This window comes from Dactylosporangium sp. NPDC049140 (genome assembly GCF_040648435.1).
In genome coordinates, this window is sequence record NZ_JBEZDS010000001.1 from 80,609 (window position 1) to 138,279 (window position 57,671).

At 71.6% G+C, this 57,671-nt stretch carries 48 protein-coding genes and 1 tRNA gene (1 of these 49 cut by a window edge); 23 read left to right on the top strand and 26 right to left on the bottom strand.

All coding sequences use genetic code 11. The annotated features are described in order from the left end of the window. Nucleotides 1–270: 270 nt before the first annotated feature. Complete coding sequence (locus AB0B76_RS00365) at nucleotides 271–1,110, bottom strand: helix-turn-helix transcriptional regulator (RefSeq protein ID WP_360366905.1); 840 nt, start codon at nucleotides 1,108–1,110, stop codon at nucleotides 271–273. A gap of 102 nt (nucleotides 1,111–1,212) precedes the next feature. Here AB0B76_RS00365 and AB0B76_RS00370 point away from each other — a divergent pair, with 102 nt between their 5' ends. Next, complete coding sequence (locus tag AB0B76_RS00370) at nucleotides 1,213–2,208, top strand: aldo/keto reductase (RefSeq protein WP_360366908.1); 996 nt, start codon at nucleotides 1,213–1,215, stop codon at nucleotides 2,206–2,208. On the opposite strand, the gene AB0B76_RS00375 is transcribed toward AB0B76_RS00370, so the two are convergent. Further along, nucleotides 2,166–3,392 carry an MFS transporter gene (locus AB0B76_RS00375; RefSeq protein WP_360366911.1) on the bottom strand — a complete coding sequence of 409 codons (1,227 nt, stop codon included), beginning with the start codon at nucleotides 3,390–3,392 and terminating at the stop codon, nucleotides 2,166–2,168. The genes AB0B76_RS00370 and AB0B76_RS00375 overlap by 43 nt on opposite strands. A 159-nt stretch (nucleotides 3,393–3,551) precedes the next feature. Here AB0B76_RS00375 and AB0B76_RS00380 point away from each other — a divergent pair, with 159 nt between their 5' ends. The 4 genes from AB0B76_RS00380 to AB0B76_RS00395 all read left to right on the top strand — a co-directional run bounded on the left by AB0B76_RS00380 (nucleotide 3,552) and on the right by AB0B76_RS00395 (nucleotide 7,187). After that, entirely contained in the window at nucleotides 3,552–5,213 is a 1,662-nt protein-coding gene (locus AB0B76_RS00380) for a beta-1,3-glucanase family protein (protein WP_360366914.1), read from the top strand. Nucleotides 5,214–5,220: 7 nt separating this feature from the next. Next, nucleotides 5,221–5,667: a ribonuclease HI gene (rnhA, locus tag AB0B76_RS00385; protein ID WP_360366917.1), complete on the top strand. Its 447-nt coding sequence runs from the start codon at nucleotides 5,221–5,223 to the stop codon at nucleotides 5,665–5,667. Between the two features lie 75 nt (nucleotides 5,668–5,742). Then, complete coding sequence (locus AB0B76_RS00390; protein WP_360366920.1) at nucleotides 5,743–6,276, top strand: sigma-70 family RNA polymerase sigma factor; 534 nt, start codon at nucleotides 5,743–5,745, stop codon at nucleotides 6,274–6,276. Further along, nucleotides 6,273–7,187, top strand: coding sequence for a CU044_5270 family protein (locus tag AB0B76_RS00395; RefSeq protein WP_360366923.1), 915 nt, complete (start codon nucleotides 6,273–6,275; stop codon nucleotides 7,185–7,187). The genes AB0B76_RS00390 and AB0B76_RS00395 overlap by 4 nt, the downstream gene beginning before the upstream one ends. A 24-nt stretch (nucleotides 7,188–7,211) precedes the next feature. On the opposite strand, the gene AB0B76_RS00400 is transcribed toward AB0B76_RS00395, so the two are convergent. Next, nucleotides 7,212–8,360 carry an aminotransferase class I/II-fold pyridoxal phosphate-dependent enzyme gene (locus tag AB0B76_RS00400; protein ID WP_360366926.1) on the bottom strand — a complete coding sequence of 383 codons (1,149 nt, stop codon included), beginning with the start codon at nucleotides 8,358–8,360 and terminating at the stop codon, nucleotides 7,212–7,214. Further along, nucleotides 8,357–8,848, bottom strand: coding sequence for an Lrp/AsnC family transcriptional regulator (locus tag AB0B76_RS00405; protein WP_360366929.1), 492 nt, complete (start codon nucleotides 8,846–8,848; stop codon nucleotides 8,357–8,359). Before AB0B76_RS00405 ends, AB0B76_RS00400 begins: the two co-directional genes overlap by 4 nt. 51 nt (nucleotides 8,849–8,899) lie before the next feature. Between AB0B76_RS00405 and alr the strand changes: the two genes are divergently transcribed. Next, nucleotides 8,900–11,389: an alanine racemase gene (alr, locus tag AB0B76_RS00410; RefSeq protein WP_360366932.1), complete on the top strand. Its 2,490-nt coding sequence runs from the start codon at nucleotides 8,900–8,902 to the stop codon at nucleotides 11,387–11,389. A gap of 16 nt (nucleotides 11,390–11,405) precedes the next feature. On the opposite strand, the gene AB0B76_RS00415 is transcribed toward alr, so the two are convergent. From AB0B76_RS00415 to AB0B76_RS00425, 3 genes are all read right to left on the bottom strand, one after another. Next, nucleotides 11,406–12,743, bottom strand: a complete 1,338-nt coding sequence (locus AB0B76_RS00415) for a glutamate-cysteine ligase family protein (RefSeq protein ID WP_360366935.1) — start codon at nucleotides 12,741–12,743, stop codon at nucleotides 11,406–11,408. 193 nt (nucleotides 12,744–12,936) lie between these two features. After that, on the bottom strand, nucleotides 12,937–14,157 hold the full coding sequence (locus AB0B76_RS00420) for a gamma-glutamylcyclotransferase family protein (RefSeq protein WP_360366938.1): 1,221 nt from the start codon (nucleotides 14,155–14,157) through the stop codon (nucleotides 12,937–12,939). Nucleotides 14,158–14,337: 180 nt separating this feature from the next. Next, nucleotides 14,338–16,737 carry a hypothetical protein gene (locus tag AB0B76_RS00425; RefSeq protein ID WP_360366941.1) on the bottom strand — a complete coding sequence of 800 codons (2,400 nt, stop codon included), beginning with the start codon at nucleotides 16,735–16,737 and terminating at the stop codon, nucleotides 14,338–14,340. A 212-nt stretch (nucleotides 16,738–16,949) separates the two neighbouring features. On the opposite strand from AB0B76_RS00425, the gene AB0B76_RS00430 reads away from it, so the two are divergent. The 4 genes from AB0B76_RS00430 (at nucleotide 16,950) to AB0B76_RS00445 (ending at nucleotide 19,843) form a co-directional block, all read left to right on the top strand. Beyond that, nucleotides 16,950–17,025: transfer RNA gene (locus AB0B76_RS00430), tRNA-Arg, on the top strand. Further along, nucleotides 16,989–18,521, top strand: coding sequence for an ankyrin repeat domain-containing protein (locus tag AB0B76_RS00435; RefSeq protein WP_360366944.1), 1,533 nt, complete (start codon nucleotides 16,989–16,991; stop codon nucleotides 18,519–18,521). Before AB0B76_RS00430 ends, AB0B76_RS00435 begins: the two co-directional genes overlap by 37 nt. A 58-nt stretch (nucleotides 18,522–18,579) precedes the next feature. Beyond that, the gene (locus AB0B76_RS00440) at nucleotides 18,580–19,056 is read left to right on the top strand and encodes a Pycsar system effector family protein (RefSeq protein ID WP_360366947.1); all 477 of its coding nucleotides are present in this window, start codon (nucleotides 18,580–18,582) and stop codon (nucleotides 19,054–19,056) included. Nucleotides 19,057–19,117: 61 nt separating this feature from the next. Next, the gene (locus AB0B76_RS00445) at nucleotides 19,118–19,843 is read left to right on the top strand and encodes a hypothetical protein (protein WP_360366950.1); all 726 of its coding nucleotides are present in this window, start codon (nucleotides 19,118–19,120) and stop codon (nucleotides 19,841–19,843) included. A gap of 38 nt (nucleotides 19,844–19,881) precedes the next feature. Here AB0B76_RS00445 and AB0B76_RS00450 read toward each other — a convergent pair whose 3' ends face one another. Further along, the gene (locus tag AB0B76_RS00450) at nucleotides 19,882–21,138 is read right to left on the bottom strand and encodes a pectate lyase (RefSeq protein WP_360366953.1); all 1,257 of its coding nucleotides are present in this window, start codon (nucleotides 21,136–21,138) and stop codon (nucleotides 19,882–19,884) included. A gap of 163 nt (nucleotides 21,139–21,301) precedes the next feature. Next, entirely contained in the window at nucleotides 21,302–23,773 is a 2,472-nt protein-coding gene (locus tag AB0B76_RS00455; protein WP_360366956.1) for a LuxR C-terminal-related transcriptional regulator, read from the bottom strand. Between the two features lie 78 nt (nucleotides 23,774–23,851). On the opposite strand from AB0B76_RS00455, the gene AB0B76_RS00460 reads away from it, so the two are divergent. Both AB0B76_RS00460 and AB0B76_RS00465 read left to right on the top strand, forming a co-directional pair. Next, entirely contained in the window at nucleotides 23,852–24,520 is a 669-nt protein-coding gene (locus tag AB0B76_RS00460) for an ABC transporter ATP-binding protein (protein WP_360366959.1), read from the top strand. Next, nucleotides 24,517–26,802: an FtsX-like permease family protein gene (locus tag AB0B76_RS00465; protein WP_360366962.1), complete on the top strand. Its 2,286-nt coding sequence runs from the start codon at nucleotides 24,517–24,519 to the stop codon at nucleotides 26,800–26,802. Before AB0B76_RS00460 ends, AB0B76_RS00465 begins: the two co-directional genes overlap by 4 nt. Before the next feature lie 144 nt (nucleotides 26,803–26,946). Here the strand turns inward: AB0B76_RS00465 and AB0B76_RS00470 are convergent, their stop codons facing one another. From AB0B76_RS00470 to AB0B76_RS00500, 7 genes are all read right to left on the bottom strand, one after another. Continuing rightward, nucleotides 26,947–27,138 carry a hypothetical protein gene (locus tag AB0B76_RS00470; RefSeq protein WP_360366965.1) on the bottom strand — a complete coding sequence of 64 codons (192 nt, stop codon included), beginning with the start codon at nucleotides 27,136–27,138 and terminating at the stop codon, nucleotides 26,947–26,949. A gap of 70 nt (nucleotides 27,139–27,208) precedes the next feature. Further along, entirely contained in the window at nucleotides 27,209–27,355 is a 147-nt protein-coding gene (locus AB0B76_RS00475) for a hypothetical protein (RefSeq protein ID WP_360366968.1), read from the bottom strand. An 87-nt stretch (nucleotides 27,356–27,442) separates the two neighbouring features. Further along, nucleotides 27,443–28,348: a helix-turn-helix transcriptional regulator gene (locus tag AB0B76_RS00480; RefSeq protein ID WP_360366971.1), complete on the bottom strand. Its 906-nt coding sequence runs from the start codon at nucleotides 28,346–28,348 to the stop codon at nucleotides 27,443–27,445. A 242-nt stretch (nucleotides 28,349–28,590) separates the two neighbouring features. Further along, nucleotides 28,591–28,734, bottom strand: a complete 144-nt coding sequence (locus tag AB0B76_RS00485; protein ID WP_360366974.1) for a hypothetical protein — start codon at nucleotides 28,732–28,734, stop codon at nucleotides 28,591–28,593. Nucleotides 28,735–28,875: 141 nt separating this feature from the next. Next, the gene (locus AB0B76_RS00490; protein ID WP_360366977.1) at nucleotides 28,876–29,388 is read right to left on the bottom strand and encodes a DinB family protein; all 513 of its coding nucleotides are present in this window, start codon (nucleotides 29,386–29,388) and stop codon (nucleotides 28,876–28,878) included. Nucleotides 29,389–29,398: 10 nt separating this feature from the next. Continuing rightward, entirely contained in the window at nucleotides 29,399–31,141 is a 1,743-nt protein-coding gene (locus AB0B76_RS00495) for a hypothetical protein (RefSeq protein WP_360366980.1), read from the bottom strand. Continuing rightward, nucleotides 31,126–31,893 (bottom strand): ABC transporter ATP-binding protein, encoded by a 768-nt coding sequence (locus AB0B76_RS00500; RefSeq protein ID WP_360366983.1) that lies wholly within the window; start codon nucleotides 31,891–31,893, stop codon nucleotides 31,126–31,128. Before AB0B76_RS00500 ends, AB0B76_RS00495 begins: the two co-directional genes overlap by 16 nt. 138 nt (nucleotides 31,894–32,031) lie before the next feature. Between AB0B76_RS00500 and AB0B76_RS00505 the strand changes: the two genes are divergently transcribed. Then, nucleotides 32,032–32,337: a nucleotide pyrophosphohydrolase gene (locus tag AB0B76_RS00505; protein ID WP_360366986.1), complete on the top strand. Its 306-nt coding sequence runs from the start codon at nucleotides 32,032–32,034 to the stop codon at nucleotides 32,335–32,337. 45 nt (nucleotides 32,338–32,382) lie between these two features. Here the strand turns inward: AB0B76_RS00505 and AB0B76_RS00510 are convergent, their stop codons facing one another. Further along, entirely contained in the window at nucleotides 32,383–32,688 is a 306-nt protein-coding gene (locus AB0B76_RS00510) for a helix-turn-helix transcriptional regulator (RefSeq protein WP_360366989.1), read from the bottom strand. Between the two features lie 127 nt (nucleotides 32,689–32,815). On the opposite strand from AB0B76_RS00510, the gene AB0B76_RS00515 reads away from it, so the two are divergent. Genes AB0B76_RS00515 through AB0B76_RS00530 form a run of 4 tightly spaced genes read left to right on the top strand, consistent with a single transcriptional unit; the run spans nucleotide 32,816 to nucleotide 37,524 of the window. After that, the gene (locus AB0B76_RS00515) at nucleotides 32,816–33,610 is read left to right on the top strand and encodes a hypothetical protein (protein WP_360366992.1); all 795 of its coding nucleotides are present in this window, start codon (nucleotides 32,816–32,818) and stop codon (nucleotides 33,608–33,610) included. Nucleotides 33,611–33,662: 52 nt separating this feature from the next. Continuing rightward, nucleotides 33,663–34,781, top strand: coding sequence for a hypothetical protein (locus AB0B76_RS00520; protein WP_360366995.1), 1,119 nt, complete (start codon nucleotides 33,663–33,665; stop codon nucleotides 34,779–34,781). Continuing rightward, complete coding sequence (locus AB0B76_RS00525) at nucleotides 34,778–36,238, top strand: hypothetical protein (protein ID WP_360366998.1); 1,461 nt, start codon at nucleotides 34,778–34,780, stop codon at nucleotides 36,236–36,238. The genes AB0B76_RS00520 and AB0B76_RS00525 overlap by 4 nt, the downstream gene beginning before the upstream one ends. Then, nucleotides 36,235–37,524, top strand: coding sequence for an AAA family ATPase (locus AB0B76_RS00530; RefSeq protein ID WP_360367001.1), 1,290 nt, complete (start codon nucleotides 36,235–36,237; stop codon nucleotides 37,522–37,524). Before AB0B76_RS00525 ends, AB0B76_RS00530 begins: the two co-directional genes overlap by 4 nt. A 188-nt stretch (nucleotides 37,525–37,712) precedes the next feature. On the opposite strand, the gene AB0B76_RS00535 is transcribed toward AB0B76_RS00530, so the two are convergent. From AB0B76_RS00535 to AB0B76_RS00570, 8 genes are all read right to left on the bottom strand, one after another. Further along, entirely contained in the window at nucleotides 37,713–37,949 is a 237-nt protein-coding gene (locus AB0B76_RS00535) for a hypothetical protein (protein WP_360367004.1), read from the bottom strand. A gap of 60 nt (nucleotides 37,950–38,009) precedes the next feature. Further along, a complete protein-coding gene (locus AB0B76_RS00540) occupies nucleotides 38,010–38,552 on the bottom strand; it encodes a GNAT family N-acetyltransferase (RefSeq protein ID WP_360367007.1) in 543 nt (180 codons plus the stop codon). Then, the gene (locus AB0B76_RS00545; protein ID WP_360367010.1) at nucleotides 38,552–42,988 is read right to left on the bottom strand and encodes a hypothetical protein; all 4,437 of its coding nucleotides are present in this window, start codon (nucleotides 42,986–42,988) and stop codon (nucleotides 38,552–38,554) included. Before AB0B76_RS00545 ends, AB0B76_RS00540 begins: the two co-directional genes overlap by 1 nt. Nucleotides 42,989–43,068: 80 nt before the next feature. Then, nucleotides 43,069–43,779, bottom strand: coding sequence for a hypothetical protein (locus tag AB0B76_RS00550; protein ID WP_360367013.1), 711 nt, complete (start codon nucleotides 43,777–43,779; stop codon nucleotides 43,069–43,071). Then, the gene (locus tag AB0B76_RS00555; protein WP_360367016.1) at nucleotides 43,776–45,197 is read right to left on the bottom strand and encodes a hypothetical protein; all 1,422 of its coding nucleotides are present in this window, start codon (nucleotides 45,195–45,197) and stop codon (nucleotides 43,776–43,778) included. The genes AB0B76_RS00550 and AB0B76_RS00555 overlap by 4 nt, the downstream gene beginning before the upstream one ends. 37 nt (nucleotides 45,198–45,234) lie before the next feature. Then, complete coding sequence (locus tag AB0B76_RS00560; RefSeq protein WP_360367019.1) at nucleotides 45,235–45,441, bottom strand: hypothetical protein; 207 nt, start codon at nucleotides 45,439–45,441, stop codon at nucleotides 45,235–45,237. Beyond that, nucleotides 45,438–45,698, bottom strand: a complete 261-nt coding sequence (locus tag AB0B76_RS00565; RefSeq protein WP_360367023.1) for a hypothetical protein — start codon at nucleotides 45,696–45,698, stop codon at nucleotides 45,438–45,440. The genes AB0B76_RS00560 and AB0B76_RS00565 overlap by 4 nt, the downstream gene beginning before the upstream one ends. Nucleotides 45,699–45,820: 122 nt before the next feature. Then, nucleotides 45,821–47,053 (bottom strand): helix-turn-helix transcriptional regulator, encoded by a 1,233-nt coding sequence (locus AB0B76_RS00570; protein WP_360367026.1) that lies wholly within the window; start codon nucleotides 47,051–47,053, stop codon nucleotides 45,821–45,823. 336 nt (nucleotides 47,054–47,389) lie between these two features. Between AB0B76_RS00570 and AB0B76_RS00575 the strand changes: the two genes are divergently transcribed. The 6 genes from AB0B76_RS00575 (at nucleotide 47,390) to AB0B76_RS00600 (ending at nucleotide 54,630) form a co-directional block, all read left to right on the top strand. Beyond that, nucleotides 47,390–47,947 carry a toll/interleukin-1 receptor domain-containing protein gene (locus AB0B76_RS00575; RefSeq protein WP_360367029.1) on the top strand — a complete coding sequence of 186 codons (558 nt, stop codon included), beginning with the start codon at nucleotides 47,390–47,392 and terminating at the stop codon, nucleotides 47,945–47,947. Nucleotides 47,948–47,950: 3 nt separating this feature from the next. Continuing rightward, on the top strand, nucleotides 47,951–50,188 hold the full coding sequence (locus AB0B76_RS00580) for a hypothetical protein (RefSeq protein WP_360367032.1): 2,238 nt from the start codon (nucleotides 47,951–47,953) through the stop codon (nucleotides 50,186–50,188). Continuing rightward, a complete protein-coding gene (locus AB0B76_RS00585) occupies nucleotides 50,185–51,576 on the top strand; it encodes a hypothetical protein (RefSeq protein ID WP_360367035.1) in 1,392 nt (463 codons plus the stop codon). Before AB0B76_RS00580 ends, AB0B76_RS00585 begins: the two co-directional genes overlap by 4 nt. Then, complete coding sequence (locus AB0B76_RS00590) at nucleotides 51,573–52,919, top strand: DUF4407 domain-containing protein (protein WP_360367038.1); 1,347 nt, start codon at nucleotides 51,573–51,575, stop codon at nucleotides 52,917–52,919. The genes AB0B76_RS00585 and AB0B76_RS00590 overlap by 4 nt, the downstream gene beginning before the upstream one ends. A gap of 130 nt (nucleotides 52,920–53,049) precedes the next feature. Next, nucleotides 53,050–53,445 carry a hypothetical protein gene (locus AB0B76_RS00595; protein ID WP_360367041.1) on the top strand — a complete coding sequence of 132 codons (396 nt, stop codon included), beginning with the start codon at nucleotides 53,050–53,052 and terminating at the stop codon, nucleotides 53,443–53,445. A 117-nt stretch (nucleotides 53,446–53,562) separates the two neighbouring features. Next, nucleotides 53,563–54,630 (top strand): serine hydrolase domain-containing protein, encoded by a 1,068-nt coding sequence (locus tag AB0B76_RS00600; RefSeq protein ID WP_360367044.1) that lies wholly within the window; start codon nucleotides 53,563–53,565, stop codon nucleotides 54,628–54,630. A gap of 155 nt (nucleotides 54,631–54,785) precedes the next feature. On the opposite strand, the gene AB0B76_RS00605 is transcribed toward AB0B76_RS00600, so the two are convergent. Beyond that, nucleotides 54,786–57,671 carry the 3' portion of a DNA repair ATPase gene (locus AB0B76_RS00605; protein ID WP_360367047.1) on the bottom strand. It continues 1,989 nt past the right edge of the window, so 2,886 of the gene's 4,875 nt are visible here — the last part of the coding sequence; its start codon lies off the right edge, out of view; its stop codon occupies nucleotides 54,786–54,788.

The window sequence follows — 57,671 nt, forward strand, 5'->3', positions numbered from 1 at the left end:
ACTTTTCGGGGCCGGGCAGCGCAGCGCCCGACTTTTCGGGGCCGGGCAGCGCAGCGCCCGACTTTTCGGGGCCGGGCAGCGCAGCGCCCGACTTTTCGGGGCCGGGCAGCGCAGCGCCCGACTTTCCGGGGCCGGGCAGCGCAGCGCCCGACTTTTCGGGGCCGGGCAGCGCAGCGCCCGACTTTCCGGGGCCGGGCAGCGCAGCGCCCGACTTTCCGGGGCCGGGCAGCGCAGCGCCCGCCGCCGGCCGTTCCGGCCGTCGTCGGCGTTTCAGGCCTGCGCGAACTCCTCGGTGCCGAGCACCCGCAGCAGTTCCAGGCGCTCCCGCGCCTCAGCGTTCGCCGGCGTCAGCACCAGCAACTGCTGCCCCTGGTCCGGGGTCACCAGCGTCTCGCAGTCCATCAGGATCGGCCCGACCCGCGGGTTGACTAGCGTCTTCTGATCGGCCCTCCGCACCGCGACCTCGTGCTCCTCCCACAGCCGCCGGAACTGCGCGCTCTCCTCCCGCAGGCGCGAGACCAGCTCCGTCACGACCGGGTCGCCCGCGCGGCGGCCCGTGGCGGCGCGCAGGTCGGCCACGTGTCCGCGGGCGTGGCGGTCCTCGTCGTCGGACGGGTGGACGGCGCGGGCCGCGGGATCGGTGAACCAGCGGTACACCGTGAAGCGCCGCAGGCCCGTGAAGCGGGTCAGGTCGCCCGAGAGCAGGAGCGAGGCGCGGTTCTGGGCCAGGATCTCCCCCAGGTCGGACATGACCATCGCGGGGGTGTCGGGGAGCAGGTCGAGCAGGCGCACCAGGCCCGCCCGGGCCAATCGGGCCACCCCCTCGGCCGGCGGCGGGCGGTGGCCGGCCAGGTGGAAGAGGTGGGTGCGCTCGTCGTCGGAGAGGCGCAGGGCCCGGGCCAGGGCGGCCAGCAGCTGGGTCGACGGCTGGCTGCTGCGGCCCTGCTCCAGGCGTACCACGTAGTCGACCGACATGCCGGCGAGCAGCGCCACCTCCTCCCGGCGCAGGCCCGCGGTGCGCCGGCGCGGGCCGTCGGCGAGGCCGACCTCGCCCGGGCGGATCGCCTCGCGGCGCCGGCGCAGGAAGTCGGCGAGCTGCTCACGTTGCATGCCCTCCATGGTGCCCTTCAAAAGACCATTAACCAGGGAGCGGTACTCCCACGATGCACGCTCCGCTCCCGAAGCCCACGATTCCGGCGCAGGGTGGAGATCATGATGCAGACACGACAGTTGGGAAGCACCGGGCCGGTCGTCTCGGCGCTCGGGCTCGGGGCGATGGGCATGTCCGGCGGCGCGTACGGGCCCGCCGATCGCGCCGAGAGCATCGCCACGGTGCACGCCGCGCTCGACGCCGGGGTCACCCTGATCGACACGGGCGACTTCTACGCGATGGGGCACAACGAGCTGCTGCTCGCCGAGGCGTTGCGCGGTCGCGACCGCGACGGCTACGTGCTGAGCGTGAAGTTCGGGCACCTGCGCGGGCCGGGAGCGGTGATGGGGCCGCCGGACAACCGGCCGGCGGCGGTGAAGAACTTCCTGGCGTACTCGCTGACGCGCCTCGGCGTCGACCACATCGACATCTACCGTCCGGCCCGGCTCGACCCGCAGGTGCCGATCGAGGACACCGTGGGCGCGATCAAGGAGATGATCGACGCCGGGTACGTGCGGCACCTCGGGCTCTCCGAGGTCGGCGCCGACACCGTCCGGCGGGCCCACGCGGTGCACCCGGTCGCCGACCTGCAGATCGAGTACTCGCTGGTGTCGCGCGCGGTCGAGGCCGAGGTGCTGCCGGTCCTACGCGAGCTGGGGATCGGGATGACCGCGTACGGCGTGCTGTCCCGCGGGCTCATCTCCGGGCACTGGAGCGCGGAGCGGACCGCGGCGCCCGGCGACTTCCGCGCGCGCACCCCGCGGTTCTCGCCCGGCAACGTGGAGCACAACCTGGCCCTGGTCGAGGCGCTGCGCCGGATCGCGGCGGCCAAGGGGTGCACGGTCGCCCAGCTCGCCATCGCGTGGGTGGCCGCGCAGGGGCCGGACATCGTCCCGCTGGTCGGGGCCCGCACCCGCGAGCGGCTGTCCGAGGCGCTGGTCGAGGTGGCCCTGACCGCGCAGGACCGCGCCGAGATCGAGCGGGCGGTGCCGGCCGGCTCCGCGCGCGGCGACCGCTACCCCTCCGCGTTCATGGCCGGCTTGGGCGTCGGCAACTGAGCCGTCTCATGTGGACGGTTCCTCAGCGCCCAGTCGACCGTCGGCGGCATCGCCGCGCCCGCCAGGGCGAAGGCCGCGCCCAGCAGGAGCCAGCCCGGGTCGCCCCAGCCGAGGGCGAGCGTCGTCACGACGAGCGGGGCCAGCATCTGGCCCAGCTGCATGCCTATCGCGTACGCGCCCTGGTACTGCCCGTGCTTGTCCGACGGTGACAGGCCGAACGAGATGCCCCAGCCGGACGCGGAGTGCCAGAGCTCGGCGACCACGTGGGTCAGGGCGCCCGCCACGAGGAGTGCGATCGTGACGGTGGCGTGCGCATGGCCGGACAGGGCGTAGAGGCCGCACGCGACGAGCAGGGTCAGGCCGGCGCGGCGGGCGGCCCGCGCGGCGCCGCGGGGTTCGTCGGTGCCGCGGGCCGCCCGCACCTGGAAGAGCACGACCGCGGTGGTGTTGGTCAGGTACACCACCGCGATCAGCCAGGTCGGGGCGTCCGTGCGGTGCGCGATCCACAGCGGCAGGCCGACCTCGAACAGGCCGAAGTGGGTCGAGAGCAGGCCGTCGAGCAGGACGAAGGCGAGGAACGGGCGGTCGCGCAGAGCGACCAGCCGCGGGGCGCCGGGCTCGTGGGCGTGGCGCGGAATGCGCTCCAGGCGGCTCGCCAGGGCGGCGGCGATGCAGTACGTCAGCGCGTCGCCGAGGATCAGGGCGACGTAGGCCCAGCGGGTGTCGACCGCCAGGGCCACGCCGGCGAGCGCGGAGCCGACGGCGATGCCCACGTTGGTGACCGAGCGCAGGTACGCGCGGGTGCGCACGCGATCCTCCGGCGGCACCGCACCGCCGATGACCGCGCCCTTGGCGGCGCGCTGGGCCGCGTCGGCGACGGCGAGCGGGACGCCGATCAGCAGGTACACCCAGACGTTGTGCACCAGGGCGAACGCCGCGGTGCCGAGCGCCTGCGCGACCAGGCCGGCGACGAAGACCTCGCGTGCGCCCAGGCGGTCCGCGACGTAGCCCATCGGGGCGCTCGCCACCATGCACACGAGGCCGGTCGCGGTCAGGGCCAGGCCGGTCGCGGCGATCGACAGGCCCGCGTACCGCGTCAGGTACAGCGGGCTCGACACCATCCACAGGCCGGTGCCGGTGGTGTTGATGAGCGAGATGAGCGCGAGCAGCCGCAGCGGTGGCATGCCGTCACCCTAACAAGACGTACGTACGGTTTGCTAGGCCCGGTCAATCTCAACATGCCCTTAACAGATCGTTGGGTCTTGTTGGTGTCCGTTGACACATGTTCGCGCAGCCCCGGAAGCTGAGAGCGCTCTCACGTTCAGACTCGACAGGAGTTCCCCGTGCGATTGAGGACGAAGCTGCTCGGCGCCGCGGCCGTGGTCGCCGCCGCGATACCCGTGGCCATCGCCGCCCTGCCATCCGCGGAGGCGGCCGGCCCCTCGGTGCTGCCGTTCACCGTCACCAACTCGACCGGGCGCGGGGACGCGGTCTACCTGTACGTGCTCGGCACCAACCTCAGCACCGGCAAGCTCGGGTACGTCTCCGCCAACGGGACGTTCACCCAGTGGTCGGCCGGCACGAACCCGCCGATGCCCGCCCCGGACGTCTCCATCCCCGGCCCGGCCAACGGCTCCAGCAAGACCATCCAGCTGCCCAAGAACCTCTCCGGCCGCGTGTACATGTCGCTCGGCGAGCGTCTCAAGTTCTTCCTGACCCCCGACGGGCTGGTCCAGCCGGCGCCGTGGGCCTCGGGCGACCCGAACCACGACATCCTGTTCGACTGGAGCGAGTTCACCTACAACGACGCCGGCCTGTGGCTCAACAGCTCGCAGGTCGACATGTTCGCGGTGCCGCACGCGGTGAGCGTCACCGGCGCGAGCGGCGCCACGTCGACGACGGGCGCGCTGAAGGCCAACGGCCGCCAGAACGTCATCGACCAGGTCAAGGCCCAGGCCGGCTGGGGCAACACGGTCGTGACCCGCGCCGACGGTACCGTCCTGCGCGTGCTCGCCCCCGGCAAGGCGGCCGACGCCGGCCTGTTCAGCGCGACGTACCTCGACCCGTACATCGCCAACGCCTGGAGCGCGTACACCACCAAGACGCTCACCGTGCAGCCGTTCACCGACCAGCCGAACGTGAAGTACTTCGGCCGCACCAACGGCACCGTGATGACGTTCACGAACGCCTCCGGCCAGCAGGTCGCCTCGTTCAACCGGCCCACCACCGCCAACGTGTGGGGCTGCGACGGCGCCCTCGGCGCGCCCAACGACCAGGTCGTGGGCCCGATCGCCCGCACGCTCTGCGCGGCCCTGCACCGCAGCACCCTCGGCACCATCGACACGCAGCCGGGCGGTACCGCGGCCGACTTCTACAAGAGCGCGCTGACCAACCACTACTCGCGGATCGTGCACGCGAACATGGCCGACGGCAAGGCGTACGGCTTCGCCTTCGACGACGTGCAGAACCAGGAGTCGCTCGTGCACGACGGCGACCCGCGCTCGGCCGCGATCACGCTGAGCCCGTTCACCGGCGGCTCGAACCCGCCGACCACCACGCAGCCGCCGGCCCAGCCGACGACGCAGCCGCCGGCCCAGCCGACGACGGCGCCGCCGGCCGGCACCGGCAAGTCGATCGCCAGCAACTGGAACGGCAAGTGCATCGACGTGCCGAACTGGAAGTTCAACGACGGCCAGGCGCTGCTGGTGTGGAGCTGCACCGGCGGTACCAACCAGAAGTGGACGTTCGCCAACGGCACGCTGCGCACGGAGAACAACAAGTGCATGGACGTGGCCTGGGGCTCCACCGCCAACGGCGCGGTCATCCAGATCGCCAACTGCTCGGGCAACGCCGCGCAGCAGTTCGTGCTCAGCGCCGCCGGCGACCTGGTCAACCCGCAGGCGAACAAGTGCGTCGACATCAAGGACTGGAACCCGAACAACGACGCGGCCCTGCAGCTGTGGGACTGTGCCGGCACGGCGAACCAGAAGTGGCACACGGTCTAATACCTGTGTGACCCACGTCGAGATCTACACGGACGGCGCCTGCAGCGGAAACCCGGGACCGGGGGGCTGGGGCGCCGTCCTGCGCTACGGCAACGTCGAGAAGGAGCTGTGCGGCGGGGAGGCCACGGCGACCACGAACAACCGGATGGAGCTCACCGCGCCGATCCGGGCGCTGGAGAGCCTGACCCGGCCCGTGGTCGTGCACCTGTACACGGACAGCTCGTACGTGCGCAACGGCATCACGGCCTGGGTGCCCCGCTGGAAGCGCAACGGCTGGCAGACCACCGACCGCAAGCCGGTCAAGAACGTCGACCTCTGGCAGGAGCTCGACGCGCTCGCGGCCAAGCACGAGATCGAGTGGCACTGGGTCAAGGGCCACGCCGGACACCCGGAGAACGAGCGGGCCGACCGCCTGGCCGCGAAGGGCCTGCGATTGGCCACGGGACGGACATGACACCGCGGACCGCTGGAACCCGGTGACCAGTCTGTAAGAATCGCGGTCCGGGGCGCATTACCCCTTGTGAGGACCGTGGACCAACCCGACGACGGCCGGCGGTTCACCGCGATGTACGAGGCGAACTATCGCCAGGTGTACGCGTACGCGGTGAGCCGAGCCGGCCGTGACCTGGCCGACGACGTTGTCGGCGACACCTTCCTCGTGGCGTGGCGCCGCTGGACCGCCGTGCCGCGCGACCCCCTCCCATGGCTGCTGGGCGTGGCCCGCAACGTGCTGCGCGAGCGGTACCGCGCCGAAGAGCGCCAGGCCGGCCTGGCCGCGGAGATGCGCGCGTGGGTCGACGAGGCCCGCGCCGACGTGGCCGACGGCGTGGTGGAGAAGGCGGCCATGCTGGCGGCCCTGTCCCGGCTGGCCGAGGACGACCGCGAGCTCCTGACCCTGATCGCCTGGCACGGCCTGTCGCCGCGCGAGGCATCCACGGTGGTCGGCTGCTCGACGGCCACTTACTTCGTCCGTCTCCACCGCGCACGCAAACGCCTGGAATCGGCCTTGGCGCACACGTCTCCGTCTCCCCAGCCCGCCCCGACCAAGGAGTACAGCCAGTGAACGACACCATGCGCGCCCTGTCGGAGGCCCGCCCCTCGCGCCTGGACGCCCCGGCCGTCCCGCCGCTGGGCCCCGCATACTCCCGGCCGAACCCGAGCAGGTCGCCGCGCCGGCGCTGGATCATGACCGGCACGGCGGTGGCGGCGGCCATGGCGATCACGGGGGCGGCGATCGCCTACACAACGCCGGAGAAGCCCCCGGCCACGGCTTCGCCCCAGACCGCAAGCGCCCCGTCGACGGCCGTCGAGACCAACATCCTGCTGGTGGCCGCGACCCAGAACGAAGGCGCCACGATCCGCGAGGGCCGCTACTGGGTGCTGCGCCGCACGAACGGCGACGGCCGCCAGACGATGACGGACGAGCAGTGGCTGGCGACCAGGCCCGGCGACCCGACCACCATGTTCATGCACCCCGGGAACGGCCCCTGGTCGGCCCGCCCGATGGAGGGCCACACCGCGGCGAACAACTTCCTGCTCGCGGGCCGCACGCACTCGGTCGCCGAGCTCAACGCCCTGCCCACGCACCCCGACGCGCTCAAGGCCAAGCTGCTCACGTGGCACGAGCAGGAGAGCGAGCAGGCCTTCCTGTTCTTCGCCGGCGCGGCGCTCGTGCTGGACCTGCCGGTCCCGGCGGCCGTGCGCGCCGCGGCGTACCGGATGCTCGCCGCGCTCCCCGGCATCACCACGCTCGGCCCGGCCACCGATGCACTCGGGCGGCCGGGGGTCGCGGTCGCGTACGCGCGCCGCGGCGACTCCGGCGCCGTGGGCGAGCAGCGCCTGATCATCGATCCGGCGACCGGCCGCGCCCTCGCGCAGGAGTCGTGGACCGGCGGCAAGCGGCTGAGCTACACCGCGGTGATCAAGGCCGAGTTCTCCGACGGGCCGATTCCTGAGCCGACCTCCCTCAGTTAGGAGCTGAGGCCCGTCCGGGGTCGGCTACAACGAGCGCACGAAGCGGTCCATGCGCTTGACGGCCTCCTCCAGCAGCGGCAGCGCCGTGGCGTAGCTGCAGCGCACGTGGCCCTCCCCGGACGGGCCGAAGACACTGCCCGGTACCACCGCCACGCGCTCCGCCTCCAGCAGGCGCGACGCGAACGTCTCGGAGTCCAGGCCCGTCGAGCGGATCGACGGGAAGGCGTAGAACGCGCCCCGCGGCTCCTCGCACGTCAGGCCGATCGAGTTCAGCCCCTTCACGAACAGGCGGCGGCGCCGGTCGTAGTCGGCCACCATCTCCGCCACCTGGCCGTCGCCCGAGCGCAGGCCCTCCAGGGCGGCGGCCTGCGACACGTGCGGGGCGCACAGCATCGTGTACTGGTGGATGCGCCCCGCGAGCTCCAGGACGAAGGCCGGCGCGCACACGAAGCCGACCCGCCAGCCCGTCATCGCGTGGGCCTTGGAGAAGCCGCCCAGGACGACGGTGCGATCGCGCGCCCCGGGCAGCGACGCCAGGCAGGTGTGCGCGGTGCCGTAGCTGAGGCGCTCGTAGATCTCGTCCGAGACCAGGTACAGGTCGTGGCGGACGGCCACTTCGACCAGGGCGGCCAGCAGCGCGGCGGGCTGGACGGCGCCCGTCGGGTTGGACGGCGACGAGACCAGGATCGCCTTCGTGCGCGGAGTGACGGCCCGCTCGATCTCGTCGATCAGGATCTCGAAGGTCGGGGACGACGGGACGTAGACGGGGGTGCCGCCGGCGAAGGTCACGCATGGGCCGTACGCCACGTAGCACGGCTCGGGGATGATCACCTCGTCGCCGGTGTCGAGCAGCGTGCGCATCACGAGATCGAGGCCCTGGGACACGCCGGATGTGATCAGGCACTCCGAGCCGGCGTCGAAGCTGACCGAGTACCGACGCGACAAATCGGAAACGATCGCCTGGCGCAGCTCCAGGAGCCCGGCGTTCGAGGTGTACGTCGTATAGCCCTGCTCCAGCGCGTAGATCCCGGCCTCGCGCACGTGCCAGGGGGTCACGTAGTCGGGCTCGCCGACGCCCAGCGAGATGACGTTGTCCATGGTCGCCGCGATGTCGAAGAAGCGGCGGATGCCCGAGGGCGGGCACGCGGCGACGATCGGGTTGAGCGGCTTCACGGCGTGACCGGGAGGCGCCGGTCGGCCTCGGGGGACGCGTACAGCTCGTCGTCGTCCTTGTACGTCTTCATCACGAAATGCGTCGCCGTGGCCGTCACGCGCTCGATCGTGGAGAGCTTCTGGGCCACGAAGTCGGCGATGTCGTGCATGCTGCGCCCCGTGACCACGCACCGCAGGTCCTGGGCGCCGGACACGAGGTACACCGAACGCACCTCCGGGAAGCGGGAGATCCGCAGCGCGACGTCGTCGAAGCCCAGGCCGCGGGCCGGCATCACCGCGACGTCGATGAACGCGGTGATCACCTGCTCGCCGCTGATCTCGCGCAGCCGGTCGGCGTCGACGACGGCCTTGTACCGCCGGATGACCCCCTGCTGTTCCCAGGCGGCGATCTGCGCCCGGACCCGGTCGACGTCGATCCCGGTCAGGTCCGAGATGCGCTCCGGCGTCGCATGGGCGTCCTTCCGGAGGATCTCCATGATCTCCAACACCCGGCAATCTTACTGTCCGTGCAGCAGCGCACTCCAGCTACCATTCGGCGAATGGACCCAGTCTCGGTCGCCGAGGTGGCGTCGATCGTCGGCGGAACGGTGCACTTCCCTGGGGGAGAGCGCGAGGTCGGCAGCGTCGCCATCCACTCGGACCGGTTGCAGGCCGACAGTCTCTTCTTCGCTCTTCAGGGTGCCACGGATGGTCACCGGTTCGTGGCGCGGGCCCTCGCCAACGGGGCCATCGCCGCGGTCGTTGACCAGGCGAGACTCGGCGACCTGGACGGCCAGGGACCCCTCATCGCCGTCGCGGACCCGCTCGCCGCGCTCCAGGCGATGGCGGTTTGGTGGCGGCGGAAGCTGACCTCGACGACGTTCGTGGCGGTCGTCGGCAGCAACGGCAAGACCCTCACCAAGGACGCGCTCGTCGGGCTGCTCTCGGCGCACCGGATGACGTACGGGAGCCCGGGCAGCTACAACAGCCAGCTCGGCGTGGCCCTGTCGGTGCTGCAGTGCCCGGCCGACGTGCCGGTCGCCGTTATCGAGGCGGCCGCGACCGAGCCCGGCGAGATGGCCCGCCTGGCGCGCATGGTCGACCCGCGCGCGGTCGTGTTCACGAACCTGGGCTCACGCAGCGGGCAGAGCTTCGGCAGTCGCGACGAGCACGCCCGCGAGCTGCTGAGCATGGCGGCCGGGTTGCCCGAGGACGGGTGGCTGTTGATGGGCGAGGAGGATTCGGCGGTACACGAAACGGCCCGTCGAATCTCGAAGGCGCGCCTGCTGGCGGCCGGGGACGCCGCGCTGCCCCGGCTCACCCGGCTGCGGCACGTCGAGCGCTCGTCGCTGGTGCGGGCGACGCTGCCCGGCGGGGCCGAGGAGGACCTGCTGATCGCGACCCCGTCACCGGAGGTCCTCAGCGACCTCGAGCTCGCGATGGGCGCCGCGACCCTGCTCGGCGCGGGGCCGGCCGAGCTGCTCGCGGCCGTCGCCGACTACACGCCGCCCTCGACGCGGATGCAGATGTGGCGCCGGCCCGACGGCGCGACGGTCGTCGGCGAGCTGGCCAACACCGACCCGCTGGCGCTGAGCAGCGCCCTGCGCACGGCGCGCTCGCTCATGGGCGCGCAGGGCCGCACCCTCATGATCATCGGTGACCCGCTGGCCGGGCTGACCGCCGAGGGCGCCGAGGCGATGGCGCGCTGCCTGCGGGCGGAGAACGTACGGCTGGTCTGCGGCCTGGCCGACGAGGCGCACGGCCTGATCGAGGCGGCGCTCGCCGGCGGCGACGTGCCCGTGCACCGCTTCACGGACGAGGACCGCATGCGCGCGTTCGTCGCCACCGAGCTGCGGCCCGACGACGTGGCGCTGGTGCACGTACCTCGGGACACCATGGTCACCGACTCGTGGATGCACCTCGTGGAGACCGCGGCCGCGACCCGCCTCTACGTGGACCTCGCCGCCGTGAAGGACAACGTCGCCGCCTTCCGCAAGCTGGTCGGCCCGCACACGAAGCTGATGGGGGTCGTGAAGGCGGAGGCGTACGGCACCAACCCCCTCACCGTCGCGCACACGCTGCGCGAGGCCGGCGTCGACTGGCTCGGCGTGGCCACCGCCGACGAGGGCATCGCCCTGCGCCGCGCGGGCGTGCAGATGCCGATCCTGGTCTTCCTCGCCGTGCCCGGCGATCTCGAGCGGCTCGTCCGGCACCGGCTGACGCCGTCGCTGTACTCGGTGGAGATGTACGACGCCGCCGGTCGTGCCGCCGCCGTGAGCGGGCGCCGGCTGGACGTGCACGTCGAGGTGGACTCGGGGATGCACCGCAGCGGGCTGTACCCGGAGGCCGCGATCGAGCTGCTGGGCAAGCTCAGGCGCAGCGAGCACCTGCGGCTCGCCGGCCTGATGAGCCACCTCGGCTGCCCCGACGACCCAGACGAGGACGACCTGACCCGCGAGCAGCTCAAGCGGTTCGGCTCGGTGTGCGCGGCGGCGGCCGAGATGGGCTTCGAGGATGTCGTACGCCACACCAGCGCCACGGCCGCCACGATCCGCTTCCCGGAGGCGCGCTACGACATGGTGCGCATCGGCATCGGCCTCTACGGCCTGCAGCCCTCGACGGCGACCAGCAGCCTGATCAACCTCACCCCGGGCGTCGGCCTGGTGTCGCGGATCGTGGAGATCCACGACATGGCCCCGGGTGAGCGGGTCGGGTACGGCGGCCTGTTCCGCGCCCAGACCCCGGACACGCGGATCGCCCTGATCGCCGCCGGCTACTACGACGCGGTGCCGAGGGCCTTCCGCAAGGTCGGCTACGTGCTGGTGAACGGCCGCCGCTGCGAGATCGCCGGCACCATCTCGATGGACTCGATGGCGATCGACATCACCGGCCACCCCGACGCCGAGGTGGGCTCCGACGTGCTGATCTTCGGCCAGTACGCCGGCTTCTCGGTCCCGATCGAGCAGGCCGCCGCGGCCATGGAGACGGTGTCACACGAGCTGCTGACCCAGGTCGGCCCCCGCGTCCAGCGCATCTTCACCCAGCACTAGCCCCTAGCGGCGGGGATCAATCGGCCGGAATGCTGAACGCGTGCAGGTAGTGCTGCTCGCCTCGATCCCACGCGTCGAGGGCGCGATCGGCGAAGGTCTGCATCGTTTCGCACACCTCTTCGACCGGGTCGAGCAAAGCGAGTGCCTCGGGTGCCTCCAGGCCGGCACGCACCCGGGCCTGCAGGCCGGCGCGGGCCAGGCGAAGCAGCTCGCGAGCGACGTCCTGGACCGGATACGGGCCGACCGTCGCGCTCAGCCCTTTGACGGCCACGTCCGTGCAGGCGCGATCGATCTCGGCCGCCGAGAGGCCGGCCAGCAGGTCGTTGGCCGCACGGCGGGCCTGGGGGTCGTAGGCGAGACCGGCCCACAGCGCGGCACCGGTCCCGAAGAACGGCCACGGCGGTGCGTCGGCCAGGCGCAGCTCGAGCGTGTGCCGGACGCGAACATGCGGCCAGACCTGGCTGAGGTGCAGCTCCCAGTCGGCGGTGGTCGGATAGGTGCCGTCACCGAAACCGCACTCCGCCGCGTGGCGGAACGAGACGGGCGGTGCCGCGACATGGGTACCGGCCACGAGCCGGTAGATCATCGGCAGGCCCGCCGCCCAGTCGATCAGGTCCTCGATGCCGGCGCCCGGTTCGAGCGCGAATCCGAGAACCCCGCAGCGGCGTGGATCAAACCGGCGCCAGTACTGCATGCGCCGGGACAGTGCGCCGGTTCGCTCCCGGGCGGCGACGGGAGAGTTGACGAACAACGCCGCGACGACCGGCGACGCCCGCACCAGCAGCCGCAGCTTGCTCATCAGGTCTTCGCTGCTGGTGTAGTCGAGGGACGTCTGTGCGGAAAGAATCAGCCCCATGACCTCGTCGGCATGCGCACCGTCGCCGCCGATCGCCTGGAAATAGTCGCGCATGATCTGAACGCGCGCCTTGGGGTTCCAGACGATGTCGCCGGGCGCGGCGAACGGCGTAATGCCTCCGGTCAGCAGCGCAAGGTCGTGGGCCGCGGCGATGCCGGCGGCGGCTCCCAGCCGGCCGCGGACATCCGTGACCGCGGCGGCGACCGTCGGAAAAGGCGGCGAGGAGTACTCGACGGCCCCACCGGTTTCGAGGGTGAATGCGGCGCCACCGGCCAGGCCGACGCCGACGAGGTTGGGACCGTCCATCAAAGGATTTCCGTCGAAATGCCGGACAATATCGAGCAGGAATGCGAAGCTCTGCGGGTAGGTGGCGTTCTTCCCGGCATCGCGCCGCACGAGGCCGACCTCCACCTCGAGCCCGACCGCCTCGCTGCGGCCAGGAGGCACCTCGAAGGGTTGTCGCAGGTCGAGGCGGCGTAACCCGGCCGTCTCGCTCACCCGTGGCCCCCTTCGCCGATCAGCCCGCAAGGCCTGGCGCACTCGCGCAACAAGATCGCAGTGCTTGACGTACGTTGCCGACAATGCTACGCCCGCGACCCGGCGGTCCGGCGATCGACCGGAAATACCGAGCGAGGGAAAAATGTCCGGAAAGGCAGCGGCCGGGCGCTCGGAATCTGCTCCGGGCGCACGTTTAAAGTGAATCCGGGCGCAGTTCGCCGAAGGGAACGCCGGCCCGCCGCAGCTCGGAGAGCAACTGCGTCATGTCGTTCTCGATCGCCCCTTCCTTGACCAGGTCGATCCAACTGCCGCTCCGCAGCACGGCGCTTCCCTTAGGTGACGGCAGCGGCACGAACGTGAAGGCATCGACCGGCACCCCCGCGATTTCGATCGTCACGTCCCTGCGGGCGTAGGCTCGGCTCTCCAGGCGCGTCAGCCGCTCCTTCTCCCACCAGGACATCTCGTAGGCCACGCCGTCGAACCAGTCATCGCTGTCCTTGCTCTCGCTCTCGACGATCGTGGCCCGGTCGGCGGGCCGGTCAATCATGGCGTTGATGTTCCGGCGCCAGTGCCGGAGGATCGCGACGCCTTTGCACTCGGCGCCGGGGGCGTCCTGCGTCATCTTGCGCGCGGCCATGTGCACGCCCCAACCGAAGTAGACGTACGTGCGTGCGAGGTCACGGACGGCCTGGGCGGTCAGCACCTGTGAACGGTTCGCCTGCTCCAGCAGGAGGGCGTACAGATCACCGGCGGCCTGGGTCTCACGAACGATGAAGCCCATCTTGGCCCGCCCCACCGTCCCGAGCCGCTCCTGCTCCCGGCTCTCGAACAGCAGGCTCACGAAAGGGTTGCGGCCATGCGGGTCGACGACGGCGATGTCGCTGTGCCCGGTGTAGTCGAAGTCCGCGACCATCTCGAAGTTCGGATAATCTGCGAGCATTCGCGCGTAGCCCGCGGCCCAGCTGGGCGCGACCATGCTGCCGACCTGAATCCGCACGACTTTGATCTTCCTCTGCAATGCCGCCTCTTCGGCCTGCTGAAGGGCCTGGTAGATCGACAGGCTCTGTTCGCGGTGAAATCCCCGGCCGACTCGGTAGACCTTCTCCTTGGCGTTGCGCATGCCCTCCGCGAGGGCCTCGTAGTACTCGCGCTCGCCCACCTCGTCCGACAGGTCGAAGTACTGTGCCTGCTGTCCGGTTACGCGTCTGGCCTGTTCCGGCCGCACCGGATGCGGTTCTGCCAGCGGCGGTGGTTCCACCGCCGTCGGTGGCATCTTGCCCATTTCCGGCACGCCTTGCCGTGAACCATTCCGCCAGCTGAATCGGATGGCCGCCGCGACCATGCCGATCAATGCGATGATCCCCGCAATGCCCTGCCATGCCGCGTCACCTAGGACATGCCTGATCCACGACATGTACCCGCACCCTGCCTGTCAGTGGCCAGCCCGACGCGATCGAAGATGATCGCTCCCTCGAAGTCAGACGGTAGTGCAGGCCGCGGTGCTGCGAATCGTCCGATCAGCCCGAGCCACCGGATCCGATCATCGTCCGATTCCGGCTCGGCCCGGGCTGGTTGATCCCTCGCGCCGACCGGGTTACGAGTGCGTGGCCAGGTCCAGGATGCGCTCGAGGATCTGGCGCGGCGGCACCGGCGGCTCCTCGGCCAGGCCCTGGTGGTAGAAGACCGTCGCCGGCGTCAGGCCCGGCAGCGAGTTGGCCTCGATGATGATGACCTCGCCGGTCTTGCGGTGCATGAAGGCATCGATCCGGCCGTACCCCTCCATGCCCAGCACATTCGCGGTGCGCGCGACGCGGGCCCGCACGGCGTCGACCGCCCCGGGCTCGACGCGGCCGAGCGGCGGGCCGGGCGGCGGCGTGATGTTGATGCCGGTGCCGCCCATGAACTTCTCCTCGAGGCTGAGGATGCCCGCGCTCGCGACGGTGATCGACGGGTTCATCGCGACCATGGCGCCGTGCGGGCCGATCACGCCCACCGTGACCTCGATCCAGCCGGTGTCGCGCTCGCGGCCCCAGACGAGTTCGGCCTTGCCCGAGTGGTCCTCGACCCGCACGTCGTCGGTGTCGATGTAGTCCTCGAAGAGCAGGTGCTGGGGGCGGCTCGTCGGCATCTCGACGAGCTGGTCGGGGCTGAGCAGGGAGAAGCCGGCGCCCTTGATCCGCCGTGCGTCGGCGTTGATCAGCTCGAGGTACCGCTGCAGGTCGGCCGCGTTGCCCAGCGGGACGATGCCGGCCGAGCAGCCGTCGTCCAGCGGCTTGACGACCACGCGGCTGTCGGTGCACTCGGTGATGATGTCGTGCCAGAGCTCCGCGATGGCGGCCTCGTCGAACGACTCCGGGACGTCCACGCGCACGCGCCGGGCGGTGTGGATGCCCTCGCCCTCGAGCGTCGCGACGACCTTGCCGGTCTCGTACTTGTCGGCGCAGAGGCGGGACGCGGCCGGGCCCGAGCCGTTGTACCGGATGTTGTGCCGGTCCAGCAGCTCCTGCAGGGTGCCGTTCTCCCCCGCGCCGCCGTGCAGGGCGATGAAGACGAGCTCGTGACGGTCGAGGAACTCCTCCACCGTCAGCTGCACCGGGGGCGCCACGGAGGTGCTGTAGGCCTCGGCGGGCAGCCCGAGGCGCTCGATGATCCGGTCGGCGAGCCGGCGGCGGCGCTCCTCGAGGCGTAGGCCGTCGCGGCAGGCGTACACGATCTCCTCGACGGAGTGGCGCAGGGCCGAGGAGTACGACACCTGCCAGACGGTGCCGTCGGGGGCCAGGAGGTACGGCATCGGCGCGTACTTCTCGGACCGGGCCAGCTTCAGCCACACGTTGGTGCCGCTCAGGACCGACACCTGCCGCTCGGCCGTCGCGCCGCCGAAGAGCACCGCGACCGGTTCGCCGGTCTGCGTGGTGGTGTCGTAGGCGACCGGGAAGTCGAGGTCGTTGCGGCGCGACGCGGCCCGCAGGACCTCGCGCAGCACGTCGGCGTGGGTCATGCCGAGCTGGGCGGCCTGCACGAACAGGAAGCTGTTCTGCTCCATGCCGCTGATCACGTTGACGTCGGAGACGAGCACCGAGCCGTCTTCCTCGAGCCACGCGTCGATGCGGGCGAAGTCGCGCAGCCCGAGGTGCTTGAAGACGGACTCGGCGATGGCCTGGATGCGGCCGATCGTCTCGTCGTCGCGCGGCGGCGGGCAGTGGTAGTGCGAGTCGTTGCTGGCCAGGTACTTGCGGCGGTAGTCGAAGATCTCGTCCTCGGTCGCCCGGTTCTGCAGCTCGATCTCGACCGGGATGAGCGCGACCGGCCCGTCGGCGTTCTCGAGCACGATGGTGGTGACCTCGACGCCGTGCATGCGCGGCTGGATCACGATGCGGTCGTGGCGCTGGCGCAGGGTGCGCAGGATGCCGACGACCGCGGCCCGGTCGCGGGCGACGAAGACGTCGATGCTGGAGCCGCCGGTGGCCGGCTTCAGCACCAGCTTCGCCACGTCGGGGAAGGCCTCGGCCACGACCCGCTCGGCCTCGGCGTCGGACATGGAGGCGTCGACGAGCACCGAAGGCACCACGCCGATGCCGTGGCCGTCGAGGGCCTGCTTGGCCTTGTACTTGTCGAAGGCGGTCGCGCACGCCTCGGCGCCGGCGCCGACGAAGGGCACCCCGGCCTTCTCCAGCAGCGCCTGGACCTGCCCGTCCTCGCCGAACTCGCCGTGCATGACGGGGAAGACCAGCCCGGCCGTGCGCAGGCGGGCGATCAGCTCGTCCTCGGTCAGCGGCCGGCCCTCGTGGGCGAGCTTGAAGTCGAAGTCGGAGGGCGTGTTGCAGTACAGCAGGCCCCGGGGAATCGAGTAGGGCCGCGCCTGCCGGTCGAAGAAGATAATTTCGGTCAGGTTGACGATCGCGCCCTCTAGGTGATCCGCTACGGAGCGTGCGGAGTTGAGCGAGATCCCGCGCTCCTCGGACGGGCCGCCCAGCAGCAGCGCAACGTCGACCATCGTTTCCTCTTCATAGGGGCCACTTCGACGGGGCTACCTTACACCGGGTGCTGATCACGCAGTGTCGGCAAAGCGAACCCGCATCTCAGCATGGCCAAGCTCACCCGGCGCGGGGCAGCGAAACGTGAGCCCTGTCGATACGGTCCGCGACATGATTGCCCGGCGGCGCCGGGCCCACCTGGAGAGCTGGGGACGATTACGCTCATGCGCGGCAGGCCGTAGTGCAGAGGTCGTCACGCCACCTTGCGAAGTTGGAGGACGCCGGTTCGAATCCGGTCGGCCTGCCCATCGACCCACGCGAGCTGCCCTTGTGGCGCAACATCCGCGCCGAGATGCCGCCGCCCGAGCTCGTGGCGGCGGCGGCCTCGGCCCGCGCCGGGGGCGACTGGCGCGCCGCCGCCGCCCTGATGCCGGTCACGGTCGACGTCGACCTGGCCGGCGTCCACGCCCGCTTCGGCGCCGGCTCGGCCGACCGGCTCGAGGACGACCTGCGCCACCTGGCCCTCGACCTGCTGTGGTGGCACCTTCCGCGGCACCGCGGCGGGCGGTCCACCCTGCAGGCCCAGGTCGCGGCGGTACTCGCCCCCCGCGCCCGCGCCTCGTGGGAGCCGCTGCTGCATCTGCGCCTGCCGCAGTCGCCGACGGGGCCGCAGCGGGCCCACCTGAGCGTCGTGACGCTGGCGGACCTGCGGGACCAGCGGTGGTACTACGCGCCGCGGTACACCTGGGACGTCCGCGAGACCGCAGGGCTGGCGGAGCAGTGGGCCGCGCCGGAGGTCTTCGCCCTGCTGGCCGCGGGCGACTACCACCAGGCCTGGCGCCACTGCGGGATCACGCTGGACTTCGACGACCTCTCCTGCCTGCAACGCCCGGCGACCTCGCCGACGAGCCCGGTCGGGGTGGCGACGCTGGCCCGCGAGGCGGCGGAGGCGTTCGGCGTGGACCGGGTGGCGACGATGCTGGGGGCGTACCTGACCCTGCACGTGTCCTCGCTACGGGCGGAGCCCTCCGACCCCAGCGAATACCTGGAGATCCCCGTGCGCATTCCCACGACGTCGGTGCCGCCGGACCTCGCTCTCCTCGCCGCTGGTCTTCTGTCGCCGTCCGACTTGCACCCGCTCATTCGGGACGTTGCTACGAAAAGTCCGACACTTCGTGATCGGACTTTTCGAACTTATACCCCGACAGGGGATTTGCCAGATTCACTAGCATTCTTTCGCTCGCGCTGCGGCGGGGTCTGGCACCGGCTCACGATCACGGGCGGCGCCCTCACGCTGCTGGATCACGACGAGCCGGAGCAGCGGCGCGAGGCGGCCCTGCGCGCACTGGGCGGCGACAGCCACGGCTGCTACGCCGTCGAGCAGGCCTGGCAGCAGGGCGGCGCGCGGCTGCCCAAGGCCCTGCACGAGTACCGCCGCGGGATCATGCACCGGCTGCAGTTCGGCGACACGGAGTACCTGCTGCGCGGCCTCGCCGGCGGCACCATCGACCCCCGGATGCGCGCGAACAACGGCTGGTCGCTGCTGCACATGGCGATCTGGCTCGACCACGAGCGGGCCCTGCCGGCGCTGCTGGCCGCGGGCGTGCCGGTCGACGGGGCGGACCGGATCGGCCGGACGCCGCTGTACGAGGCGGTGATGCAAGGCGGCTCCCCCGAGCTGATCCGCGGGCTGCTGGCGGCGGGCGCGGACCCGATGGCCGAGACCGTGCACGGGGCAACGCCACGGTACGCCGCGCGCAACTACAGCAACGGGCGCGACCTCAGCTTCCTGGCGAATTCCTGACACGGCAACGCCCCAGAAATCGGGGATCGCGCCGGGCAATGCGCCGCACGCTGGGGGCATGAACCCGAACGAGTTCGCGTGGCGGGTGCACGCCGCCCTCGAGTCCTGGACCACCCGCGCCGATGTGAAGGCGTCGATCCTGCTCGCGGTCGAGGGCGGCGCGGCCGTCTTCGTCGTCGGCACCCCGGACGGCCGCCGAGACTGGCCGGTCGCGGTGATCCTGTTGCTGCTGCTGGCCGCGATGGCGACCACGGCCGCGGTGGTCCTGCCGATCCTGGGCCCGCGCCGGATGCACCGGGTCGAGTTCACGCAGCATTCGGTGTACTTCGGGCACCTGCGCCACTGGCAGCCGGTCGAACTGACGGGCCACCTGAACACCCTGACGCCCGACGACGAGCTGGCGATGATGGCCAGCCAGCTGGTACGGATGAGCCGGCTCAACTGGCGCAAACACCGTCTGCTGCAGGCCTCGGTCGTGCTGCTGGCCGCGGCCGTCGCCGCGATGGGAGTCCTCACCGTCGCCGGCGCGTACTAGCCGGAATCGCCCGGCCGTCCGGCCGTGCCGCGGCGGTCGCGACCGAACCTAGGCTGCGGTGATGTCGATTGACGGATTCGTACGGCGCCTGCTGATCGGCGTCGACGCCAGCGGGTACGGCGGGCGCGTCGACGCCGACCAGGACGACCTCCAGCACGCCCTGCCCGCGGTGCTCGACGAGGCGGCCCGCCGGGCGGGGCTGGACCGGTCCGGGTGGGATCGCCAGCCCGCCGGGGACGGCGAGCTCGCGGTGCTGCCCGAGCCGGAGTCCGAGGTACGCGTCGTCGACGACTTCGTGCGCGAGCTCAACACGGCGCTCGGGCGGCGCAACCGGTTCGCGCGGCCCGAACACCGGCTCCGGTTGCGGCTCGGCATCCACCACGGCGTCGTGAAGCCGGCCCCGATGGGCTTCGCCGGCAAGGGCGTCGTGCAGGTGAGCCGGCTCGTGGACGCGCCGGTGACCCGCGCGGCGCTCGCCGACGGGCGCGCCGACCTCGCCGTGATCGTCTCCCGCGTGATCTTCGAGGACGTGGTCGAGCAGGCGCACACCGGCCACGACCCGGCGCGGTTCGCCCGGGTCGCGGTCGAGAACAAGGAACTGCGTGAGGACGCCTGGCTGTACGTGCCCGACCGCTTCGCGCCCCCGTCCGGGGCTTTGACGGCCGCCACGGCTCCACCGGCTTCACCGCCTGAGTCGAGTGCTCCGCGCGGCGACACGGTCATCACGAACATCACCGCCGACAGCATCTCGATGGAGCGGCCGGTCTTCGGGTTCACCAACCGCTAGAGCGGCGGACGGCCCGAGCCGCCCGCCGCCCGCGGCCACTACTTGTAGGTGATGTCGGAGGACTTGAAGTTGCAGTGGCCGTCGCCCATCCCGTCACCGAGATACTTCGGCTCGCTGCCCTTCGCCACGCCCGTGTACTCCGCGCAGATGTGGATGCCGGACGAGCTCTGCACGACCACCCGGGACAACGTGGCGGTGTCGCCCCAGTTGGTGTTGATGCCCACCACGTACTTGGTCTTGTTCAGCAGCACGTTGTCGACGGTCACGTGCCGCTCGTAGTGGTTGGTGCAGTTGCCGCAGCCGCGGTACAGCTTGCCGATGTCGCTGGCGTAGAAGTTGCTGATGTGCACGGTGCCGGAGCCGTTGTGCTGGAACACCTTGTCGGAGGCCGACTTGGCGCCGCCGCCGATGACGTACGAGTCGCCGTTGGTGCCCAGGAACGTCGCCGCGTCCTCGCCCACGTCCTCCCACCACACGTTCTGGATGGTGCAGCGGCCGAGGCAGTGCACGCCGTCGCCGGCCGGGGAGCCGATGATGACGTTCTTCAGCGTCGCGCCGTCAGAGAGCTCGAACATCGGGTCCTGGCTCTCGCTCTGGCCACCGTCGCCGATGCAGCAGTACCGCTTCATGCCGCCGTCGAGGGTCCCGCTGACCTTGATCGTGCCGCTCACGGACGCGGAGCCGCTGGCGGACGGCCACGCGCCGGTCGGGGTGCTGCCGCCGCCGGTGGTCGGGGTGCTGCCCCCGCCGCCGGAGCCCAGCTTGACCAGCTGCCACTGCTGGTTCGCGCCGTCGAGGTTCGTGTACCCGTCGAGCATGGCCCCGTCGGCGGTGGACCACTCCCAGGTCTCGATGACCTTGTTGCTGTGGCGGTTGACGAAGCGGACGTACCCGCCCGACGAGTCCTGCAGCCGGAAGTGCTGCGTGGTCGAGCCGTTGTCGGCGTTCTGCACGAGCTGCAGGCCGTCGGTGGCGTTGGGCAGGTCGAGCACCTTGCCGCTCATCACCGACTTGATCTTGTAGTACCCCGAGCCGGCGTCGACGAACTTCCACTGCTGGACGGCGAGGTCGTTGCGCGACCACTGGTTGACCGGCGCGCCGTCGTTCGTCGCCCAGTTGTAGACGTCGATGACCTTGCCGCTGTTGTGGTTGACGAACACGTACGTCGCGCTGGTGTCGACGGTGGCCGCGGACGCCGAGTTCGTGGCGACCAGCGTCACCCCCGCCACCGCGACGACACCGGACGCGGCGGCGAGCGCGAGCCGCACCCGCCGCCGCGTGGAACTGGATTGCATCTGCTCCTCCATTCAGGGGAAAGCGCTTTCCTGAACGGGAACCTAGGGCGTTTTCGAAACGCGCGTCAACCGCCTGCAACAAGCCTGCAACCGGCCCACGGGATGTTACGTAACATCGGCGATGGTCGCTGTAAATTACACCGTACGCTGGACAACGCCGGCTCTAGTTCAGGTCGAGGCGGGCGAGCTGGGTGCGGCTCGTGACGTTGAGCTTCGGGAACGCGCGGTACAGGTGGTAGCTCACCGTCTTCGGGCTGATGAACAGCGTCGCGGCGATCTCGCGGTTGGTCCGGCCCGCCGCGGCCAGGCGCACGATCTGCAGCTCCTGGGGGGACAGCGCGGCCAGGGAGTCACCCGCGCGGGCCGGGATCGCCTCGCCCGCCGCGCGCAGCTCCGCCCGCGCGCGCTCGGACCACGGGTCGGCGCCCAGACGGTCGAAAAGATCGGCGGCGGTACGCAGGTGCGTGCGCGCCTCGGTCTTACGGCGGTCGCGGCGCAGGCGCTCGCCCAGGATCAGATGGGTGCGGGCGGCCTCCCACGGGAAGTCGGCGGGAACGGTGTCGACCGGGGACAGCAGCGCGCGGCAGCGGGTCACGGCGGCCGTGGCCCAGGGCGACGGGCACGCCGCCGCCCAGGTCTCGAAGCGGGCGCAGGCGGCCTCGGCGCGGCCGCGGTGGCCGGCTCGGAGCGCGGCCTCGGCCCGGTCGGGGGTCAGGTACACGCCCTGGATGCGGCGGCCGGCCGGACCCGCGAGGGCGGACTCCAGGCGGTCCGAGGCCTCCGCGAAGCGACCCCGGCCCAGGTCCAGCAGGGCCAGGGCCCACACCGACCAGGCCTGATCGGCACCCCCGGCAATGCGTTCCTCGCCCCGGGCCGCGGCGATCCAGGCCAGGACGCCCTCGAGCTCGGCCCGCACCGTCGGGTCGGCGGGCAGCTGGAGGCCCTCGGCCGCCGTGGCCACCGCGTCGCGGAAGCGTCCCAGGTGCAGCTCGGCCGCGGCCAGGGTCGCGTGCGCGCGTGGCAGGCGGCCGACCGCGCCCTCGGCCCTCGCCCGGGCGGCCACCGAGGCGGCGATGTCGCGGCTCGCCTCGAAGGCGCCGATCAGGCCGGCGACGAAGGCCGCGTCGAGCCCGTCGGCCTCGGCGACCAGCTCGGCCATCGCGGCCACCCCCTCGGGCGGCGGTGCGGTGCCGTTCACGGCGGCCAGGGCGGCGTCGAGGCCGACGGCGGAGCGCAGGCCGCGCGCGTGCAGGAGGCGGGACACCTCGGCCAGGCGCGCCGCGTCGCCGAGCAGCCACGCGTTGCGGGCCGCGTCGAAGAGCATCGGGCCCGCGATCGACCGGGGCGCGTCGGCGGCGGCGGTCAGCAGCAGGTCGTGCGCGGTCGCCACGTCGCCGTCGTCGAAGGCCAGCTTGGCCCGCAACGCCAGAGCATGATCCAGAGGCAGGCGCTCCAGCAACGCCCGGACCTGGTCGGGCGGCCCGGCCGCGTCCGCGGCCTCGGCGGCGGCGACCAGACGAGCAACCCGACCGGTAGCTGGGCTCAGCTCCGCGGCACGGCGGAGGGCGGCGGCCGCGGCCGCGTAGCCCTTGCGGCCCCGAGCCCGCTCGGCCGCCTCCTCCAGGGCCGCCGCGGCCTCCTCGTCCGGGCCGGTCGCGGCGGCGGCCAGGTGCCAGGCGCGGCGGTCCGGGTCGTCGACGACGCCGGCGAGGGCGCGGTGCGCGGCGAGGCGACGGTCGAAGGTGGCGTGCCGGTACGCGGCGGCGCGCAGCAACGGATGCGTGAAGATGACGCGGCCGTCGACGACTTCGATGAGATGTCCGCGTTCCGCCTGCGCGAGTGTGTCCATCTCGGCACCGGCGCGCACGAGGGTGGCGAGGTCGGCCTCGTCGTCGGTAGCCGCCAGGAGCAGGGCCTCGGCCGGCAACGTGTCCAAACGTGCAGCGAAGGCCTGTTGAATGCGTTCGGGTAATGGCAGCGGGCGGTCATCGGCGCCGGACCGTGGCAGTTCGAGCAGCGCGAGGGGGTTGCCCGCGGCCTCGGCGACGATGCGGTCCCGGACGGCGGCGGGCACCGGCCCGATCAGGTGCGCGGCCGCGTCGGGCGACAGCGGCCGCAGCATGTGGTGGGGCAGATCCCCGAAGGCATCGCGGGTGGCCACCAGCAGGGCTACCGCCTCGGCCTCCAGGCGCCGCGCCGCGAAGAGCAGGGCCTGGGCGGAGGCGCGGTCGAGCCAGTGGGCGTCGTCGACGAAGCACGCGACCGGGCCCACCTCGGCCAGCAGCGACAGCACCGCCACGCCGATGAGCAGCTCGTCGCCGCCGGCCGCGGGGCCGAGCCCGAGCGCGGCCCGCAGCGCGTCGGCCTGCAGCGGAGGCAGGGCGTCGAGGCGGCCGAGCACGGGGTGCAGCAGCTGGTGGAGGGCGGCGAAGGGTACCTCCGCCTCGGTTTCGACCCCCGCGCACCGCAGCACCGTCATCCCGGCGGCGGCGTCGCGGGCCTGCCGCAGCAGTGCGGTCTTGCCGATGCCGGGGTCGCCGCGCAGCACCAGCACGGCGCTGGACCCGGCGCGGGCCCGGCCCAGCACGCGTGCGACAAGCGCCTGATCGGCCTCCCGCCCCCAGAGCACGATCACCGACCCTACCGCCCGTAGGGGCCCGACCGGTCATGTGTCCGGTACCGGCTGGGGTCCCGCGATTCCTAGCTTTTCGGTATGGGAGTGCAGTTGCAAGAGGTCATCCGGCGGTACCCGAACGGCGTCACCGCCCTCGACAACGTCTCCGTGGACTTCGGGCCCGGAACCTTCACGGCGGTCATGGGCCCCTCCGGCTCGGGCAAGTCGACGCTGCTGCAGTGCGCGGCGGGGCTGGACCGGCCGACGAGCGGGCGCGTGGTGCTCGACGGGCAGGACCTCACGGGGCTGAGCGAGCGGCGGCTGACCCTGCTGCGCAGGCGGCGGATCGGGTTCGTGTTCCAGGGGTTCAACCTGCTGCCGGCGCTCACCGCGCGGCAGAACGTGGGCCTGCCCATGCGGCTGGCCGGACAACGTACGGACCCGAACGCGCTCGAACGAGCGCTCCAAAGTGTCGGTTTGGGCGACCGGGGCGGACATCGGCCGCACGAGCTGTCCGGCGGGCAGCAGCAGCGGGTCGCGATCGCCCGGGCGCTCGTCACGAGGCCCGCGGTGCTGTTCGCGGACGAGCCGACCGGGGCCCTGGACACCGCGAGCGGAGGCGACGTGCTGCGGCTGCTGCGCGGGCTCGTCGACGAGCACGGCCAGACGATCGTGATGGTGACGCACGACCCTGTCGCCGCCTCGTTTGCGGACCGTATCGTCACCCTCACCGACGGTCGCGTCGTGCGTGAGTCGGTGCCGGCGTGATCCGCATCGCCGCGGCCACCATCAGGCTGCGCCGCCTGTCGTTCGTGGGCACCTTCATCGCGCTCGCGCTCGGCTCGGCGTTGATGGCCGCGCTCGGGCTGGTGCTCGACACGACGGTGACCGCGCCACCGAGACCCCCGCAGCGGTACTCCACCGTGCCCGTCGTCGTCGCCGGGTCCCAGACCCTCACCGTGCCGACCGGGCGGGGCGGGGCGAGCGCGCCGCTGGCCGAGCCGCGGGGCGTGCCGGCCGACGTCGTCGCCGCGTTCCCGGACGCGGTCGTGGACCGGGTCTTCCGCGCGTACTACGGCCGCGACGGGGTCGGGCGCCCCTGGTCGGCGCTCGGCCTCGACGGGCAGGCGCTGCGCCAGGGCCGGGCGCCGGCCGCGGACGACGAGATCGCGGTCGCCGACGGGCGGCTCGGCGACCGGGTGCCGGTCGTGACGGACGGCGGGCTCGTGCGGTACACCATCGTCGGCATCGTCACCGACGGACCGCAGCCGGCCGTCTTCTTCACCGACGCCCGCGCCGCCGCCCTCCACCCCCGCGTCGACGCGCTCGCGCTGACCCGCTCCGCGGACGATGTGCGTTCCGTCATCGGCGACCGCGCGATCGTGCTCACCGGACAGGATCGCGCGCGCCTCGACGCAAACCGCGAGCCGGATGCGCGCGATCGCAACAACGCCGCGACGATCGTGGGCATCGCGCTCGGGTTCGCCGCGTTCGTGGCGATCTTCGTCGTCGCGTCCACGTTCGCCTTCGCCGTGGCCCAGCGCCGGGCCGAGTTCGCCCTGCTGCGGGCCACGGGGGCGACCCCGGGACAGATCAGGCGGATGGTGTACGCCGAGGCGCTGCTCGTCGCCGTCACCGCCGCGGCCGCGGGCACCGCCGCGGGGCCGTGGCTCGCTGCCCGAATCTCGTCGCAATTTGTCCCCGCCTGGGTCTCCACGCTCAGCAACGCGCACTGGCCACTGTGGACTTCGTTCGGTACCGGTGCCGCCGTCGCTTTGCTCGGTGCGCTCGCCGCGGCCTGGCGGGCCGGCCGGGTGCGGCCCGGAGAAGCGCTGCGGGAGACGGCGGTCGAGCCGCGGGTCATGCCGCTGACACGGTGGGTGCTCGGCCTCGGGGTGCTGGGCACGGCGCTGGTCACGATGGCGGTCACGGCCATCGGCGACCCGGGCGCGGCGACGAACCGCAAGACGTACATGCCGGTCGTGATGCTGCTGGTCGCCGCGGCCGGGCTCCTCGCGCCGGCCCTGGTCCGGCCGGTGGCCCGGGCCGTGGCCGCGGCGCTGGACCGGCCGCGCGGGGCGACCGGCCTGGTCGCGTCGGCGTCGGCGCGGGCATCGGCGCGGCGGACGGCGGCGATCGCGGCGCCGGTGCTCGTGACCGTGGGGCTCGCGGCCGCCCTGCTCACCGCGTCGGCGCTGACCGACACCGCGAAGGTCGCGCTGGACAAGCCGCCGATCCCGGCCGCGGCGACGGTGGTGGCGACCGGCGGGGCGGGTCTGGATCAAGAGCTCGTTCGCGCACTGCCGGATGCACAGTTCTCGACGCCGACGAGCGTTTACACGCTGGAGGGCGACACCGCGCTCATCCGCCGCGAAGCCCTGGCGGTCACGTGGGTACCCGACGACGCGGTAATGGTGACGCCGGACCTCGCCCTGCCGGTCGGCTCGACGGCGCACGTGTGGCTCGCGGACGGCTCGCCGGCCGCGCTGCGCGTGATCGGCGAGCTGCCGCTGGGCAGCCCGGCGGACCTGCTGGTCGGCGCGGGCAACGCCTACTCGGCGCGGCCGACGGTGGCGTACCTGTCCGCGCGCGTCCCGATCCCGCCCGGACACAATGCGACGTATTCGAACGCTCGGACGGCCGGCCCGAGCGCGAGCCGCACCGGGCTGTTCGTGGTGCTCGCGATCGTGCTCGGCTACACCGCGCTCAGCCTCGTGAACACGCTGCTCATGGCCGCGCCGGACCGCGCCGGCGAGCACCGCACGCTGCGGTTGCTCGGCGCCCTGCGGTCGCAGATCCTGCGCGTTTCGCTGCTCGAAGTGCTCATTTCGGTGGCGATCGGTGTCGTACTCGCGTCCGCCTGCGCATTCATAGCCGTCGGCAGCCTGTGGCTCACGCTGCTACGCGTGACGGGCCCGCTGACGATCACGGTGCCGTGGTTGCCGCTCGGCGCGATTACCGCCGGCACGATCGCGCTGGCCCTGCTGACCGCGCTGGTCAGCGGTGCTCGCCCGGTTGCTCGCGCTTCCGGTGGCGGCGCACGTGGGTGAGCGCCTCGACGATCGCCTCGACGGGCTGTTCGCCCACCGCGCCGGTCAGCGGTGCACGTCCGGTTGCTCGCGCTTCCGGTGGCGGCGCACGTGGGTGAGCGCCTCGACGATCGCCTCGACGGGCTGTTCGCCCACCGCGCCGGGTCAGCGGTGCACGTCCGGTTGCTCGCGCTTCCGGTGGCGGCGCACGTGGGTGAGCGCCTCGACGATCGCCTCGACGGGCTGTTCCAGGTAGTTGAAGTCCGGCACGGCGACCGCCTCGGCGCGCTCGTGCAGGTTGGCCGGAGTGACGGTGTCGTCGATCCGTGCCACGTGGTGGTGCCCGTTGCGATCCATGACGCCCTCCTCAGCGGAGCCGGTGCACACCGCTATCATTGCACTGTGCAAGCACCTGGTCCAGCGGATGTCACCCCTCGTCGGGCCCGGGGTACTCGCGGCGGCGGTGGCGCCGCACCGGCACTGCGGCGTCGAGCTCCAGCCGCTTCAGGACGTCGTCGTCCCGATCCTGCTGCCGGGAGCTGATCTCTTCGGTCCGCGTCACGTCACGATCCATGACGCCCTCCTCGAACGGAGCCGGGGGTTGCATAATGTACTTAGATAATCGCACTATGCAACCCCCAGCGCCATCGAAGTTGACCACTCAGCCCATGGTCTTCTGCCCGTCGATCGACTCGCGCAGGAGATTCGCGAAGACCGCCGTGGTGTCGTCAGGCTTTCCGGCCGCGACGCTGAGCCGTGACCACGCCTCGAAGTACGGGTCGGACTGCCACGCGTCGGTGAAGAACTGCGCGCTCTCCAACTGCTCCAGGTACACGACATCGAGCAGCTTCTCGCTGCGCAGCCGCAGGATCGAGAACGAGGTGCCGGTGCCCGCGTGGCCGCCGGCGCTGTTCGGCAGCACCTGAATCCTGATGTACCGCCGCTCGTTGGCCTGGACGAGCGCCTTCAGCTGTTCGCGCATGACGTGCGGCCCGCCGATCTGCTGGCGGAGCGCGGCCTCTTCGACCACCGCCCACACGTGCGTCGAACGCTGCTCGTGCAGGATGCGCTGGCGCTCCATCCGCACGTCGACCCGGCGCCGAACCTCGGCCTCGTCGGTGTACCGCAGCCGCATGACCGCCTCGGCGTACGCCCGGGTCTGCAGCAGGCCGGGGATGAACTGCACCTCGTACGTCCTGATCAGGTGCGCCGCCGACTCGAGCAGCAGATAGGAGCAGAACCAGTCGGCCAGCAGGTCGCGGTGCTGGTACCACCATTGGCGGCTGCCGGCCCGGCGCGTGAGGTCGAGCATCGCCCGTTGCTCGGCGACGCTCGTGACCCCGTACAGGTCGAGCAGCCGCTCCAGGTCCTCTTCCTTCACCTTGACCCGGCCGAGCTCGAGCCGGCTGATCTTCGTTTCGTCGCCGCCGATGTGCCGCCCGGCCTCCGCGCGGCTGATGTCGCGCGCATTGCGGAAGTCCCGGAGCTGCCGGCCGATCATCTCCCAGACCACCTGCGGGCGGGCGGTGGCCGGCTCGGCCCGCGACGCCGATCCGGGCGCTTTCACCGCGACACCGGGCCCCGCCCGGCGATCGGCACGCGCGGTGGCCGGCTCGGCCCCCGACACCGGCCCGGGCGCCTTCACCGCAACACCGAGCCCCGCCCGGCGATCGGCACGCGCGGCCGCCGGCTCAGCCCCCGACACCGCCCGGCGATCGGCACGCGCGGCCGCTGGCTCAGCCCCCGACGCCGCCCGGCGATCGGCACGCGCGGCCGCCGGCTCAGCCCCCGACGCCGGTCCGGGCGCCTTCACCGCGACACCGAGCCCCGCCCGGCGAGCCGACCGGCGATCCGGTCGGCGAGGCTGACGCAGCCGACCCCGGCCACCACGGCCAGTTCCGGCTGCGCCAGCACGGCCCCGAGCACCGCGAGGCTCGTCAGCAGCGCTTCCAATGCGATTAAGCTCAGCAGCTCTCGTCTCGAGCCGTGCCCACACTGGCACCCCTCTAAGGTCACGCGCTGTATGGTGCCGACTTACCCTTGAGTAATACAAGTACATCTGCACGTGTGCATGCACGTGCAGACGCCCGGTGGTCAGCCCATGGTCTTCTGTCCGTCGATCGACTCGCGCAGGATGTCGGCGTGGCCGGAGTGCTGCGCGGTCTCGGCGAGGATGTGCGTGAACACGCGGCGGGCCGAGCGGCGCGCCCCCGGCTTGAACCAGGGGGCCGGCGGGAGCTCGTGGGAGGCGTCGAGGTCACACGTCTGCAGGAGTTTGTCGGTTTCGGCGGCGATTGCGTCGTACCGCTGCAGGATTTCGGCCAAAGTCTCGTCCTCCAGCAGTTTGAAGCCGTTGGCCCACTCCTGGAAGCCGCGCTCGTCCTCGGGCATGGCCACGGCGGCCGGGCCCTCGGTGATGAACCGCGCCCACTGCCGCTCGATCTCGCCCACGTGCTTGATCAGGCCGCCGAGGGTCAGCTCGCTCGCCGTGGGGCGCTGCCGCGCCTGCTCGTCGGTCAGGCCCTGCACGGTGTACTTGAGGAAGTGGCGAGCGACGCCCAGGGACTCCAGCAGGTCGGCGCGCTCGGCGGTATCAGTCGTCGTCATACCGGGAACTTTAAGCGGGGATGCGGTCAGCTTCTGGCCGCTTCCGCACAACCCACAGCGCGCTTCCGTACAGCCCGAGGCCGAGCAGGATGAACCCGATCGCCACCGCGTAGCTCCACGGCGACGGCAGGTACGTGGCCAGGAACCACGACATGTCCGCCTTACCGTTGAACACGAATATGAGCGCGACGATGCCCTGCGGGAAGAGCGGGATGGCGCCGAGGCCGAAGCCCAGGCCGGCGATGTTCTTCTGGGTCTTGGACAGCTCGTCGTAGCCCTTCATGGCCGACGACGCCGGCTTGCGGCCCGTGCGCATGGTGTCGAGCAGTTCGGGGCCGTGGGTGCGCAGCCGGCGCTCGGCGAGCCGGCCGAAGAGCCAGTAGCACAGCGCGCCCGTGACAACACCTACCGCAACCCCCGCCCAGCCGAGCCACAGCGCGGCCAGGCCCGCGGGCACGCCGGTCAGCAGGACGAGGAACAGCATGAGGTACGCCAGGCCGGTCAGCCCGCCGTCGTCCTCGCTGGTGCGCAGCGGGTTGCCGGTGCGGCGGTGCGGGTCGGTGGCCGGCACGAGCGCGTAGACCGAGACCAGCGGCACGAGGCCGGCCGCGCCGCCGAGCAGGGCGGCCAGGAGCGCCAGGATCAGCGGCCACGGACCGCCGACGATCGCGGTGCACACAACGGACAGTGCGATTGCGATCGTTCCCTGCGTGGTGATCCAGGCGAGCTGGCGGCCGCGGACGTCGGTGGCGCCCGGGGTCATCATCGTGAGCCACAGCGCGGTGCCGTCGGTGCCGTACAGGTTGGAGGCCATGCCGGCGGCCATCACGATGAAGATCGGCCCGGCGTACGGCAGCATCCCGTTCCAGCCGATCACCAGCGGACTCGCGGCGAACCAGAAGCCGTAAGCGAGTGCGAACGCGAGCTGGTGGTTACGGACAAGGTCGCGCGTCCAAGTGCGCATTTCCTTGGCGACGACGGCCCCGGCCGCGGTGGACGCGGTGATCGGGCGCTGTGCACGTCCGGACACTCGCGGACGACCGGCCCGGCGGCCGAGCAGCGCGGCCCAAAGACCGAGCAGCAGCAGTACCAGTGCAGCCAGTGCGCCAAGCGCCCACCACTGGCCCCGGACGGCCAGCAGGCCCCAGGACGAGGGCAGGTACCACACCGCGGCCGGCGTGCCCGCCACCCCGAACGCGACCATGAACACCCAGATCTGGCCGAGCGACGACAACACGACGCCGTTGATGACGCCCGCCACGATCGCGCCGACCCTGCTTCTCAAGGCAACGCCGACAACAGCGACGGCGATCTTCGACAACAACACGAAAACTGCCAATTGCAACAGCATCGCCGGTACCGCCACCAGCGCATTGACCACGCCCAGCCGCGCGCCGGCCACGATCAGCCCCGCGAGCGCCCCGAGCGTCACCAGCGGCGCGACGCCGACGAACGACGCGGTGAGCAGCCCGGCCGCGAGGCGCCGCGGCGAGATGCCGAGCATCGAGAAGTACTCCGGGCGCAGGGTCTCGTCCCCGCCGCCCATGAACACCGGGCCGAGCATCCAGCCCAGCAGCCACACGGCGAGCCCGGCGGCGAGATAGTCCGGGCTCAGGTACCCGAGGAAGGCGGTCCCGGCCGCCAGCAGGACCCCGATGGCCGCACCGGTGCCGGCCAGCTGGGCGCGCTGCCCGCGGTACGAGTGCCGCATCACCGCGACCTTCATCTGCGCCATGGTCATTTCGACAGCCACGACAGCTCCTTCGACATCCCGGCCCGCTCCCCGCCGACCAGCTCCACGAACGTCTCTTCCAGCGACCGCGCACCGCGCACGGACTCGAGCGGCCCCGCGGCGACGACCTTGCCGCCGTCGACCACCCCGACGTGGTCGCACAGCTGCTCGACCAGCGCCATGACGTGACTGGACAACACGATCGACCCGCCCGCGGCGACGAACCCGCGCAGAATCGTCTTGATGGTCGCCGCGGACACCGGATCGACAGCCTCGAACGGCTCATCGAGCACCAACAGCCGCGGAGCGTGCAACAACGCGGTGGCGAGCCCGATCTTCTTGCGCATACCGGTGCTGTACTCGATCACGAGCGTGCGTTCCGCGTCGTCCAGCTCGAGCACGGCGAGCAGCTCACTTGCGCGCTGCGCAACGACGCTCTTGTCCATCCCGCGCAGCAGCCCGAGGTACGTCAGCACCTCGCGCCCGGTAAGCCGCTCGGGCATCGCGAGGCCGTCGGGCAGCACCCCGACGAGCGCCTTGGCCTTGGCCGCCGTCCAAACGTCCTGTCCGAAGATGCGCGCCACGCCGCCATCCGGACGCAAAAGCCCAACTGCCATCGACAACGTGGTCGTCTTCCCGGCACCGTTCTGCCCGACAAGCCCGAAGAACGACCCTTGCGGCACAACGAGATCGATGGCGTCAACGGCGACCTTGTCCCCGAAGCGCTTGGTAAGCCTGGCAATCTCGAGCGCCGGCCCCGTTTCCTGTGACATGCCATTGAAGATAGGGGATCTTCAAAACGAGCGGACTGACGCTGATCCCCGGATCGGGGTGCAGATATCTACACCTGCGACCCACGCCCCATAAGGCCATCTGCGTTCAGAACCGGTCGCTGTGGTGACGTGACCCCGGTGACGAACGAGTGGCCCGCTCAAGTCCAGCAGCAACTACGCCGGTTCGCGGAGGAACGCGACTGGCCGCAGTACCACACCCCGCGCAACCTGCTGCTGGCCCTGGTCGGCGAGGTCGGAGAGCTGACCGAGCTGTACCAGTGGGACCCGGCGGAGCCACCCCCGTACCCCCGGGTGGCCGAGGAGATCGCCGACGTAATGATCTACCTCCTCCGCTTCGCCGACGTGACGGGCATCGACGTAGCGAAGGCGGTCGCGGACAAGATCGCCTACAACGAGACCCGTTTCCCGAAGGCCGCACGTTGAGCCGCCAGGCCGGGGAGGGCCACTTCGAGCGCGCGCCGAGACCCGTCACTCCGGAGGGCTGAACGCCGCCAGTTCGGCCCGCGAGCCCAGGTCGAGCTTCCTGAAGATCCGGCGCAGGTGGTAGTTCACCGTGTGCGCGCTGATGCCCAGCCTCGTCGCGATGTGGCGGTTGATCAGGCCCCTTCGCACGAGCCGGGCCACCTCCCGCTCCCGCTCGCTCAGCGCGGCCCAGCCGTTCGTCGTCTCGTTCCGCGCCGATGGCATGACGGCCACGACCACGATCTCCCGGTCTCCTGGCACGTCGGCCAGAACCCCGCGTAGTACCGCCTCCAGCGCGGCGATGTCGTACATGTCGACCCCCTGAACCGAACGCTTGGCGTTTAGTGGAACTTACTGGAAAATAGCGGAGGCATGCAACAACGTTTCTGGATGGAAGTGGGGATTGCTGGAAATTACTGGGAGGCGTACGGTCGGGGGCATGACCGGTGACGCGGAGGAGATCGAGCGCGAGCTCGCCGCCCTCCGGGCCCAGGTCCGGCAGGCCCGGGCGGCCGGCGATCGGCCGCGCGAGCGGGCGCTCCGAGCCCAGCAGCGCGCGCTCGAGACGGCCTGGGAGGAGTCGCTCGCGCCGGCGACGGCGACGGCGACGGCCACGGTCGCCGCGCCGCGCGAGGGCGGGTCGCTGCTGCCCCTGCGCGAGCAGGTCCACGGGGCGCTCACCCTGCTCGCCGTGCCGGCCACGCCCAAGTTGATCGCGCAGGTCTACAACGCGTGCTTCAGCGGCGACATCGACAGCGCCAAACTCACCAGCCTGCGCCGGGACGAGGAGCGGTCGTTCCGGATGAACGCGTTCGCGCGGCCGTACTACCTGTGCGCGGCCCTCGCCGCCGACCGCTTCTCGCCGGTGCGCGGGCTGCTCGCGATCTCCACGTGGCCACTCGAACAGCGGGTCATCGGCGCGCTCAGCCCGCGCGTCGACTTTCTCCGGGCGGCGGTCAGGATCGCGGAACACGTCGATCGTCTGCCTGATACCGACCGCGCCGCCGCGCGCCTACTGTGGCTGTTCGCCGAGAACATCCCGGGCGCGGCGGACGGCGTCGGCTCAGCAAAACCACAGGTCGTCATCCGCGCCGCCGAGAACGAACTGGCGACGCACGAACCGGTCGACCGGTCGCACCGCGAAGCGGCCGCCGCCCGGGCCCGGGCCCAGCTCGACGACGCCGGCCAGCTGTTCGGCGTCAGCCTGAAGGCGGTGCCCAAGACCGGCACCTGAGGCCGGCGCTGGTGCCGAACCGGCACGTGAACCACCGCGAAGGAAGTGCCACGTGAACAGCACCGAGGAGCGGCTCGCCGAACTGCGCGGGCCGGTACCGCCACTTCCCCACAACGCCCGCACGATCGCCGCGCTCACCACGAACCCCGGCTGCGCGCGCCGCGCAGTCATGGACGCCGCGGGTGTCGACAAACGCGCAATCGCCGCACGCGTCGGTTACGCCCCGCCCTACGGCCAGTCCCCGTTCGCCATCACGCGCACGCGAGCGTTCACCGCGCAGGTGAAGGCGAACGGCTGCGCGGAACTGCTGCGCCTGCTGCGCGAAACGCTGCAACTGGACATCAAGGAAGTGGCGTATCAGGACCTCGAGGACGCGGCCGGCAACGAGAGCCAGGAGGTGCGGCACAAGCTCGCCCGCCAGGTGCTCGGCGCCGCGGCGGAGCAGGTGAACGAGGCCGGCACGCTGTTCGACCACCCGCTGCTGCGACTGCCGGTCGGCGGCCGGCAGGTGTTTCTCGAGCCCGACCTCATCGCGTTTCAGTACCAGGGGATCTTCCACGTCATCGAGATCAAGTCTTTCGCGGTGATCGACGGCCAGGCCGACGGCGGGAAGGTGGCTTCGGCGGCGGTGCAGTCCGCGGTGTACGTCGTGGCGCTCCGACGGCTCCTGGACGAACTCGGACACGATCCGGCGACCGTTTCCGATCGAGTCGTGCTCGTCTGCCCCGAGAACTTCTCCAATCACGCGGTCGCCACGCGGCTGGACGTACGGCGGCAGCTGACGGTGCTCAGGCGGCAACTGCAGCACATGACGCGCATCGACGAGCGGTTGACGCACATCGACGACGACGTGACGTTCGACCTGGCCCCCGACCGTGACGGACGTCCGACGCGCGCGGTCGGCGAACTCTGCGACGCAATCGAACACATTCCCGCGCGGTACTCCCCCGAGTGCCTGTCGACCTGCGAGATGTCGTACTTCTGCCGCAACGAGGCCCGCGGCAGCACCCACGCGCTGGGCAAGTCGGTGGCCGAGGAGCTGGGCAGCGTGGCGACGGTCGAGACCGCGCTGCTGCTCGCCGCGGGCGCGCTCGAGCCTTCCCCCGAACAGCAGGAGGCGGCGACGGTACTGCGAGCCGCCCTGCGCCTGCGCGAAGAGTGCCTCGCATGAGCTCACTGACCGCTCTTGCACGAGCGTTGGCCGTTCGCGACCGGACCGCGCAGCCCATCACCACGGTGCGCCACGTCCACCTGGCCGAACGACCATTGGTCCTCATACCGCTGGCCCTGGCCGGCGAGGCGAACGCGCCATTGGCCGCGATGCTCGGCGACGACCCCGACCACCCGCGCCTGCTGCTCGTGCCACAACCGCGCAACCGCGACCAGCGCTTCCAGTTCGCGGCGGAGCTCGGACGCGCGTTCGTGTCGTACGTGGACAGCTTCGCGCGCCACCAGGAGGACGTGCGCGGCCGGCGCCGCTTCACCGACGCCCCGCAGATCCTCGTCCCCAACCCCGGCGGCGTCGAGTTCGTGCGGCTGTTCGGCCGCTCCACGAGGCTCCGCCGCACATACGGCGAGTACGCCGTTGCGCGCGTCGTGCCCCTGCTCGGACGCTGGCTGACGTACTTCGCCGAGCGCGCCGAACACCCCGGCTCGTCGCTGATGCTCGCGATGACCTCGGCGCTGAGCGCGCACTGGGCCACGGGTCAGAGCGCGATGGAGGACGCCAACCTGGCCGCGCTGCTCGCCTGGTTCGACGACGACCCGTTCGAGGCCGCGCGGGACGCCGAGGATCCGGAGATCTGGCCGCCGGCCGGCCCGGCGACCGACCCGGCGTTCGACGCGGCCACGCTGATGCCGGCCATCGAGCGGTACGCGCGCACCGACGCCGACACCGCGGCCCGCCAGGCGGCGCTCACCCGCCTCTCGGAGGCCCTGCGCAGCCAGCTGGAGCCGACGTGGCGACTGATGTGGCGCGGCGTCGAGCTGCTGCGTTCGCTGCGGCCGGGCGAGAGCGTGCTGGACCGCTGGGCCGAGGACCGCGACTCGTACACGAACTACGTCGACTACTTGCGCAGCGACGGCTCCCTGCCGCAGGCCCGCCGCGACAACGCCGTGGCCGCCGCCCGCCGCCTGAACCGTCTGGAGCGCGCGCAGGCCTCGTTCGACGCCCAACGAGCCCTGGACGACCCGCTGGTGATGGCCGAGTTCCGCCTTTCGGGCGAGGCTTTCGCGGGCTCGGTCGTCGCGGCCGACCCGACCCGCCTGGACGCCACGGGCCCGCGCCGCAAGCTCCGTCCACATGTGACGGTTCGCACCTCGGATCCGTTGCGCCTTGCCGTCGGTACCGACGTCCAAAGCCCTTCCCGCCGCGCTCAGACGGCCCGGATCGTCGAAATCGACGGCTCCGACGTCGTTCTGGAGCTGACGGGCGGCATGGGCCGCGCCCTCACCCCGGCGCCCGGCAGCGTCCCTGAGGTGGGCGAACAGGTCACGTACAGCACCGTGTCGACGGGTTTCCAGCCCGGGGGCAACTTCCCGCCGGTCGAGGACACGCCCTGGACCCACGGCGGCCCGCCCCCTCCGCCGGAGCCGACGGAGGAAGACGCCGTGGAGGCCTGGTCATGACCGACGTGCTGCCCGCGGTGATGGAACACCTGCAGTTCGCGGACGCTCCCGGAGTGGTCGTCGACTCGCCCCCGGGCGCGGGAAAATCCACCCTGGTCGTACGCGCTGCACGCCACATCGCCGAAAGCGGCGAACCGCTGGCCATCGTGGCACAAACGAACGAGCAGGTGGACGATCTGATCGCCAACCTGGCCCGCTCGGCCCCGACGTTGCCGATCGGCCGCCTGTCGGCGCAGGGTTATGTCCCCGTGCCGCGAATTGCGACACAAAACAACGTCACGGTGGACAACGCGATCGCCGGCCTGGCCGGCTCCGCCGTGGTGATCGGCACCGCGGCCAAGTGGTCGACCCTGACCCAGGGCGCGTGGCCGTGGGCGATCGTCGACGAGGCGTACCAGATGCGCTCGGACGCCCTGCTGCAGATCGCGGGCCGCTTCGACCGCACCCTCTTCGTGGGCGACCCGGGCCAGCTGGACCCCTTCTCCACGGTGGACACCGAGCGCTGGGCCGGCCTGTCGTGGGACCCGCAGTTGAGCGCCGTGGCGGTACTGCTGCGCCACAATCCCGAGATCCCGGTCCACCGCCTGCCGGTGTCCTGGCGCCTCCCGGCCACGGCCGCACCGGTGATCTCCGAGGCCTTCTACCCGTTTACGGGCTTCACGTCCGGCACCGCACACTCCGACCGTTCGTTGTCGTTCGCCACGCACGCCTTCGGTTCGTCCCCAGTGGACAGGACCCTGGAGACCGCCGCGGCAACCGGCTGGGCGTTGCACGAACTACCGGCCCGGCACACCATGCGCACGGACGACGAGGTGGCCCGGGCCTGCGCCGCGGTCGCCCTGCGCCTGCTGGAACGCGGCCCGGTGGCGGTCTCGGAGAAGTCCCGGGCGGGCGCGCAGGTAACGGCGGACCGAATCGCCATCGGCACGGCGCACCGCGACCAGGCCGCGGCGGTACGCCAACACCTTCCGCCGAATTCGGGCATCACGGTGGACACGGCGAACCGTCTCCAGGGCCGCGAGTACGACGTAACCGTGATTTGGCACCCACTGTCGGGCCGCCGGGATGCAACGGCCTTCCACCTGGAGGCGGGCCGCCTTTGCGTGCTGACATCGCGCCATCGACACGCGTGCATCGCGGTCGCGCGGGCGGGAATCTCGGAACTGCTGGACGCCCACCCGTCAACGGGCCGCGTGTACCTGAACGAAATCGTGAAGTTCCCGGACGGCTGGGAGGCGAACCAGGCCGTCATGTCCCACCTCGAACAACACCGCGTACCGGCCTGACAGCGGACACCGCGTGGACCCGGGGCAGTCGCCGCGACGTGAACGATCTGCCCGCGGGGGCACAATGCCGCGCAGCAATGGCAGTTCGTGAACGGCAAGCTGTGCAGCCCGGCCAACGGTACGCAGCTTCCGGCAGTGATCCCCGCACACGGCCCGTACTCCCCCAGAGTTCGGGCCGTGTGTTTCTGTCATCGGTCGCCGAGCCCACCCAGCGCGAGGGCGGCGAACACGGCGAGGAAGAACCCGAGGATGATCAGTTCCCCGGTCGTCTGCCACGCCGCGCGGTTCGCCTCGCCGGCGAGGGCGTTGGCGCCTCTGAGGCTACGCCAGGCACGGCGGGCCATGGCGTACAGAAATCCGAGCCCGAAGCCGACCACACCGCCGGCCAGGAATCCCCCCAACGTGACATGAGTTGAATGGTCCATCAGGCGAAAGTGACAGAGCCATAGCTCGACGTGAATCGGCGGAAAGGCCGATGGATTCGGCTAAACGTGCAGTTTCCGCCACTCGCCGCCCGTTAGCGCGTACTGCACCTCGGGCGCCCCGTCCAGCGAAAACGTGGCGACGTGACGCAGACCGGATTTCTTCATCACACGGCGTGATCCCGCGTTGGCGGCCATTGTCTCGGCGAACACGCGCGCAACGCCGACAACGTCAAAACCGCGCACAATGAGTGCGCGGCAAACCTCGGTTGCGTAACCATTCCCCCACGCTTCGTGCCGGAGGCGGTACCCGATCTCGATACCCGAGCGATCGACGTCGACGGGCGGACCGTCGCCGCGGTGCGGGCGGAAGAAGACCCAGCCGAGGAACTTTCCGCCGGCCTCGATGATCCAGTAGCCGAGGTCGTCGCCGCGCTCGTAGTAGGCCAGCAGGTGCGGCATCATGTCGCGGATCCGCTCGCGGGGCGTGGGGTGGCCGCCGTTGAGGTAGCGCATGACCTCGGGGTCGCTGTCCAGCTCGACGAGATTGTCGACGTCGTCCGCGGTGAGCCGGCGCAGTTGCAGCCGCTCGGTCTCCAGGTGCATCACAACAGGGTGCCCTGGACCGGGAACGTCAGGCGAGCGGTGGTGATGCTCTCCAGGATCTGGTCCTCGTTCAGTTCACGGTCCATCACACGCGCGTAGTTGCGGCCGCGGTTGTGCGTATTGCGCATTCGCACGACGTTCGGGAAGCGGCCCACCGCGCGCATGTCGCCCAGGCCCGACAGGAAGATGAGCTGGATGCCGTTCGCGGCGGCCACCCGGCGCTGAAGGTCCAGGAAGGCCACGTAGTTGGCGGTGCCCAGCGGGTTGTCCATCGGCAGCACGCCCAGGCCCGGCACGTCGCCGCCGCGGTTGGCCGCACGCAGGCGGGCCAGCATGCAGAAGAGCAGCAGGCCGATCGTCACCTTCTCGCCGCCGCTCCACTTGCTCATCAGCTCGACCGGCTGGCGGTCGTCCGTCAGCTCGGTCGACGGCTTCAGCACCCGCGCCACGAAGTTGCCGCGGCCCACGACCGCGGCGATCGCCTCCCAGGCCAGGGCCAGGCCATCCGGGATCGGGTCCTTGCCGGCGACGAGCTTGTCGACCAAACGCTCAACGCGACTGCGCAACGTGGCGTCGCTGGTGTCCACACTCGAGCGCGGGCCGACGTCGAGGAAGCGCCGGTTGCGCAAATGGCCGGCCAGACCTGGCGGAAGCTGCGCGTGGTGCTGCGCCCGCTGCAGCGTTTTGAGGCCCTCGCGCACTTCCGCGCACAACGCCGTCACCACGAGGTGTTTGTCTCTGTCCACGGCGTCCAGCTCACCGGCCAGGCCGTGACGGTAGGTGGCCAGTTGCTGACCCAACAGTTCCGTACCGTCGAAGTCGAGGCGGCCGTCGCGGAAGCGGTCGCGCACCTCGGGGCTCACGGTGGCGAAGCGCTCCTCGGACGCCCAGCGGTCGGCCCGGTGCGCCTCGGCGGTGAGCCGGTTGCGGGCCGCGGTCACGGCGCGGTCGGCGGATTGCAGCGCCCGGCGCGCGCCGCGGGCCATCTCGCGCGCGGCGTCGACGTCACCGGCGAACGGGGCCGCCTCCGCGGGCTCGGTGTCCTCGGTCAGGTCGGTGACGAGCTGCTGCAGGTCATCGGCGCGGCGCCGGGCCGCACTCGCATCAACCTCGGCGGCGCCCGCCGCGTCGCGGGCGGACTGCTCCGCGGCGCGCGACGCTTCGAGACGGTATTGAGCCGCATCGGCCAGGGCGGTGGCTTCCTCCGAAGACGACAACTCCGCGCCATCGCCGCGCAAATGAGCGGAATCGCCGTGCGCAACAGCGCCAGGGCCGTGCACATCAGCGCCACCGCCATGCACGAACGCGCGACCGCCATGCACGAACCCGCGACCGTCGACGACACCATGAGCGCTCGAAAGCGTCGCGTCGGCAGTGGCCTCCTCCGGAGATGAAGAATCCGCACCGTCGCGCTGCACGAACGTGCAGCCTTCGAGGATTCGGCGCGCGTTGGCCAAGGCCGCGCCGGCCAGGGTCGCGTCGCGCTGGGCGTCCAGGAACGCACGCTCCGCCCGGCCGATCTCCCGACGCACCGTTGCCGGGTCCGCGGTGTCCAGTAAACCCTGCGCAGTTGCGCGTTCGGTCGGTGCGAACTGCTCGATCTCATCGTCGAGCGCGGAGAGCTGGCTCGCAATCTCAGCGATCGTCGCCTCCAGCGCCGAGCCGGACGTCTGGCGGAGGTAGGCATCGTGCGCAGCCTGGTAAGCGTTTGTCGCCTCGACAAGCGAAGGCAGCGAATCAAGGCCTGACAACGAGCCGTCGACCGGAACGTTCGCAACGCGCTGCAGATCCTCGCAGCGCACCCGGTAGTCGTGCACGGTCGCGGCGTCGCGGGTGGCGTCCGCGGACAACTGCGACGCCGCGGCCGCGGCGGAAAGCTCCGCCTCCGAAGCCGACCCCAGCTCGGCAAGCAGTTCGGCCCGCAAGGCCGGCAGCTCGGACAGCTCGGTGCGCATTCGTGCAGCATCCGGCGCCCGGCGCGCAAGGTCGGACAAAGCCGCAATGCGAATGGTCAACCGTCGGCGGCGCTCGGCCAAGTCGCCCCGCGCGCGCTCCAGCGACGCCGCACGCTCGTCGAGCAGCAAACGCGTCTCCTGCAACGACGCCAGACGCTCCTCCGCAACCCGCAGCGCCGCCGTCAACCGCGCCGACGAGGCCTCCAGGTGCTCCCGATGCCCGGCGGGGCAGCGCGCGGCCAGGTCGAGCAGGCGACCCCGCAGGCGCAGATCACGATCGCGCGACTCCAGCAGATCGTGGACACGCTGGTTGCGCTCGTCCCGCCCCCGATTGCGGCGATCGACCTCCGACGCCGCGGCGGTCCGGTCGTACATCGCGGACGCCGGCGGCAGCACGAACCCGACCGGCTTGGCGGACTCCGAGTCGACAATGGACTGCAGATCGCCGGTCGCGGCCACCTGCACGGCCGAGGTGGGATACAGCTCCGCTGAGGCCAGCACCGAACGCGCCCGCTCCAGATCGGCGGCGTCGTGCACGAGCAGGCCGCCCACCAGATGCGGCGCGTCGGCGATGACGGCCGGCCAGGCTGCGGGCGGTACCGAATCCGCCAAATGATGCCAGCCTGTCGTCGCCGGAATCCGCTCCGCGGCCAGGACGTCCGCGGCCCGGGCGAGGTCCAGCGCGGCCGGGAGCAGCCCCCGCGCCGAGGCGAGCGCCTGCACCGCCCGGTCGTCCTCCGCGTCGGCGACGGCGAGCTGGATGCGGTGCCGGTCGGCGGTGATGACCGCCTCGGTGAGCAGGTCCACAAGGGACCGTTGCGAATCGATCGGGTCGACGCGGTCCCGCTCGGCGAGCGCGGCCAGCCGCGGATCCCCGCCCAGCGCCTCGATCTCGGCCAGCAACGGGCCCAGCGAGGCGTCGAGGACGGCCTTGTCGCGCGACAGCTCCGTAAGGGCGGCCTGAGCGAGCGCGCGCTCGCGTTCGTAGGCGGCCCGCTCGGAGTCCAATGTGGACAAGGCCAGCGGGATCCCGTGCTCGATCCGTTGCGCGGCGTCGGCCTCGGCCGCGGAGGCGTTCGTCAGCGCACGATCGAGGTCGAAGCCGTCGAGGTGCTCGGCCGCCGCCGAGAGGTCCCGGTCGTAAGCGGATACCTGGGCCGAGATGGTGCGCTGCTGGGCGTCGAGGCTGCCGAGCCGGCCCCGCAGCGAGTCGGCGAGGGTACGCGCCGCGGCCTGACGTTCACGCGCGGCCGCGGCCTGCGCCAGCACGGACTCGACGCGGACCTCGAGCTCGCCCAGGGCCTGGAGCAACACCGCGAGGAGCACCGCCGCGGCCGAGGCCCGGTCGCGCCGCAGCGGAGCCGCGCCCGCCTCGGCCTGCTCCTGCCGGCGGCGGGCGGCCTCCAGGCGCTGGGCCTGCTCGACGTGGCGGATGAGCGCCGGCACCAGCTGCCAGGACCGGTGCGCGTGGCGGCGCTCGCCGACGAGCGCGTCGGCCGAACGCGCGGCCGCCTCGGCGCGCGCGTGGGCCAGGCCGGCGGCGCGCCATCGATAGAACCGTACGTGCTCATCCAGAGTCGCGGACTCGGCCGTTGCTCGCAGTACCGCCGAATGCGCCTCCGCGGCGCGGGAGTCGTGACCCTCGGCGGCGGTCGCGGCCGACCGGACGGCGGCGCTCAGCGCGCCCGCGAGCCCGGCCGCGTCGAGGCGGGCGGCGCGCGCGGCGAGCTCGGCGGCGACCAGCGCGTCCCGGGTGGTGGCCAGGCCGGTGAGCAGCGCAGAGGCCTCGTCGCAGAAGGCGACCTCGGCGCGCAGTCGCGGCTGGCGGGCGAGGCGGTCGCGGGTGGTGCGCAGGATGCCGGCGACCTTGCCGGCCGAGGTCGGTTCGGTGACCAGGGTCAGCAGGTACTGCACGAACTCGTCGGCGGTCCGGAACCTGAAGTGATGCTCGATGCCGCCCTCGGTCGCGTTGATCTTCAGGATGGCGGTGAACAGGCCCGGGTCGAGCCCGCGGTCCTGCAGCGCCTGCGACCAGCGCTCCTGCTTCGTGGTGACGACCGGCTCGGCCTCGAACGGCAGGCCCTCGACCGCCCTCGCGAAGTCCTTGAGCTCGGCGCCGAACGGGAGCTGTTCGATCTCGACGCCGGCGGTGGGCGTGAACGCGTACCAGGTCTGGCGCAGCCGCTCGTGGGAAGCGTTCGGGTCCGAAGGTTGTGCGCGGTCGGCCCACTCGTAGACGCCGCCGGTGACCAGCCGCTGCCCGGTGGGGTCGATCCACTCGACGACGACGTGCGCGGTGTCGGAGCCCAGGACGCAGTCCTCGAGGTGCCGCCCGGTCGTCGCGGTGGCGAGGAAGTCGCGTCGGTCCGGGCGGATCAGCGCGCACAGCAGCGCGATGAGCGTGGACTTCCCGCCGCCGTTGCGCATCCACAGGATGGTGTCCAGCGGGCTGCCGTCGCGGCCCGTCAAATCCAGCCACACCTCGCGAAATCGCGCGGCCGGCGACCCGATCCGGTCAAGGTGAACACGTCGAATTCGCCAGAGGCGAGCAGGGGCGGCCATCAGTGCTTTACCGACCTCATGGCCTCCAGCGCCTCGCCACCCGCCACGTCGGCCACCAGCAAACGGAAGCGGTCCGTGAGCTGGTACGTGCTCGGCCCGAGCTGCGCCATGGGCCGCGCGGCCCCCCGCTCCACGAGCCACCCGAGCACCTCGGCGACCGCGAACTGCGTGCACCCCTTGGCCGGCCCGGGCTGGCGGTCCTTGGGCCGGAACGCGGCCGTGCGCCGGTACACCTCGGCCGCCCGGCGCGCCTGACCGTCCACTGTGTGCTCCTCGCCCGGGATCGCGAGGATCCGATCGATCGTGTCCCGGATGAACTTGTCGAGCGCGGCGACCTCGACCGTCTTCACCTCGGCGCTGTCGAGGTCCGCCTCCTGCGGGAACGCGTACGCGGCGACGCCCAGCACGATCAGCCCCGCGATGAGCTTCTCGTCGGCGGACATGCCGGTGCTGCGCAGATCCCCCATCCGCACCGCGAAGACGCTGCCCGGGTAGGTGCTGAGCACGAGCCCGGTCCGCACCGGCGCGCCGAGCACGACCAGCCCGAGCCCGCTCGCGAGGGTGTCCACCGTGTCGCGGAACAGCGTCTGGGTGCGGTACCGCTCGAGCAGCTTCCCGTACGGATTGCCGTCGGTCGGACGCGCACTCGTGCGCAGCCCCAGCGCGACCAGCTCCGCCGCGGCACGGACGTCCTCGATGGGTACCGTCACGCTTCCTGCTCCTCCTCTGTGTACATCACGCGCAGGTCATCGCCCCACACCAACGGGTGATCGAGTTGTCCGCCCGTTCGTTCGGTGTGTATCGCGGCGAGACCGGCACCACGCTGCTCTCCCGGCTCGACGACGTCGGGCGCGTAGGCCCAGAGCGCGGAGAGCAGAACCAGCTCAGCGGTCTGATCATGATCCAGGTCCTGAAGTAACGCAGAGAGCAGCACCGGCTGCCGCGAGGCACGCTTGAGGATGCGCGTGACCTCGGCGACGACGGCCGGCGGATAGGCCTGCAGCTCGGCGCCCTCGCTCTCCCCCGGCTCCTCGTCCTCGTCGTCCTCGGCCCCGGCGAGCCGCGGCGGCGCCAGCAGCACGTCGACGAGATTGTCGAGCTGCAACAGCCGCGGGATCTGCAGCCCGACGACACGGTCCCCGAACGCCTCGACGACCGCTGTCGCCGGCTCACTGGGCAGCTTCAGGACGGGATGGAGCAGTTCCCGCTCAATATTCAACAGCCGCAGGTGTACGCGTCGAGCAAACACCTGTTGCAGCTGTGCCTCGAGGAAGATCGTCCGGGCGTCGCTGACGCGCTCGGCCAGGTCCAGATGCACCTGCCGGATGCGCCGGAGCGTGTCGACGAGGTCACCGGATGCGCGCCGGACCGCGGAGTCCGTCTCGGTGTCGATGCCGGCCGCGACATGATTGAGCACCTCGGCGTCGGCCGCGATGCGCGCTTCGACATGTTCGCGTGCGCGTTGCAGGCGCGGCGGCACATCGTTCACCCAGTCGACCGAACGAACGTCTCTTTGTGTCGCATCGAGGATGTCCGCGAGCGAGGCGGACATCGCGACGGACACCCGCTCGGCCTGCATGGCGGTGCGGCCGGCCGCCTCGAACCGCCGGTCCCGCAGCTGCCGCTGGAGCACCACGGAGAACGCGGCCTCGGCGTCGTCGACGTCGAGGTCGAGCCCGGACAGGTACAACATGACGGCCTGCGGCGAAGCGAGCACCACGGCGCCGTCGGGCCCGTCCTGGAGCTGCAGCAGCCGGAACGCGTACTCCTCGGAATTGCCGAAGGTGTACACGAACGCGCGCTGGTTGTCGGCGTCGTTGAGCAGCCCCTTGACCACCCACCGCGCCGCGTCCTCGTGCTGGTGCGACGGGCCGGGCCGCATCCGCCCGGCCAGCTCGGCGATCGACTCGATCAGCTCGGCGAGCGTGAGCGCCCGGGCGAACCCGAGCGAGGCCACGGCCAGGTCGACCGCCGCGAGCGCGAGTTGCCGCAGGTCATAGGCCTCGTGGACGTCGGCGTAGGCGGCATTGCGCACGAGCCGCGCGACCGGGTCGGTGAGGATGAGCGCCCGCCACCGCGCGCGCATCGAGGCATGCCCGACCGGCGAGGCAACGAAGGGCTCGGTCACCCGCTGCCCTCCCCTGCCTCGCCGGAATGTCTCGGTCTTACCGTAGCAACCACTTTCGCGAGATCTGGAACAGCGAAATCGGGTGTGACGTGCGACCGAACCGCGTCGACCACTGGTGCTGGTCGCCGGCCTGCAGCGTGCCGCCGTTGATGTCGATCGGGACCTGGTACGACCACACCGCGACGCCGCTCGGGTTGAGCTGATAGGTGCGGTAGCTCAGCTTGCCGATGCGGCTCAGCTTCACGGTCCCGCGTCGGGAAGGGTCGCCTCGACGCCTTCCCGCTGCACCTTGACGACCGCGGTGGAGTTGGGGTTCGCGCCGCTGGAGGTGGTGAGGATGCCTTCGGTGTTGCCGCGCCGGACCGTGGCGCAGGGCGCGATCCGCGGCAGCGCGGAAAGGCCCTCGGCGGGCTCGCGGGCCGCCTGGGCCGCGGTGCCGAGCGCCGCCAGCACTCCGGCCGCGACCGCCGTGGCGGCCCCGATCGTTCGACGAACTCTCATCGCCGGACGAGTGGCTGGCGTTCGGCGCCAGCCCTCGTGACCATCGGTGCGGTTGCACCCCCGTAACCAGGGTGTGCAACCGCCGCACCGGCCGGGCAGGGGTTGCCCGTTGGCAATGCCTGTCAATACCCCGCGACCGCGGCGGCGAGCTCCGGCAGCAGTTCCCGCACGTGCGGCCGGGACGACCAGCGGTTCAGCTCCCGGCTCAGCCGGCGCAGGTCGGCGGCGATCGTGGCCGACCCGGTCGCGGCGCACCACTGCAGGACCCGCCGCGCCTCGGCACAGCCCCGCTCAACGTCCCCGACCCCGACGAGGGCCAGCGCGTACCGCGCGCCGATGCGTGCGCGCATGCGGTACGCGTACGGCGGCGTGCGCTCCAGCTGGTCACGCAGCAGCCCGGCGGCGCGCGCCGCATCGCCGAGGTCGACAAGCGAGAAGCCGGCCGCCATGTCGTTGAGGTCGGTGACGTTTGTCGTGCCCAGCGCGGGCAGCGGGCCGCGGGTCTCCGGCTCGGACAGCCAGCGCTCGGCGCGCTCGAGCGCCCGGTGGCACTGCGAAACCGAGCCTCCGATGGCGTACCCCTGCGCCTCCCGCTGCGCCGCGAGCCCCCGGACCCGGCTGCCGCAGTCGAGCCGCTGGGCCTGTTGCGCCAGCGCGACGGTCTCTTCGTGGCGGAGTTGGTACATGGCCAGCTCGGCCCGGCGCACCAGCGCGTACCCGCGCAGGCTCCGGTCGCCGCCCTCGTCCGCGAGCTCGACCGCACGGTCCGTCCAGTACCGCGCGTGCTCGTCGTTGCCGCTCTCCTGCGCCATCCACCCGGTGTACTCGGCGTAGCGGGCGGCGAGCTGCCACAGCGGCGGGCCCGCGGTACCGGTGGCGGCGCCAGCGGCCGCTTCGAGCTCGCGGGTGTGCAGGATGAGGTGCGGCAGCAGCGAGGACGGCGCGGTGGCCTGGCCCCGGCCGCGCAGCATGTCGAACATCAGCCGGTACCACTCGTAGTGGTCGTGGCCCGCGTCGGGCCCACCGGCCGCCGGCCACGCGAACCGGTCGGCGAAGCCCCCGGCGCCGTCGCGGGCGACGTACACGACCTCGACGCCGTCGCCGGGCCGCCGCGGGGCGCGACCGGCGCGGCGGCCCCGGGCGGGCGCCGGCGCCTCGGCCAGCCCCGCGAGGCCGCCCTTCGCCTTGAACGCGTTGTCGACTGCCCGGGCGAACTCCGGGCTCGGCAGCTGTACGCCATTCTCGATCTTACTGAGATGGCTCTTGTGGTAATGCACCTCGTCGGCCAGGCGGCTCAGCGACCATCCCGCCGCCAGTCGCAGGCGCCGCATTTCGGGGCCGAATTTCTCTGCCACGGTGCCTCCGAGTAATGCTTCCGACGCGTAAAGTCGCGCCCGCCGGGCGGGGGTTTCCATCAAGCATCGGGCCTGCGCGCAAGTGCCGCCAGGCACTATTCTGCCACGCTCGCCAATACCCGGAATGGTGCAGAATTCGGCCAGTTCCCGATGGCCCTTCCGGTCGCCCGGACACGGTCTGAGCGGGACGATCGGGCCGCCCGGCCGAGCCGTCCGGGCACAATCGGCAACCTCCACCGATTGAGCTACACGCAACACCTTGCCGACGCCGGAATCAGCGGCGAAGCTTTGCACTCGCAATCGAGAAAAGGGGCCGACGCACCGATGATCGACATTATGATCAGCTATCGAACCGCGGACGAGCCACTCGCCGCGGTGCTGATCGATCAAGCTCTGACCCAGCGGATCGGGGCGCGGGTCTTTCGTGATCACCGATCGATTCCACCCGGCGCCGCCTATCCGGCCGAGATCTGGACCGCCGTCGGGCAGTGCCGCGTCCTCGCGGTCGTGATCGGCTCGCGCTGGCTGGAGCGGGGCGAGGACGGTCGCCGGCGCATCGACGACCCCAAGGACTACGTCCGCCGCGAGGTCGCGGAGGCCCTGCGCCGCGAGGCCGTCGTGGTCCCGATCCTCGTCGGCGACTCGGAGCTGCCCCCGGCGGGCGAGCTGCCGCTGGAGCTGCGGGGGCTGGCGCTGTGCCAGTACCGCACGCTGCGTTTCCGCGACGCCGTCCAGGACGCCGACCGGCTGGCCGACGAGCTCGTCGCGATGCTGGACGAGCCGGCGACCGACCCGGACCCGGCGCCGGCGGCGCCGAGCGTGGTGAACAACTTCCACGGACGGGTGGACGTCAGCAACGGCGTCTTCGGCATCGTCAAGCACTACCAGGCGTAGCGCGTGACCACGGAGACAGCGCCGGAAGAGGCCGCAGACGAGGCCGCGGAAGAAGCCGCACCGGCCGAACCCGGGCCGGCCGAACCAACCGAGCCGGCCGAACCAACCGAGCCGGCCGAACCGCCGGCGGACAAGCCCAAGGAGACGCCCGACCTCGACCTGGGCCGGGTGGTCGAGGACCAGGCCCGGGCCACGCGCGCCGAGAACGAGAAGATCCGCGAGCAGGTCAGCAACGTCAACATGCACTTCTACTCCGAGGTCAACGCCACCGGCGCCCAGTTCGGCGTGCTCGACGACGGCGAGCGCCGCGCCGGCGGGCAGCGGAAGGTGACCGGCAAGCTCAGCGCCGCGGAGATCGACGCCATCACCTCGACCTACGCCGAGCCGGAGTGCTTCCCCGACACGGTGGCGAAGCTGCAGCAGGACCGCGTGGTCGTCATCGAGGGGCGCCCGGGCCTCGGCCGGCGGGCCGGCGCGATAAGCCTGCTGCGCCGGGTCACCCGCGACGAGATCGTCGTGCTGTCGCCACTGAGCACGCCCCAGCAGCTGACCGAGCGCGTGTACGAGGCGGCCAAGGGCTACCTCGTGCTCGACCAGGTCCGCGAGCGCGGCCGGGCGGACGTCGAGTTCAGCTGGTCGAGCCTTCGCCAGCACGTCGATGCGGCCAAGGCGTTCCTCGTCATCACCAACGACTACGTCGGCGTCGCGGCCGGCTCGATCGCCCGCGTGCCCTGGAGCTGCCCGCCCGTGGCCGAGGTACTGCGCGCGCATCTGGCCGGCCACCCGGACCTCGAACAGACCGTCGCCGCCGTGCTCGCCTCGCTGCCCGAGGACGCCTCGCCGGCCAAGGTGGCGGCCCTCGCCGCGAGAATCCGCGACGAGGGGCTGACCGTCGACGAGGCGCTGCGCAAGCAGGACGAGAGCGCCGAGCGGCAGGTGCGCGAGTGGTTCGCCGGCGGCCCCAGCCAGCGCGAGCTGCACGCCGTGACGGCCGCGTGCTTCCTGGCCGGCACCGACGTGCGCACCTACGAGACGCTGCTGGAGCTGCTGCACGAGATCATGGCGCAGCGGGTCGAGGGCCGCGCGGCACGGGCCGAGCTCCGCCGCCGCGACGCCTCGATCTTCGGCGAGCGCGAGGCCCGGCTGCACGACACGAGCCTTATCGTCATGTCCGACGTGCCGTGGCGCGGCGGCACCATCCAGCGGATCGAGTTCAAGGAGCCCGCCTACCGCCGGTACGTCCTGGCCGTGCTGTGGCGCTCGCAGACGATCCACTTCTGGAACGCCGTGCGCGAATGGCTCGACGCCGCGGTGGCGACCGACGCCGGCGACGTGACCGCGATCAGCAGCGGCCTGGCCTGGCTGGCCTGCTGCAGCGTCGACGAGGTGCAGCGCTCCTACCTGGACCGCTGGTCGACGGGCGCGATCGGGCTGCCGGGCCAGGTCATGACCGCGTACGTCCTGTGGCTGCTGTGCCACCGCGACGGGCTCGAGCCCGTCGCCCTCGAGACGGCGGTCCGCTGGGCCCAGGACAAGGCCGCGGCCCGGCGCTGGACCGCGGCCGTCGCCCTCGGCGGCGAGCTCGGCATGTTCTTCCCGTCCGACGCGGTGAACCGGCTCTGGCAGCTCGGCTCCCAGACCCGCGACGACGTGCTGTTCACGGTCAGCTGCATCGCGATGGCCAACCTGTTCACCACGCTGCGCGACGACGAGCACGGCGACCCGAGCATCGTGCTGGGCCTGCTGGAGAAGAAGATGGCCAGCTTCGGCACCGGCGACGGGCGCCGCCCGGGCAAGGGGCCGATGCCGTGGACGCAGCTCGTGCACCTGCGCGACCTCACGATGCTGATGACTCTCTCGGTCGTGCGCACCCGGAGCTTCCGCACCACGCGGCCGGCCATCGCCGAGTACCTCTACACCGACCAGGACCGGATGGAGCAGATCGCCCGGATCTGGGCCGGCGTCCTCGTCTACCGCCCGCTGCGCTGGGAGGCGTTCGCCGCGCTCCGGGCCGCCCTGCACGCGCTGCCGGACATCAGCAATGAGCCGTCGGAGACCGCCCGCGCGTTCGGCCGGGCCCTGGCCGCGGCGCTGCCGACCAGCGAGCGGGAGGCGTTCCAGGACACGTTCATCCGCGTCGACGAGCGCATTCGCAAGGGACGACGGGAGCCGCTGGCCGAGGTCCTCGTCGCCTGTCTCGAAGCCATCGCAGTGAAGATCCGGCCGGAAGGAAGACGATGACTACCGACCCTTACCCCATCATCGAGTCACGCGTGCTGACCAAGGCGGAGAAGACCCGCTGGTTCAGCCGGCGCAGCCGCCGGCCCGACGAGATCCCGCGGCCGTCGGCCCACGAGTCGCTCGTCTACCGCGTCGGCAACGACTTCGTGCTCGACGAGGACCGCATGTCGCCGGTCGACGAGCGGGTCGTCAACGCGACGAACGTCAGCGTGGTCGACATGCGCCGCGACGCGCTGGTCACCGTGACGTTCACGATCCCCTCGGCCGACGCGTCGTTCTTCGACGTCTACGTGACCTTCACCTGTACCGTGAACGACCCCACGATGGTCGTGCAGGGCGGCGTGAACGCGGTGTCGTCGCTCACCGGGCACCTCAAGGCGCACCATCGCGTCTTCGAGCTCGGGCTGGAGTACAAGCTCACCGACGTCAACGACGTCCGCCGGGTGGTCAGCGCGCAGATCCGGGCCTACCTGACCCACGTGCCGGCGCGGGTGCCGGGCCTGCAGGTCCGCTTCGCGAACGTCGAGGTCTCCAGCCCCAAGGCGGTGATCGAGTTCGAGAGCAAGCTGCGCGACTCCGACTTCGCCCACCAGCTCGACATCTACGAGATGGAGCACCTGCAGCTCAAGGAGTCCCACACCGCCCGGCACGGCGCGCAGATCCAGCGCGGCAAGCACTCGCTCGACCTCGAGCTCGACGGGGACTCGCACGCCCACGGCCAGCGCAAGACCCGCCTCGACATCGAGCTGGACGAGGATCAGCACGCCTCCGCGCTGCGCAAGACCCGCGCCGACACGGCCCAGGAGATCTTCCTGGTCCGCCAGCGCAACGAGGCCGCCCGCGCCGAGTTCGAGGCGAACGCGGAAATGATCAACGGCGACCCGAAGCGGGCGCTGCTGGCCGCCTACGCCGCCGGGCAGCTCGACGCCCAGGGCCTCTCCACCGGGCTGAAGGCCCTCGACGACAGCGCCCGCGACGCGATGCTGCAGCAGGCGCTGGCCAAGCGCGAGGAGACCCTCGCCCTGCAGGAGGGCGACCTGAAGGCCGAGGGGGCACGGCACTCGTGGTCGGCCGCGGAGCGGCAGCAGAGCCGGGAGTTCGAGCAGCGCCGCCACGACCAGGAGCGCGAGGAGCGGATCGAGGACCGGCGAGAGGCCCGCGAGGATGCCCGGCTGCTGCAGGAGCGGCAGTTCGACATGGCCAAGCACCTGGCCGCGCAGGGGCACTTCAACACTTCGGACCTCGGCGCCGACCGGCTGTTCGCCAAGGTGATGGACATGCCGGAGCCGGCACTGGCCGGCCGGGACGCGCGCGGCGGCCGCGCGGTCGGCGCCGGCACCGAGGCCGAGTTCGACGGAGACCCCGGCGGAGTGGACGAGACCGGATGACTGAGACCGTACTGATTCGCCCGCAGACCGACGACGACACCGTCGAGATCAAGCGGGAGCCGTACCGCCCGTCGCGCCCCGCCCGCATGGGCCCGGGACGGGTGCTGCGCCACATCGCCGGCGTCGACGAGACGATCCTGGACTGGGCGCCGGAGGAGCGGCACCGGTACACCCGGCTCGGCGCGATCGTGCTCAACACCGGGCTCATGGCCGCGCTGTCGATGTACGTCCTGCTCGGCTCGCACCAGATCTCGCCGCTGATCCTCGTGCCCGCCGCGCTGACGTGGGGGTACATCGTCCTGAGCTTCGACCGCTGGCTCGTGTCCAACACGCACGGCACCGGCGGGATGGGCACCGGCACGTTCATCGCCCGCACCGCGATCTCCGTGCTCATGGGCCTGGTCGTCGCCGAGCCGCTGCTGCTGTGGATGTTCGGCACCGACATCCACACGCAGATCAACCAGACCCGCGCCGAGAGCATCGAGACGTACGAGAGCACGCTCAAACGCTGCAACCCGCTCGACGGCGAGGCGCCGAAGGACGCGGCCGGCTGCTCGAAGGAGTTCACCCTCAACGTGCCCGGGGCGCCGCGGCCGCTGCTGGACGCGAAGGCCGCCGCCGAGCGCGAGCGGGACAAGGCCAAGACGGACATCGCCGCGATCGACACCGAGATCAACCGGCGCGAGGACCTGGCGCGGCAGGAGTGCAACGGCACGAAGGGCAACGGGCTCAGCGGCCGGGTCGGCGAGGGGCCGAACTGCCGGCAGCTGCGCGGCGAGACCCAGCAGTACAAGGCGAGCAGCGGCCGGGCCGATCGCCAGGACGAGCTCGACGCGGCCAACACCAAGATTTCCGGCATCGACGCCCAGCTGGCCGCGGCGAGCCAGACGTACTCCCAGAACGTCACCGCCGCCATCAAGCAGCGCGTGGAGCAGAAGAAGGCCGACATGGACCGGCCCGGCCTGCTCGACCAGGAGAAGGCGCTGACCGAGCTGGGCGGTCAGAACTTCTTCGTGCTCTTCCAGAGCAACCTCGTGCGGCTGCTGCTCATGGTGCTCGACTGCCTGCCCGTCCTGGTGAAGAAGATGACCCGGCCGACGACCTACGACGGGTTGTTGTCCCGGCAGCTCACCGTCGACAACCGGCTGCACGAAAAGACGCTGAAGAACCGCTCCGAGCGGGAGGTCGGCGACCTGGACGTGCAGATCCAGCAGAACGAGCACAACGTGCGGGTGCGCAAGGAACGGATCGAGGAGCAGGGCCGCGACGCCGAGGCGGACCGCCAGACCAACATCGACGCCCAGATCGAGGAGCTGGCCCGCCGCCTGCGCGGCGACGCCTGACCGCGGAGCGCCGCCCTCCCGTCGTGAGGGCGGCGCTCCATGCCGGCTCCTGGGTCTTGAGTCGCGCTACTCATGGGGGTTGAGATACCGGGCCCAGGCGCCGCGGCGCTCGGCGGCGGACCATCGGGTCATGCGTCAGACCTCAGCGCGGCCATTCCTCGCCGTCGGCGCCGGCGCCGCCGCGGTGCTGGTGTTCTGGGGTGCCGCGGCGGCCGTGCTGTTCGCCCTGTGGGCCCGGTCCTGGTCGACCGGGCCGCCGTCATCGACCTGTGCCGAGTTCAGCTGCGCCCGGCCCGGAGACTTCCGCGCGCTGGCGACGACGCTGTTCACGGTGGTCGTGGCGGTCGGCACCGGTATCGGGATCGTCATCGTCGCGCTGACGGTCGCCGTGCTCTCCGGCGCGACGTCGTGGCGGCCGCGGCCCGGGTCGGGAGCGCTGGCCGCGGTCGCGCTGGGCACCGCGGCCGCCGCGGTGGGCTCGTGCTTGAGCGTGCCCCTGCTGTTGCTGCTCGCGCGCTTCGGCTGACACCGGCCGGGAATCGCATGTCTGTGCGCGGTCAGGGCGGTGACAGCGTCGGCCGTCATGGTTTTCCTGCACCCGGGACCGCCGGGTCATCCGAGCCGACGCACCGGGAGCCTCAACATGTCGAACAACACCAGCCCGCGGCCCGAACTGCAGCAGGCGATCGATGAGATGGTCGGCTCCGGCTTCGTCGGGGTGCAGCTGCGGGTCCACGACGAGCAGGGCGAATGGGTCGGTACCGCCGGGACGAGCGAGCTGGACGGCGAGGCGGCGCCGCCGATGGACGGGTACCACCGAATCGGCAGCAACACCAAGACCTTCACCGCGACAGTCGTCCTGCAACTGGTCGGTGAGGGCCGCCTCGGACTGGACGACTCGGTCGCCGACCACCTTCCGGAGTTCGGGCTCGATCCGCGGATCACGGTACGGATGCTGCTGCAGCACACCAGCGGGGTGTTCAACTTCACCGGCGAGTACTTCGAGGACGGCACCATCGTGCCGGGGATGCCGAACCCGCTGCAGCAGGGCCGGGAATGGCTGGAGAACCGGTTCCACGCCCACCGGCCGGAGGAGCTGGTGCGCTTCGCGCTGGCCAAGCCGCCGCGGTTCGAGCCGGGGGCCGACTGGAGCTACGCCAACACCAACTACGTGCTGGCCCGGCTGCTGATCGAGAAAGTCACCGGCCGTACCGTCGCCGAGGAGATGCAGCGGCTGATCCTGGGCCCGCTCGGGCTGAAGGGCACCATCGTCCCCGACGGCGCGGAGATCCCGGAGCCGCACGCCCACGGGTACTACCGCTACGAGGACCAGACCGTCGACGTCACCCGGCACGACCCTTCATGGATCTCCAGCGGCGGCGACATGATCTCGACCACCCGGGACCTGCAGACGTTCATCTCCGCACTGGTGGGCGGCCGGCTGCTGCCGGCCCCGCTGCTGGCCGAGATGTGCACGCCGCACCCGAAGGTCGGCTACGGCCTCGGGGTCTTCGTCCAGGACGCACCGGACGGCGGCAAAATCATCACCCACAACGGCGGTACCGCGGGCCACGCGGCGCTGATGTACAGCACGCCGGACGGGCGCAGGACCTTGACCGCCGCGCTGAACTACGTCGACGACGCGGAGATGACCCTGGCCGTGCCGTTCCAGCAGGCGACGCAGCGGCTGGTCGCGCTGGTGTTCGCCTAGACGGACACGCGGCCGCCGCCCGAAGGCGGCGGCCGCGGCGCCACGAGCCCGCCGCCGCGCCGTCACAAACCCGCCCGTCACGAACCCGCCGCCGCCTGGAAGCGGCGGCCGCGGCGTCACGAACCCGCCGCCGGCTGAAAGCGGCGGCCGCGCCGTCACGAACCCGCCGCGCGGTTGATTGCGGCCTCCACCGCGCCGACCCGGTCCGCCAGCAGCCCGACCGCGCCGACCGCCCGGCTCATCGGGTCGTCCCCGTCCCCGCCGAGCGCCCGCGCCCGCAGGTACGCCGCCTTCACCTCGCCCCAGCGCGCAGCCTGCGCGGGCGTGAGGCGGCCGCGCAGCTCGGCCAGCTTGAGCAGGTTCGCCTCGGCGCCGGCGGTCAGCGTCTGCGCCTCGCCGATGTAGTGGTCGTCGATCGCGGCCTCCAGCTCGGCCTCGTTCATGACCGGCACGACGCGCTCGGCGAGCTTGTTCATGTTGCGGTACGAGCCCTGCAGCAGGAACGGCGGCTCGGTGCGCGACGCGTCGGCCTGGGCCGCGGACGCGATGTACGCGCGGTTGTTCGCGAGCACCACCTCCTGCACGCGCAGCAGCTTGCGCAGCACCGACAGCATCTGGTCGACCTCGACCGCCGAGTACGGGTGGGCGAGCTGGTCCGGCCGCACGGTGTCGTCGCCGCGGGCCAGGCGCACCAGGAGCTCGACGTCGCCGCGGTCGCGAGTGGACAGTGGGGCGAGCACGGTGTTGGACGTCAGCGCGTTCTCGATGTAGCTCAGCGCGAACAGCTCCTCACGGCCGGACAGGACGTCGCCGAGGTTCCACACGTCGGCCCGGTTCGCGAGCATGTCCGGGATGCGGAAACGCGCACCCGACTCGGTGTACGGATTGCCCGCCATGCACACCGCGAACCGCTTGCCGCGCAGGTCGTACGTGCGCGTTCGGCCATTCCAGACGCCCTCCATGCGGCGCTGGGCGTCGCACAGGGAGATGAACTTCTGCAGCAGCTCCGGCGACATGTGCTGGATGTCGTCGAGGTACAGCAGGACGTTGTTGCCCATCTCCAGTGCGAAGTTGATTTTCTCGACCTCCTGGCGGGCGGTCGCGTTGGGCGCCTCCGCTGGGTCGACCGACGTCACCAGATGGCCGAGCGACGGGCCGTTCACCTTGACGAACACGAGCCCTAGGCGGCTGGCGACGTACTCCATCAGCGTCGTCTTGCCGTAGCCGGGCGGCGAGATGAGCAGGAGCAGGCCCATCTGGTCGACCCGCTTCGCGTCGCCGGCCGCGCCCAGCTGACGTGCGAGGTTGTCGCCGATGAGCGGCAGATAGACCTCATCGAGCAGCCGGTTGCGCACGAATGCGCTCATCACCTTCGGTTTGTACTCCTCCAGCCGCAGCCGCTGCCGTTCCTGCGCGGCGAGCTCGTTGCGGCGCCGCTGGTACTCGCGGAACGCCGGAACGCGCTCGAGCCGGAACCGGCGGGTGCGCGCGAGCACCTCGTCGAGGCGCACCTCCATCCGGCGCCCGACGATCCGCGGATGGGCCCCGAGCAGGCCCTCGACGGTCGCGGTCAGGGCGGCGGAGGAGTCGTACCGCGGCAGGTCGGTCCCGCCCAGCACGATCGCCACCGCCTCGTCCAGATCGACCGAACCCTTGTCGAACGACGACAGCCACGCGTGGACGAGCTGGCGGCGGGCGTCGAGATCCGCGCCGAGGGCGCGCAGGTCCTCGTGGAGCTCCCGGATGAATCCCGCCCGCGCGAATCGGTCGACAAGCGTCCGCGCCGCGGCGCTCGTGACGAATCCGGCCGGTGCGGTGCTCAGCTCCTCGAAAAGGTAGTCCCCCGAGGATCCGATCGCCTCTTGCAATTCTGCGCACAATTGCGCAATCGCCTCTGACGGACCGAACACGGACCGGGCCCGCGCGAGCGACTGCGCGCGCCGCGTCCAGGCCGCCTTGGCCGCGTTGTCCGCGCGGAACGCCCAGAACAGCTGCGCCGCTGCGCGTTCGGACGCCGGATAGCGCAGGAGTCCGGCGCCGGCGTGCAACCGCAGCAGCGTTTCGAGGAGCAGGGCGGCGTCGTGGTCGTGGACGCCGCGCTCGTACCCCTCGTCGTAACGGCTGTCGGCCGCGCGCCGGACGATGTCGCGCAGGCCGCCGTCGGTGACCGCGGCCTGGTGCAGCGCGTCGAGTGTCCAAACGGGACCGTCCGAGATGGACACTCCGGCCGCCGCGGCGTCGAGCACCAGGCAGGCGAGGTGCTCGGCGCGGTACACCTCGGGCGTCTCGGAAACGAGCAGCTGCCCCCAGAACGGGCGCGCCGCGACGATGACCGGGTCGTCGACCGGTGCGCGGAAGTCGGTCGCGGTGACGGTGAACGCCAGCTCGTCGCCGTGCGGGACGAGCGTGAGGTCGATCGCCTGGGTGTTGACGGCGAACTGGTGGCGGCCGAGGCGGATGACGTCGGTCGAGCCGCCGAACAGGTCGAGCCGGTCGCGCAGCATCCGGCCGGCCTCGAGCCGGGCCGTCTTGACCCGGCCCTCCAGCTCCTCGGCGCGGACCTGGTCGCCCAGCTCGCGCAGCTCTGCGGCGACGCCGCGCAGCTTCGCGACCATGGGGTCGGCGGCGAAGTACGTGTTGACGTCGTCGGGCGAGGTCATCGCGGCGACCCGGCGCTCGATGCTGCCGAGGATGCGCTCCGCGGACTCGACCAGCCGGTCGGCCCTGCGCGAACGCTCATCGAGGAGTGCTTGTTTACGCGAGGAAAAGGCCTCGTACACATCCGTGCGCTTGTCGCCCAGCTGCGCGAGGAAGTCGTCGAACTCGCCGAAGCGCGATTCGAGGTTCTCCAGCTGGAGCATGAGCCGGCCCAGCTGCTCGTCGCACCGTCCGGGCGTGTCGGCGACCGCCAGCGCGCCGACGATCGCCTGGCCCAGCAGGGCGAACTCGGCCGCGAACTCGGCCCGGCCCTCGACCGCGAGCAGCTCGCGGCGGCGGGCGTCGAGGGTCGCGCGGGCGCGGTTGACGGAGCCCAGGACCTC

Excerpts from the sequence above, each read along its gene's own strand:
- alr (WP_360366932.1), top strand. The coding sequence starts at position 8,900 with ATGGACCCAGTCTCGGTCGCCGAGGTGGCGTCGATCGTCGGCGGAACG.
- AB0B76_RS00425 (WP_360366941.1), bottom strand. The coding sequence starts at position 16,737 with ATGGTCGACGTTGCGCTGCTGCTGGGCGGCCCGTCCGAGGAGCGCGGG.
- AB0B76_RS00590 (WP_360367038.1), top strand. The coding sequence starts at position 51,573 with ATGACTGAGACCGTACTGATTCGCCCGCAGACCGACGACGACACCGTC.
- AB0B76_RS00595 (WP_360367041.1), top strand. The coding sequence starts at position 53,050 with ATGCGTCAGACCTCAGCGCGGCCATTCCTCGCCGTCGGCGCCGGCGCC.
- AB0B76_RS00420 (WP_360366938.1), bottom strand. The coding sequence starts at position 14,157 with ATGTCGTGGATCAGGCATGTCCTAGGTGACGCGGCATGGCAGGGCATT.
- AB0B76_RS00535 (WP_360367004.1), bottom strand. The coding sequence starts at position 37,949 with ATGGACCATTCAACTCATGTCACGTTGGGGGGATTCCTGGCCGGCGGT.
- AB0B76_RS00460 (WP_360366959.1), top strand. The coding sequence starts at position 23,852 with ATGGGAGTGCAGTTGCAAGAGGTCATCCGGCGGTACCCGAACGGCGTC.
- AB0B76_RS00565 (WP_360367023.1), bottom strand. The coding sequence starts at position 45,698 with ATGAGAGTTCGTCGAACGATCGGGGCCGCCACGGCGGTCGCGGCCGGA.
- AB0B76_RS00585 (WP_360367035.1), top strand. The coding sequence starts at position 50,185 with ATGACTACCGACCCTTACCCCATCATCGAGTCACGCGTGCTGACCAAG.
- AB0B76_RS00490 (WP_360366977.1), bottom strand. The coding sequence starts at position 29,388 with ATGACGACGACTGATACCGCCGAGCGCGCCGACCTGCTGGAGTCCCTG.
- AB0B76_RS00530 (WP_360367001.1), top strand. The coding sequence starts at position 36,235 with ATGACCGACGTGCTGCCCGCGGTGATGGAACACCTGCAGTTCGCGGAC.
- AB0B76_RS00475 (WP_360366968.1), bottom strand. The coding sequence starts at position 27,355 with ATGGATCGTGACGTGACGCGGACCGAAGAGATCAGCTCCCGGCAGCAG.
- AB0B76_RS00515 (WP_360366992.1), top strand. The coding sequence starts at position 32,816 with ATGACCGGTGACGCGGAGGAGATCGAGCGCGAGCTCGCCGCCCTCCGG.
- AB0B76_RS00525 (WP_360366998.1), top strand. The coding sequence starts at position 34,778 with ATGAGCTCACTGACCGCTCTTGCACGAGCGTTGGCCGTTCGCGACCGG.
- AB0B76_RS00445 (WP_360366950.1), top strand. The coding sequence starts at position 19,118 with ATGTCGATTGACGGATTCGTACGGCGCCTGCTGATCGGCGTCGACGCC.
- AB0B76_RS00500 (WP_360366983.1), bottom strand. The coding sequence starts at position 31,893 with ATGTCACAGGAAACGGGGCCGGCGCTCGAGATTGCCAGGCTTACCAAG.
- AB0B76_RS00365 (WP_360366905.1), bottom strand. The coding sequence starts at position 1,110 with ATGCAACGTGAGCAGCTCGCCGACTTCCTGCGCCGGCGCCGCGAGGCG.
- AB0B76_RS00575 (WP_360367029.1), top strand. The coding sequence starts at position 47,390 with ATGATCAGCTATCGAACCGCGGACGAGCCACTCGCCGCGGTGCTGATC.
- AB0B76_RS00375 (WP_360366911.1), bottom strand. The coding sequence starts at position 3,392 with ATGCCACCGCTGCGGCTGCTCGCGCTCATCTCGCTCATCAACACCACC.
- AB0B76_RS00370 (WP_360366908.1), top strand. The coding sequence starts at position 1,213 with ATGATGCAGACACGACAGTTGGGAAGCACCGGGCCGGTCGTCTCGGCG.
- AB0B76_RS00440 (WP_360366947.1), top strand. The coding sequence starts at position 18,580 with ATGAACCCGAACGAGTTCGCGTGGCGGGTGCACGCCGCCCTCGAGTCC.
- AB0B76_RS00600 (WP_360367044.1), top strand. The coding sequence starts at position 53,563 with ATGTCGAACAACACCAGCCCGCGGCCCGAACTGCAGCAGGCGATCGAT.
- AB0B76_RS00540 (WP_360367007.1), bottom strand. The coding sequence starts at position 38,552 with ATGCACCTGGAGACCGAGCGGCTGCAACTGCGCCGGCTCACCGCGGAC.
- AB0B76_RS00510 (WP_360366989.1), bottom strand. The coding sequence starts at position 32,688 with ATGTACGACATCGCCGCGCTGGAGGCGGTACTACGCGGGGTTCTGGCC.
- AB0B76_RS00470 (WP_360366965.1), bottom strand. The coding sequence starts at position 27,138 with ATGGATCGCAACGGGCACCACCACGTGGCACGGATCGACGACACCGTC.
- AB0B76_RS00450 (WP_360366953.1), bottom strand. The coding sequence starts at position 21,138 with ATGCAATCCAGTTCCACGCGGCGGCGGGTGCGGCTCGCGCTCGCCGCC.